The 57,671-nt window shown below is 41.6% G+C and carries 58 protein-coding genes (1 of these 58 running past the window's edge); 32 read left to right on the forward strand and 26 right to left on the reverse strand.

Features of this window, described 5'->3' with window-relative positions; genetic code table 11:
- Positions 1–377: 377 nt before the first annotated feature.
- Positions 378–911 (forward strand): gamma carbonic anhydrase family protein, encoded by a 534-nt coding sequence (locus NO991_RS19150; protein WP_054554755.1) that lies wholly within the window; start codon positions 378–380, stop codon positions 909–911.
- Here NO991_RS19150 and NO991_RS19155 read toward each other — a convergent pair.
- Positions 908–1,162, reverse strand: coding sequence for a DUF1488 domain-containing protein (locus NO991_RS19155; RefSeq protein ID WP_054554756.1), 255 nt, complete (start codon positions 1,160–1,162; stop codon positions 908–910). The two genes, NO991_RS19150 and NO991_RS19155, sit on opposite strands and share 4 nt — an antisense overlap.
- Positions 1,159–1,983, reverse strand: coding sequence for a shikimate dehydrogenase (aroE, locus tag NO991_RS19160; protein WP_300357306.1), 825 nt, complete (start codon positions 1,981–1,983; stop codon positions 1,159–1,161). The genes NO991_RS19155 and aroE overlap by 4 nt, the downstream gene beginning before the upstream one ends.
- Before the next feature lie 41 nt (positions 1,984–2,024).
- Here aroE and NO991_RS19165 point away from each other — a divergent pair, with 41 nt between their 5' ends.
- The 3 genes from NO991_RS19165 (at position 2,025) to NO991_RS19175 (ending at position 4,652) form a co-directional block, all read left to right on the forward strand.
- On the forward strand, positions 2,025–2,456 hold the full coding sequence (locus tag NO991_RS19165; protein ID WP_054554758.1) for a group II truncated hemoglobin: 432 nt from the start codon (positions 2,025–2,027) through the stop codon (positions 2,454–2,456).
- A gap of 81 nt (positions 2,457–2,537) precedes the next feature.
- Positions 2,538–4,133, forward strand: coding sequence for a methyl-accepting chemotaxis protein (locus NO991_RS19170; protein WP_054554762.1), 1,596 nt, complete (start codon positions 2,538–2,540; stop codon positions 4,131–4,133).
- Between the two features lie 66 nt (positions 4,134–4,199).
- A complete protein-coding gene (locus NO991_RS19175) occupies positions 4,200–4,652 on the forward strand; it encodes a hypothetical protein (RefSeq protein ID WP_235374141.1) in 453 nt (150 codons plus the stop codon).
- On the opposite strand, the gene hemF is transcribed toward NO991_RS19175, so the two are convergent.
- The 6 genes from hemF to NO991_RS19205 all read right to left on the reverse strand — a co-directional run bounded on the left by hemF (position 4,649) and on the right by NO991_RS19205 (position 9,556).
- Positions 4,649–5,599 (reverse strand): oxygen-dependent coproporphyrinogen oxidase, encoded by a 951-nt coding sequence (gene hemF, locus NO991_RS19180; RefSeq protein ID WP_209328564.1) that lies wholly within the window; start codon positions 5,597–5,599, stop codon positions 4,649–4,651. The two genes, NO991_RS19175 and hemF, sit on opposite strands and share 4 nt — an antisense overlap.
- Before the next feature lie 2 nt (positions 5,600–5,601).
- Entirely contained in the window at positions 5,602–6,168 is a 567-nt protein-coding gene (locus NO991_RS19185) for an L-threonylcarbamoyladenylate synthase (protein ID WP_062564610.1), read from the reverse strand.
- Between the two features lie 34 nt (positions 6,169–6,202).
- Complete coding sequence (locus tag NO991_RS19190; RefSeq protein ID WP_138617973.1) at positions 6,203–6,772, reverse strand: type I DNA topoisomerase; 570 nt, start codon at positions 6,770–6,772, stop codon at positions 6,203–6,205.
- 71 nt (positions 6,773–6,843) lie between these two features.
- Positions 6,844–7,317 carry a DUF494 family protein gene (locus tag NO991_RS19195; RefSeq protein ID WP_054554767.1) on the reverse strand — a complete coding sequence of 158 codons (474 nt, stop codon included), beginning with the start codon at positions 7,315–7,317 and terminating at the stop codon, positions 6,844–6,846.
- A complete protein-coding gene (gene dprA, locus NO991_RS19200; RefSeq protein ID WP_300357326.1) occupies positions 7,310–8,407 on the reverse strand; it encodes a DNA-processing protein DprA in 1,098 nt (365 codons plus the stop codon). The genes NO991_RS19195 and dprA overlap by 8 nt, the downstream gene beginning before the upstream one ends.
- Before the next feature lie 30 nt (positions 8,408–8,437).
- Positions 8,438–9,556: a LysM peptidoglycan-binding domain-containing protein gene (locus tag NO991_RS19205; RefSeq protein ID WP_054554769.1), complete on the reverse strand. Its 1,119-nt coding sequence runs from the start codon at positions 9,554–9,556 to the stop codon at positions 8,438–8,440.
- Positions 9,557–9,674: 118 nt separating this feature from the next.
- On the opposite strand from NO991_RS19205, the gene def reads away from it, so the two are divergent.
- From def to trkA, 4 genes are read left to right on the forward strand one after another with little or no spacing between them, the layout of a single operon-like run.
- Positions 9,675–10,184 carry a peptide deformylase gene (def, locus tag NO991_RS19210; RefSeq protein WP_054554770.1) on the forward strand — a complete coding sequence of 170 codons (510 nt, stop codon included), beginning with the start codon at positions 9,675–9,677 and terminating at the stop codon, positions 10,182–10,184.
- 20 nt (positions 10,185–10,204) lie between these two features.
- Complete coding sequence (gene fmt / locus NO991_RS19215) at positions 10,205–11,158, forward strand: methionyl-tRNA formyltransferase (RefSeq protein ID WP_054554771.1); 954 nt, start codon at positions 10,205–10,207, stop codon at positions 11,156–11,158.
- Complete coding sequence (gene rsmB / locus NO991_RS19220) at positions 11,151–12,437, forward strand: 16S rRNA (cytosine(967)-C(5))-methyltransferase RsmB (protein WP_138602071.1); 1,287 nt, start codon at positions 11,151–11,153, stop codon at positions 12,435–12,437. Before fmt ends, rsmB begins: the two co-directional genes overlap by 8 nt.
- Before the next feature lie 12 nt (positions 12,438–12,449).
- Positions 12,450–13,826 carry a Trk system potassium transporter TrkA gene (gene trkA / locus NO991_RS19225; protein WP_371352312.1) on the forward strand — a complete coding sequence of 459 codons (1,377 nt, stop codon included), beginning with the start codon at positions 12,450–12,452 and terminating at the stop codon, positions 13,824–13,826.
- A gap of 84 nt (positions 13,827–13,910) precedes the next feature.
- Here the strand turns inward: trkA and NO991_RS19230 are convergent, their stop codons facing one another.
- From NO991_RS19230 to NO991_RS19270, 9 genes are all read right to left on the reverse strand, one after another.
- The gene (locus NO991_RS19230; RefSeq protein ID WP_054554774.1) at positions 13,911–14,129 is read right to left on the reverse strand and encodes an EF-hand domain-containing protein; all 219 of its coding nucleotides are present in this window, start codon (positions 14,127–14,129) and stop codon (positions 13,911–13,913) included.
- Positions 14,130–14,214: 85 nt separating this feature from the next.
- Complete coding sequence (locus NO991_RS19235) at positions 14,215–14,430, reverse strand: calmodulin (RefSeq protein WP_054554775.1); 216 nt, start codon at positions 14,428–14,430, stop codon at positions 14,215–14,217.
- A gap of 139 nt (positions 14,431–14,569) precedes the next feature.
- Complete coding sequence (locus NO991_RS19240) at positions 14,570–14,782, reverse strand: calmodulin (protein ID WP_054554776.1); 213 nt, start codon at positions 14,780–14,782, stop codon at positions 14,570–14,572.
- A gap of 67 nt (positions 14,783–14,849) precedes the next feature.
- Entirely contained in the window at positions 14,850–15,059 is a 210-nt protein-coding gene (locus NO991_RS19245) for a calmodulin (RefSeq protein ID WP_054554777.1), read from the reverse strand.
- Positions 15,060–15,527: 468 nt separating this feature from the next.
- Positions 15,528–16,184 carry a flagellar brake protein gene (locus tag NO991_RS19250; protein ID WP_300357340.1) on the reverse strand — a complete coding sequence of 219 codons (657 nt, stop codon included), beginning with the start codon at positions 16,182–16,184 and terminating at the stop codon, positions 15,528–15,530.
- Positions 16,185–16,220: 36 nt separating this feature from the next.
- A complete protein-coding gene (locus NO991_RS19255) occupies positions 16,221–17,672 on the reverse strand; it encodes a TrkH family potassium uptake protein (protein WP_054554779.1) in 1,452 nt (483 codons plus the stop codon).
- A 95-nt stretch (positions 17,673–17,767) separates the two neighbouring features.
- Entirely contained in the window at positions 17,768–18,385 is a 618-nt protein-coding gene (locus NO991_RS19260) for a YigZ family protein (RefSeq protein WP_138602067.1), read from the reverse strand.
- Between the two features lie 57 nt (positions 18,386–18,442).
- A complete protein-coding gene (pepQ, locus tag NO991_RS19265; protein WP_054554781.1) occupies positions 18,443–19,765 on the reverse strand; it encodes a Xaa-Pro dipeptidase in 1,323 nt (440 codons plus the stop codon).
- Between the two features lie 93 nt (positions 19,766–19,858).
- Positions 19,859–21,745 (reverse strand): transglycosylase SLT domain-containing protein, encoded by a 1,887-nt coding sequence (locus NO991_RS19270; protein ID WP_054554782.1) that lies wholly within the window; start codon positions 21,743–21,745, stop codon positions 19,859–19,861.
- 195 nt (positions 21,746–21,940) lie between these two features.
- On the opposite strand from NO991_RS19270, the gene fadB reads away from it, so the two are divergent.
- The 3 genes from fadB (at position 21,941) to tusA (ending at position 25,665) form a co-directional block, all read left to right on the forward strand.
- Complete coding sequence (gene fadB / locus NO991_RS19275) at positions 21,941–24,100, forward strand: fatty acid oxidation complex subunit alpha FadB (RefSeq protein ID WP_054554783.1); 2,160 nt, start codon at positions 21,941–21,943, stop codon at positions 24,098–24,100.
- Between the two features lie 5 nt (positions 24,101–24,105).
- Entirely contained in the window at positions 24,106–25,272 is a 1,167-nt protein-coding gene (gene fadA / locus NO991_RS19280) for an acetyl-CoA C-acyltransferase FadA (RefSeq protein ID WP_054554784.1), read from the forward strand.
- A gap of 153 nt (positions 25,273–25,425) precedes the next feature.
- The gene (gene tusA / locus NO991_RS19285; RefSeq protein WP_054554785.1) at positions 25,426–25,665 is read left to right on the forward strand and encodes a sulfurtransferase TusA; all 240 of its coding nucleotides are present in this window, start codon (positions 25,426–25,428) and stop codon (positions 25,663–25,665) included.
- A 148-nt stretch (positions 25,666–25,813) separates the two neighbouring features.
- Here tusA and NO991_RS19290 read toward each other — a convergent pair whose 3' ends face one another.
- The 7 genes from NO991_RS19290 to dnaA form a co-directional block, all read right to left on the reverse strand.
- Positions 25,814–26,263: a hypothetical protein gene (locus tag NO991_RS19290; protein ID WP_054563764.1), complete on the reverse strand. Its 450-nt coding sequence runs from the start codon at positions 26,261–26,263 to the stop codon at positions 25,814–25,816.
- A gap of 61 nt (positions 26,264–26,324) precedes the next feature.
- On the reverse strand, positions 26,325–28,394 hold the full coding sequence (gene glyS, locus NO991_RS19295) for a glycine--tRNA ligase subunit beta (RefSeq protein WP_138618662.1): 2,070 nt from the start codon (positions 28,392–28,394) through the stop codon (positions 26,325–26,327).
- Positions 28,395–28,402: 8 nt separating this feature from the next.
- Positions 28,403–29,302, reverse strand: a complete 900-nt coding sequence (gene glyQ, locus NO991_RS19300; RefSeq protein ID WP_054554789.1) for a glycine--tRNA ligase subunit alpha — start codon at positions 29,300–29,302, stop codon at positions 28,403–28,405.
- A 141-nt stretch (positions 29,303–29,443) separates the two neighbouring features.
- Positions 29,444–31,870 (reverse strand): DNA topoisomerase (ATP-hydrolyzing) subunit B, encoded by a 2,427-nt coding sequence (gene gyrB / locus NO991_RS19305; protein WP_054554790.1) that lies wholly within the window; start codon positions 31,868–31,870, stop codon positions 29,444–29,446.
- A 12-nt stretch (positions 31,871–31,882) separates the two neighbouring features.
- Entirely contained in the window at positions 31,883–32,977 is a 1,095-nt protein-coding gene (gene recF, locus NO991_RS19310; protein ID WP_054563761.1) for a DNA replication/repair protein RecF, read from the reverse strand.
- A 6-nt stretch (positions 32,978–32,983) separates the two neighbouring features.
- The gene (dnaN, locus tag NO991_RS19315) at positions 32,984–34,087 is read right to left on the reverse strand and encodes a DNA polymerase III subunit beta (protein WP_054563760.1); all 1,104 of its coding nucleotides are present in this window, start codon (positions 34,085–34,087) and stop codon (positions 32,984–32,986) included.
- Between the two features lie 13 nt (positions 34,088–34,100).
- The gene (dnaA, locus tag NO991_RS19320) at positions 34,101–35,498 is read right to left on the reverse strand and encodes a chromosomal replication initiator protein DnaA (protein WP_138602144.1); all 1,398 of its coding nucleotides are present in this window, start codon (positions 35,496–35,498) and stop codon (positions 34,101–34,103) included.
- Between the two features lie 507 nt (positions 35,499–36,005).
- On the opposite strand from dnaA, the gene rpmH reads away from it, so the two are divergent.
- The 4 genes from rpmH (at position 36,006) to yidC (ending at position 38,611) form a co-directional block, all read left to right on the forward strand.
- Positions 36,006–36,140: a 50S ribosomal protein L34 gene (gene rpmH, locus NO991_RS19325; protein ID WP_008488847.1), complete on the forward strand. Its 135-nt coding sequence runs from the start codon at positions 36,006–36,008 to the stop codon at positions 36,138–36,140.
- A 7-nt stretch (positions 36,141–36,147) separates the two neighbouring features.
- A complete protein-coding gene (gene rnpA / locus NO991_RS19330) occupies positions 36,148–36,570 on the forward strand; it encodes a ribonuclease P protein component (RefSeq protein WP_058583673.1) in 423 nt (140 codons plus the stop codon).
- A gap of 128 nt (positions 36,571–36,698) precedes the next feature.
- Positions 36,699–36,971: a membrane protein insertion efficiency factor YidD gene (gene yidD, locus NO991_RS19335; RefSeq protein WP_054563758.1), complete on the forward strand. Its 273-nt coding sequence runs from the start codon at positions 36,699–36,701 to the stop codon at positions 36,969–36,971.
- A gap of 8 nt (positions 36,972–36,979) precedes the next feature.
- Positions 36,980–38,611 carry a membrane protein insertase YidC gene (gene yidC / locus NO991_RS19340; RefSeq protein WP_063530446.1) on the forward strand — a complete coding sequence of 544 codons (1,632 nt, stop codon included), beginning with the start codon at positions 36,980–36,982 and terminating at the stop codon, positions 38,609–38,611.
- A 55-nt stretch (positions 38,612–38,666) separates the two neighbouring features.
- Here the strand turns inward: yidC and NO991_RS19345 are convergent, their stop codons facing one another.
- Together NO991_RS19345 and NO991_RS19350 are read right to left on the reverse strand one after the other, a co-directional pair.
- Positions 38,667–39,872, reverse strand: coding sequence for a PepSY domain-containing protein (locus NO991_RS19345; protein WP_235374027.1), 1,206 nt, complete (start codon positions 39,870–39,872; stop codon positions 38,667–38,669).
- Between the two features lie 9 nt (positions 39,873–39,881).
- Positions 39,882–42,029 (reverse strand): TonB-dependent siderophore receptor, encoded by a 2,148-nt coding sequence (locus tag NO991_RS19350; protein ID WP_235374028.1) that lies wholly within the window; start codon positions 42,027–42,029, stop codon positions 39,882–39,884.
- A gap of 209 nt (positions 42,030–42,238) precedes the next feature.
- Between NO991_RS19350 and mnmE the strand changes: the two genes are divergently transcribed.
- The 17 genes from mnmE to glmU all read left to right on the forward strand — a co-directional run.
- The gene (gene mnmE / locus NO991_RS19355; RefSeq protein WP_130166143.1) at positions 42,239–43,603 is read left to right on the forward strand and encodes a tRNA uridine-5-carboxymethylaminomethyl(34) synthesis GTPase MnmE; all 1,365 of its coding nucleotides are present in this window, start codon (positions 42,239–42,241) and stop codon (positions 43,601–43,603) included.
- A gap of 146 nt (positions 43,604–43,749) precedes the next feature.
- Complete coding sequence (locus tag NO991_RS19360; RefSeq protein ID WP_166339761.1) at positions 43,750–44,490, forward strand: isocitrate lyase/phosphoenolpyruvate mutase family protein; 741 nt, start codon at positions 43,750–43,752, stop codon at positions 44,488–44,490.
- A gap of 586 nt (positions 44,491–45,076) precedes the next feature.
- On the forward strand, positions 45,077–45,526 hold the full coding sequence (gene mioC / locus NO991_RS19365; protein ID WP_371352314.1) for an FMN-binding protein MioC: 450 nt from the start codon (positions 45,077–45,079) through the stop codon (positions 45,524–45,526).
- 429 nt (positions 45,527–45,955) lie between these two features.
- Positions 45,956–47,845, forward strand: coding sequence for a tRNA uridine-5-carboxymethylaminomethyl(34) synthesis enzyme MnmG (gene mnmG / locus NO991_RS19370; protein WP_054554801.1), 1,890 nt, complete (start codon positions 45,956–45,958; stop codon positions 47,843–47,845).
- A gap of 15 nt (positions 47,846–47,860) precedes the next feature.
- Positions 47,861–48,481 carry a 16S rRNA (guanine(527)-N(7))-methyltransferase RsmG gene (gene rsmG / locus NO991_RS19375; RefSeq protein WP_054554802.1) on the forward strand — a complete coding sequence of 207 codons (621 nt, stop codon included), beginning with the start codon at positions 47,861–47,863 and terminating at the stop codon, positions 48,479–48,481.
- Positions 48,482–48,494: 13 nt separating this feature from the next.
- A complete protein-coding gene (locus NO991_RS19380) occupies positions 48,495–49,280 on the forward strand; it encodes a ParA family protein (protein ID WP_054554803.1) in 786 nt (261 codons plus the stop codon).
- Positions 49,281–49,300: 20 nt separating this feature from the next.
- The gene (locus tag NO991_RS19385; RefSeq protein WP_054554804.1) at positions 49,301–50,212 is read left to right on the forward strand and encodes a ParB/RepB/Spo0J family partition protein; all 912 of its coding nucleotides are present in this window, start codon (positions 49,301–49,303) and stop codon (positions 50,210–50,212) included.
- A 159-nt stretch (positions 50,213–50,371) separates the two neighbouring features.
- Positions 50,372–50,752, forward strand: coding sequence for an ATP synthase subunit I (locus NO991_RS19390; RefSeq protein WP_054554805.1), 381 nt, complete (start codon positions 50,372–50,374; stop codon positions 50,750–50,752).
- A gap of 15 nt (positions 50,753–50,767) precedes the next feature.
- On the forward strand, positions 50,768–51,625 hold the full coding sequence (atpB, locus tag NO991_RS19395; protein ID WP_054554806.1) for a F0F1 ATP synthase subunit A: 858 nt from the start codon (positions 50,768–50,770) through the stop codon (positions 51,623–51,625).
- A 56-nt stretch (positions 51,626–51,681) separates the two neighbouring features.
- Positions 51,682–51,915: a F0F1 ATP synthase subunit C gene (atpE, locus tag NO991_RS19400; RefSeq protein WP_010561330.1), complete on the forward strand. Its 234-nt coding sequence runs from the start codon at positions 51,682–51,684 to the stop codon at positions 51,913–51,915.
- Positions 51,916–51,957: 42 nt separating this feature from the next.
- Positions 51,958–52,428 (forward strand): F0F1 ATP synthase subunit B, encoded by a 471-nt coding sequence (gene atpF, locus NO991_RS19405; protein ID WP_054554807.1) that lies wholly within the window; start codon positions 51,958–51,960, stop codon positions 52,426–52,428.
- Positions 52,429–52,444: 16 nt separating this feature from the next.
- The gene (gene atpH / locus NO991_RS19410; RefSeq protein WP_054554808.1) at positions 52,445–52,978 is read left to right on the forward strand and encodes a F0F1 ATP synthase subunit delta; all 534 of its coding nucleotides are present in this window, start codon (positions 52,445–52,447) and stop codon (positions 52,976–52,978) included.
- 14 nt (positions 52,979–52,992) lie between these two features.
- A complete protein-coding gene (gene atpA / locus NO991_RS19415; protein ID WP_054554809.1) occupies positions 52,993–54,534 on the forward strand; it encodes a F0F1 ATP synthase subunit alpha in 1,542 nt (513 codons plus the stop codon).
- A 59-nt stretch (positions 54,535–54,593) separates the two neighbouring features.
- Positions 54,594–55,454, forward strand: coding sequence for a F0F1 ATP synthase subunit gamma (gene atpG, locus NO991_RS19420; RefSeq protein WP_054554810.1), 861 nt, complete (start codon positions 54,594–54,596; stop codon positions 55,452–55,454).
- A 32-nt stretch (positions 55,455–55,486) separates the two neighbouring features.
- A complete protein-coding gene (atpD, locus tag NO991_RS19425) occupies positions 55,487–56,872 on the forward strand; it encodes a F0F1 ATP synthase subunit beta (protein ID WP_054554811.1) in 1,386 nt (461 codons plus the stop codon).
- A 13-nt stretch (positions 56,873–56,885) separates the two neighbouring features.
- Positions 56,886–57,308 (forward strand): F0F1 ATP synthase subunit epsilon, encoded by a 423-nt coding sequence (locus NO991_RS19430; RefSeq protein ID WP_054554812.1) that lies wholly within the window; start codon positions 56,886–56,888, stop codon positions 57,306–57,308.
- Between the two features lie 272 nt (positions 57,309–57,580).
- Positions 57,581–57,671: the 5' end (the start) of a bifunctional UDP-N-acetylglucosamine diphosphorylase/glucosamine-1-phosphate N-acetyltransferase GlmU gene (gene glmU, locus NO991_RS19435; protein ID WP_371352315.1), read on the forward strand. Its footprint extends 1,268 nt past the window's final position; the window shows 91 of its 1,359 coding nt (coding positions 1–91); its start codon is at positions 57,581–57,583; its stop codon lies off the right edge, out of view.

The raw sequence follows: 57,671 nt of genomic DNA on the forward strand, positions 1-57,671 counted from the left end.
TTGCTTTATATTGTTAAAGAACGTTGCGACGTTGTCGCTAGGGATGCGTATAATACATCCTTAATTTTTCGAGTCAATACTTAATTTCAAACTTTCTTTCGATTATTTGAAACCGAAGTTTCACTTAACTCTCTGCTACGTTGTTCAGCGTCTTTCGTTGCTGCCCGCCGTGTCAGTGGGGTCGCATTATAGGGAGATGGATTTTTTACGCAAGCACTTTTTTCAATAAAATTTAAAAAAACGCACTGTTCGCTCAGCTTTTGAACTAAACACCCTAAAACTGGCTGTTTAGCAGTCAATTTAGCTCTGTTTTGGTGTATTTATTTGCTTCGCTGTTACACTAGACTGAGCGCATTTTAAAATTAAAAGGTGAATTTATGACTATCCGTTCTTATAAAGGGATCACTCCGACATACGATAATAGTGTTTATATTGATGAGTCATCGGTTTTAGTGGGTGATATTACGCTTGGTAAAGATTCAAGTGTATGGCCTCTTGTTGCTGCGCGAGGTGATGTTAACTATATACGTATTGGTGAACGTACGAACATTCAAGATGGCAGTGTTTTACATTTAACACGTGCCTCTCAGTCAAACCCCGATGGCTACCCTCTTATTATTGGTGATGATGTCACTGTTGGTCATAAAGTTATGCTACACGGCTGCCAACTTGGTAATCGTATACTTGTTGGGATGGGCGCAATTGTGATGGACAACGCAATTGTTGAAGATGATGTGATCATTGGTGGTGGTTCATTAGTACCACCTAACAAGCGTTTAGAGTCTGGTTACCTTTATGTCGGTAGCCCTGTAAAACAGGCTCGCCCTTTAACAGAGCAAGAGCGCGCCTTTTTAAATATCTCTGCTGATAATTATGTTCAGCTTAAAGATGAATACTTAGCTGAGGGCTAAAACACCTCGGTTAATTCGATTTGTCCTGCCGAGTTATACTGCTCATCTTCGATCAGCTGCTCGGCGAGCTCTTCGTAATCGAAACGATAAGATTCAAAGTAATTAACTGCACTGCTTTGATCTGCAAAATCATACTTGCTGGTATCAATAACACACTCCACCATAAAGCCACTAACTTGAGCAAAAAACACCAACTGCTTTTCTTCAGGCTTAAATTCGAGTCTGTCTATAAATTGGATAGCTTGATTCACGCAATTTCTCCTGCTTTAAGCGCGCTAACAACGGGGATGATTTCTGGCATTTTATTGCGCCATACAAAATAAGCCTGTGCCGCTTGACCAACAAGCATGCCACAACCATCGAGAGTTAAACATGTTGGGTTAATCGACTTAACCCAACATGTAAATGTCGTATCATCATTCGCGTAAAACATATCGTAAGCGCACTGACACTTAGCAACGCACTCTTTTGCTATACCAGGCAGGTCTCCCGTTACGCTACTTGAGGTTGAATTAATCACCACATCATAGTTGTTTGCTGGGATATCATTCAAAGCAAAGCCCTGCACATCAATTTCACCATTAAAATGACTCGCTAGCGCCTTTGCTTTTTCGGCGGTACGGTTGGCTATTGTTAAGCTTTCGATTTGCTCATTCAATAATGGCTGAATGACGCCTCGCGCCGCACCACCAGCGCCAATAAGAAGTACTCGCTGCCTTTTTAAGTTGACTTTATTGGCTAAAAGATCTTTAACAAGCCCTACACCATCGGTGTTATCCCCCAGCAGGCTACCATCTTCGAGTTGTTTAATCGTGTTTACTGCTCCGGCTATTTTCGCTTGCTCTGTAAGTTCATCGACCATGGCAAACGCTTGCTCTTTAAATGGCAAGGTGACATTAGCCCCTTTACCACCCGCAGCGAAAAACTCAGCGACAGTTTTTTCAAATGCATCTGTTGGTGCTAAAATGGCGCTGTATTGTATTTGCTCGTTTAATGATGCAGCAAATTGTGCGTGTATTGCGGGTGATTTCGAATGTTTTATTGGATTTCCAAAAACCGCGTATTTGTCCATAGTGAAGCAACCTCTTCGCCCTGTAGAGCTTTATTAATATTATGATTAAACGACTTTTTTCTAAATCGAAACCAACGCCTGAAACACCTACCCCAGAAAAAACACCTTACGAAATTATTGGCGGTGAAGCAGGAGCTCGAGCAATTGCAAATCGATTTTACGACATAATGGCCACAGATGAATACGCCAAACCATTATATGATATGCATCCTCAGCCTTTAGATAGAATTCGCCAAGTCTTCTTTGAGTTTTTATCTGGCTGGCTGGGCGGCCCTGACCTATTCGTTGAAAAATATGGTCACCCAATGCTAAGAAAGCGTCACATGCCTTTCCCTATTGATCAAGACCTACGTGACCAATGGATGCATTGTATGAATAAAACGCTTGATATCGAGATTGATAACCCACTCCTGCGCGAAGGGTTAAGACAATCGTTATCGCAACTCGCCAGCCATATGATCAATCAAAACTAACGAAGTTTTGCGCTATATCAATGTACGCTTTTTCTAAATAAAGATAATAAATTTTCCTGAATTTAGAAAAAGCGTCGTCGAATGAAGTCTATACAATTTAAAATTTATGCCTTGTTGGCACTGACAGGCGTATTGGTATTATTTGCCAGTATATTCAGCAGCGCTCAGCAACAGCATGAATTAGCGCAAGATACCGTTGAAAGTAACATAAAACTGCTTGCCGATAATTATTTTGACTCAATTAATACCATGATGCTAACTGGCACCATGGCTAATCGCGAAATTCTGAGTACTAAATTAAGAAGCCATCCTAATATTGCAGATGCTCATATCATTCGTAGTCCAATCGTTAATAAAATTTATGGGCCAGGAAATGCCAACCAAGTTGCGACTAACGATGCTGAGCGAAAAGCGCTAACAGGCACTGAAGCACTATTTATTGATAATCAAAATAGTACGATGACTTATCTAAAGCCTATGTTTGCTCGCAGTGATTATAAAGGAACAAACTGCTTAGGCTGCCATCAAGCACAAGAAGGCGATGTGTTAGGTGTAGTGAAAATTAGTTATTCGTTGGCTGATATTGAGCAAGAAGTATCGCAAAACACCTTAATGAACACGCTACTACTAGCGGCTATTTTCATTACTGCATTTTCACTACTAGCTGTGATGTTTAGAAAAATATTCATCAAACGCTTAAAAGTCATTAGCCACACCATGCACCTGGCAACCACCAATAAAGATTTAAGCCTCACGGTAAATGACAGTAATAATGACGAGCTTAGCTCTCTCGCCACCAGCTTTAATCACATGATAGGCGCGTTTAAAGATAATATTGCCCAAGTCTCCCATTCTTCTAAGGTATTGATCCACTCAGCCGAAAGCATTTATGCCTCAGCGGATACCACCGAGCAAGCGATCTTAAAGCAAAAGCAAGGGACAGATTCGGTCGCTGCCGCCATCAACGAATTAGAAAGCTCATCAAGCGAAGTAAAAAACACCACCCATTTTGCCTCTGAGAAGTCTGAGCACAGTAATCAACTTGCGCAGCAAAGCTTACATGTTGCTGAGCACACTGAGCAAAGTATTAATCAACTTGCGGCAGATGTTAGAGCAGCAGCTGAGCAAGTAAGTCAACTACAAACGCAAACGTTAGACGTTGGTAAAGTACTCGAGGTGATCAGTAGCATTGCCGAGCAAACTAACTTACTTGCACTTAATGCTGCGATTGAGGCAGCTCGTGCTGGTGAAGCTGGCCGAGGCTTTGCTGTGGTAGCCGATGAAGTACGTACTTTAGCAACCCGTACCCATGACTCAACCGACGAAATTCGCCGCACTATCGATAAACTACAAGCTGAAGCAGCACAAACCGTTAATACCATGAATAACTCTTGCGAAGAAGCAGACGAAAGAGCAGTTCAAGTTAAGCAAGTTGCAAAAGCTCTACGTGATATTTCTTCGCAGATGAGCGAAATAAATCAACTTAACGTGCAAATCGCTGATGCCACTGAACAGCAAAATCTAGCAGCTGAAGAAATTAACCAAAGCGTTATAGCAATTAGTGACAATGCCGAGCACTCATTGGTTGATGCCCATGAAAACCAAAAAGTCAGTGAAGAGCTGTTGTCGTTAGCACGGTCACTGGATGAACAAGTAAGACGCTTCAAATTAAGCTAAATTGCGCACTTTTCGTGCAACTGCTAGAGTTGTTATATACATTTCATAGTAAATAAGGATGTTTAAATGAAATTTATAACAACTCTTTTAGTCTGCATTGGGATTATTGCAGCGCTATTATTTACCTATCAGCACAGCGTGAATGATACTGCTGATCAACTAAGCACGATTGATCAATATATTTATCAGGATGATATTCAACAGATTGCTCAATCTCTTATCAGTCAAGATAAAACCTCTCAGAGCGATAAACATGAACAAAGCATTGTTGATGGTTTTGATAAGCTTATTCAGCACCCTGAATATTTTGAGGTGAAACTTGATTTCTACGCCTGTGATATTAGTCAATGCTTAACACAGGTTAATGCCCCCATTGATACACCATCTGATAAGTTAGAGATATTAAAAGCAGAAGTGCTATTTAGTGTCTTGGCAGAGCTGCCTAACAGTGACAGTGTCGCCACCCTCGTTGAGGGTGACAACACAATGTTGATTAGAGTGGTTTCAATACTTGATTAAAGCTGCCACTGACGTGCAACTAAATCTGATTCTTTGCTGTTTAACCAATCTTGCGGACGTAAATAGTACTGATACAGCTTAGCTTCTGGGCTATCTGCAGCAGGTACATAGTTATACTCCCAACGTGCTAATGGTGGCATCGACATCAAAATTGACTCAGTACGTCCGCCTGTTTGTAAGCCAAATAATGTACCGCGGTCCCAAACAAGATTAAATTCAACATAACGACCACGACGATACAGTTGGAAATCGCGTTGCTGTTCGGTTGTCGGCGTGTTTTTACGGCGTTCAATAATAGGAAGGTAAGCATCTAAATAGCCATTTCCTACCGCCTGCATAAAGGCAAAGCTTTGTTCAAAGCCAAGCTCATTTAAATCATCAAAGAATAAGCCACCAACACCACGTGTTTCGCTACGGTGTTTTAGATAAAAGTAATCATCACACCAGTTTTTATATTTGTCGTAAACTGCTGCACCGAATGGCTGACATAAATCGCTTGCCACCTGATGCCAATGTTGTACATCTTCAAATACAGGGTAATAAGGTGTTAAATCAAAACCACCGCCAAACCACCAAATTGGATCTTCACCTTCTTTTTCGGCAATGAAGAAACGCACATTGGCGTGACTCGTTGGAATATGTGGATTATTAGGATGGATCACTAATGACACACCACATGCATGAAAACTACGACCTGCGAGCTCTGGACGATGCGCTGTTGCAGATGCTGGCATTGACGCGCCAAAAACATGCGAGTAGTTTACCCCACCCTGTTCGATGACATTACCACCTTGGATAACACGAGTACGACCACCGCCGCCTTCTGCACGTTGCCAATTATCTTCAACAAATTTTGCTTTGCCATCGGCACTCTCAAGACCCTGACAAATTGTATCTTGTAAGGCCATTAAATAGGTTTTAACTTGTTCGAGTAGCTCGCTTTGCATGTTTATCCTCTAAATACTTTGCCGGTCGCAGCGTCTTTGATCACACTTGGTTGGCTGTTGCCACCTAACGGCTCATCAACATAAAAATCTACCGTGTCTGCAAATTCGCTTTTCGCTTGTGCGATAGTCATTACCGTTTCTTGACCGGTTAAGTTTGCACTTGTTGAAACTAACGGCTTACCAAATTGCTGACACAGGGCTTTTACTGTTGGGTGATCAGTTACACGCACAGCAATAGTATCAAATTGACCCGTTAACCACTTTGGCGTTTCTTTTGCTGCCGGCATCACCCAAGTGATAGCACCTGGCCATTGTGAAAAGATATCAGCACGTTTATCCATGGGGATTTTGGCATCATCTACATACTTTAATAACTGGCCATAATTGTCAGCAATTAAAATTAAGCCTTTTTCTACAGGGCGTTGTTTGATGGCTAAAAGCTTTTCAACCGCAGCTTGGTTATCAGGATCGCAACCAAGACCAAAAACAGCTTCGGTTGGGTAAACAATCACACCGCCTTGCTGCAAAGCGTCAATTGCATTGGCTGGTTGTGCAACAGGATCAGACAAAGAAACTCTCCTAAATAAACAAATTACAAGTGCATTAAGATTCGACTAACTTATGCATACACGACTTCTGCGGGCATTGTAACACAACACCTGAGGCAGTTTTCTTTTCGGTCATAATTGGCCACTGACAGGCAGGACACTCGGTCGCCACAGGTTTATGATTAAGCGTATATTTACAGCGCGGATAGCCATCACAAGAATAAAAGGTTTTGCCAAACTTATTACTACGCGCAACCAGCTGGCCTTTTTTGCATTTTGGGCAAGCAGGTAATTGAGGGGCACCGTCAGGCTCTTCATCATGTGCAATATAGTGGCACTCGGGATAGCCCGTACACCCAATAAACATGCCGTAGCGGCCATTTTTAATTACCAATGGCTTGCCACATTCTGGACAGGCACTGTCTTCGAGTACTTTTATTTGTTGGCTATCGTGATGAGCTAATGGGCGGATGTAGTCACATTTAGGGTAACTGGCACAGCCTAAAAATGGCCCTGACTTTGAGTTGCGCATAACCAATTCAGAACCGCATTTAGGGCAAACCTCATACTCTTTTTCGAGTGCATGTTTATCTGCAGAAAAAAGAGAATGGTCGATTTTACTCATAAGATTCCTGTGGGGTTGGCTAATTTTCGCCTAATATACCCAAACTCAACAAAGATACAAGCAAAGTCGAATTAATGTAATACATCGGTTGGTTCGTCAAATATTAAGTCTTCCATTTGTGCGTAAGCTTGCTCTGATCCAGGTACATTAAATAACACCATCAGCACTACCCACTTTAGATCTTCCAAAGAAATAAATGGTTTATCTAAAGCGCAAAGCCTATCTATCACCATTTCGCGGGTTACGGTGTTAATCACACCAATTTGCTCAATAAACATTAAAAAGCCGCGACACTCAACACTTAACATTTGGCATTCACTATCTGTGTAAATACGCATAGCATGTTGTGGTTGGGCATTAAGGTACGGGTAGATATCGCTTTGTTGTAAGTCTGCAAGTTGCTCTAGCCAATCAAGGGCTTTGTAGATTTCAGGTTTGTTGAAGCCAGCACGAACTAACTCATCGGTAAGTTCGTTCTCTTCAGTAAAGATTTCAGCTTCACTATGGATATAGTTTTCAAAAAGATACATGAGGATGTCAAACATGTTTATGTCCTCCCAGTCTTATATAACCATCTAGTACTCGTTCGATTTTATCTGCGAGCTCTAGGTCGAGTAACCGAGCTTGTACTTCGTCTACAGGTAATTGGCTGCGCTGTGTTATTTGGTCAACACTTGTTACCTCATACCCTATACTTTTGAACACTGGGCAGTCGGGTTCATCTGCTATGGGCTGTTCTATACTATATAGACTGTTTTCACAGAAAAAGCTCACTTCATCAAGAATATCACTAATATTTTCTGTCAATTTAGCGCCTTGCTTAATTAAAAAATGACTCGCCTCTGAAAGTGGGCTTTTTATCGAACCCGGCACTGCAAACACTTCTTTATTCTGCTCAAGTGCATAGCGTACGGTAACCAAAGAGCCACTTTTAATCTGCGCTTCTAAAATCAACACACCTAATGATAATCCAGAGATAATACGGTTTCGGCGCGGAAAATTAGCGGCATTAGCAGCAGTGCCTGGTAAGAACTCAGAAACCAATAAGCCCCGCTCTGCAACTTGTTTAATGAGCAAACTATGGCGTTTGGGATAGGCAATATCGATACCCGTACCAAGTACAGCAATGGTGTTTCCTGTTCCTGCTAATGCACCTTTATGGGCTGCGCCATCAATGCCCAAAGCCATACCAGATGTCACCGTCATGCCAACAGAAGATAATTGATAAGCAAATTCAGCGGCTATTTCAAGCCCTGTTGGTGTGGCATTACGGCTACCGACAATTGCTATTTGTGGTGACCGTAATAGCTCAGTGTTACCTAAACAAAATAATAAGATAGGTGCACTGGCTATTTGTTTGAGTAAGGGCGGATAGTTGCTATCAAAATAACTGATCACTTTGATTTTAAGCGTTGATATCTGCTCTTGATAGTGGGCGACTAATTGCCAGTCGGTATTAACTAAGTTATCGGCTTGGCTTTGTGATAAGCCCAGCTGCTGAAGTTCTAAACTAGATAACTTAAATAGCTCATCCAGTGGCTGCTTTTGACTTAATGCAATAAGGCTTTTTATCCCAAGCCCTTTACATAAATAAAAGGCAAGCCAATGGGATAGCTTGCCTGAAACCTGTGCCATGCTCCCTCCTTAGAGCGCCCAAATTGTGAGTTAGTTTATAACTGCATAATCTCCAACTCGGATAGGGTGCTGATTTTTCACAATCAATGCGTAGCTAACGTTGTCATATACCTTAAACACCATTAGTTCACCGACTTTTTCCTTTGGCATATGCCATACACTACTGTCTTCGTCACTTTCGATACCGAACAGCTCATTTGCGTCAGTCATGAATTTCTCAAGGCTGTTAGAGTCTTCGCGGTAGCGAGGACCATTGCGGCCGTCATACACTTCTGGTGATTGACGTTGAATATCGAGGACGAAACCCGGTTTCACTTGGTCCGAGCCTAAGTTTAGTACAACAATATCCATGGTACTAAATTCACGCATTTCATTAGCTGACGCGATTATCGTGCCATCTAATGCCGTGTCTGGACGTTTCATTGTGAAATAGGCAGGCAACATCTGCCCTTCCATTGCTGGCATTAAAAAGTCATGCGGCTTAATTTCTTGTTTTACTAGCTCAACCTTAACTGAGGCAGGAACGCCATTTGCTACATCACCGCTTCTAAATGAGCGAACAATCGCCACAAGCTCAGCTTTATTCGCCAATACTTCATTGGTCTTTGGATCAACAAGGTCATTTCCTTTTCGATAAACCCCATACGCTTCATTTAAATGCAGGTCACCTTTAACATAGAGTGTATGCCCCAAGGTGTTCATTTTAGTATTAACACTAGCGCCTAAAATATAGGGTTTATCAGCAATAATTTCGGCACTAATCGCTTGCTCATAGCTTAAATATGGGCGTAATAATTCCAATGGTAAGGTAGGCACTGCATTTTTGCCTTTTGGAGTGATTCGCCCTTCTGGAGAGAGTTTTTTATAACGCGCATTTTTAACTAAACGAGGATTTCCGTCTTTATCGTAAATTAAAGTGAGCGCATCACCCGGGTATATTAAATGTGGATTCGCAATTTGTGGATTCATTTGCCATAAGTCAGGCCATTGCCAAGGCTCATCTAAATACACACCAGAAATATCCCAAAGTGTGTCGCCCTTTTTTACAACGTATTGTTTTGGCGCATCTTTTTTTATTGTTAACACATCAGCAATTGCAGGAAAAGCACTGCTAAAGGCTAGCAAAGCCGCAACTAGTGGGTATCTCATTTGGCTTCCTTGTGTTGTTTTTCGATTATTATCAACCAAAACCTGTTAAAGGTGAACACGAATGGCTAAAATAAGAGCATACAATACCCTAAATGAATCACAAGTGTAAAAGGTAACTATGGCTAGGTTAGAAGTTTTAAGATTTCCGGATGAGCGTTTACGTACAATCGCGAAAGAAGTGCCAGAAGTAAACGATGAAGTTCGTCAAATCGTCAAAGACATGCTTGAAACTATGTATGACGAAAACGGTATCGGCTTAGCAGCAACGCAAGTAGATATCCACCAGCGCATTGTGGTGATCGATGTATCTGAAGAGCGCGACCAACCGTTAGTGTTAATCAACCCAGAAATCACCAAAAAAGATGGTTCAACTGTGAGTGAAGAAGGCTGTTTATCTGTTCCTTACTCATACGCAAAAGTTGACCGCGCAGAAACAGTTACTGTTAAAGCGCTTAATGAAAACGGTGAAGAATTCAGCCTTGACGCTGACGAGCTATTAGCAATTTGTATTCAGCATGAGCTTGACCACCTTAAAGGCACCCTATTTATTGATTATCTATCGCCTTTAAAGCGCCAACGTATCCGTAAAAAGCTTGAGAAAGAAGCTAAGCTGGCTGCTAAATCATAAGTTAATCAATAGGAATATCTGTGACACAACCATTACGCATTATTTTTGCTGGTACGCCGGATTTCGCTGCGCGCCACTTACAAGCACTGATTGACTCAGAGCACGACATTGTTGGTGTATATAGCCAACCTGATCGCCCAGCGGGCCGAGGTAAAAAGCTAAAAGCCAGTGAAGTTAAAGAGCTGGCACTTGCTCATGATTTACCTGTATTTCAACCGCAATCACTCAAATCAGATGAAGCACTTGCAGAGCTTACCAGCCTGAACGCCGATATTATGATTGTAGTGGCGTACGGCTTACTGTTACCAAAAGCGATTTTAGATGCACCGCGCTTAGGCTGCTTAAACGTGCATGGCTCTATTTTACCGCGCTGGCGTGGTGCTGCACCGATCCAACGTGCTATTTGGGCTGGTGACAATGAAACTGGTGTAACAATAATGCAAATGGATGAAGGCTTAGATACAGGCGATATGCTGCATATCAGCCGTTGCCCAATTGATAGCACAGAAACCAGTAGCTCTTTATACGATAAATTAGCTGCATTGGGTCCTGATGCACTGATCAGTACAATCAACCGTCTTGCTGCAGGTGAAATCACTCCAGAAAAGCAAGATGACGCACAAGCTAATTACGCTAAAAAGTTATCAAAAGACGAAGCCAATATTGATTGGTCAATGGATGCTGCGCAAATTGAGCGTAATATCCGCGCTTTTAATCCATGGCCTGTTTGTTTTACCGAAATGGCAGGACAAACAGTAAAAATTTGGCAAGCCGAAGTTGTATCGCAAACTGCACAAGCCGGTAAAATCATTGCTGCTGATAAGCAAGGTATTACTGTTGGCTGTGGGCAAGATGCACTTAAAATCACCCTTCTTCAACCGCAAGGTAAAAAACCAATGGCTGTTACTGACTTTTTAAATGGTCGCAGTGATTGGGTCGAGCCTGGCTCAGTATTAGGTCAAAGCAATGAGTAATGTAAGAGCACTTGCTGCTGAAACCCTTTACAACGTAGTCGATAAAGGCGCGTCGCTTAATCAAGAGCTACCTTTTGCAAGCCAGGGTTTATCGCCGAAAGATAAAGCTTTACTACAACAAATTTGCTACGGTGTGCTGCGCTATTTACCTAGCCTAGAAAATTATTGCCAGCAACTTTTAGATCAACCACTAAAAGGTAAGCGCCGTATTTTCCAGTTCTTGTTGTATGTGGGTATTTACCAACTTCAACATATGCGTGTACCACCTCATGCAGCAATCAGCGAAACGGTTAATGCGCTTCAGCAAATGCGCGCACTGGGTTTAAAAGGTCTGATTAACGCGATTTTACGCAGTTTCCAACGTGAGCAAGCTGAGCTTGAAGAAAAAGCAAAGCAAATTCCTGTTTGCAAATTTAACCACCCAGGTTGGTTTATCAAACAAGTTACTGCAGCTTATCCTGATAACTGGCAAGAAATTCTTGAAGCGAATCAGTTGCAAGCACCTATGTGGTTACGTGTAAACCAAGCGCAGTACAGCACCCAAGAATACAGCGAGATGCTTAAAGCAAATGATATTGAGCATATCCTTAATGCTGATTTTCCTGATGGTATTAAACTAGCTAAACCGTGTGATGTATACGCATTACCAGAGTTTGATACCGGTGCCTGCTCAGTTCAAGATGCAGCGGCACAATTAGCAGCACGCTTTTTAGATCCACAAAATGATGATGTCATTTTAGATGCGTGTGCAGCGCCAGGTGGTAAAACGTGCCATATCTTAGAACTTGCCGACGCTGACGTATTAGCACTAGATAGCGACAGCGAGCGTCTAGAACGTGTTAAACAAAACTTAGTGCGTATTGGCTTGGCAGCCGATCTACAATGTGCCGATGCTTCACAACCCCATATCTGGTGGGATGAACAGCAATTCGACCGTATTTTGCTTGATGTGCCTTGTTCAGCAACTGGCGTGATCCGTCGTCACCCTGATATTAAGTGGTTACGTCGTGCATCTGATATTGAAGATCTAGCTAACTTACAAGGCGATATCCTAAATAGCATTTGGCCTCTACTTAAGCCTGGTGGTACGTTAGTTTATGCGACCTGCTCTGTATTACCGCAAGAGAACCAACAACAAGTTGCTAAGTTCCTTGCCAATAATCAAAGTGCTGAACACATACCTTTGCATGAAAACGACACCCCTACGTTACCTGGTCTGCAATTACTGCCTGGTGAAAGTGACGGTTTCTATTACGCAAAGCTAGTTAAAAAACACTAATAAGAACAAGCTATGAAAATAATCATACTCGGTGCCGGACAAGTTGGTGGCACATTGGCAGAAAACCTCGTAGGTGAGCAAAATGAGATCACCGTTGTCGATATCGACGGTAACCGTTTGCGAGAGCTACAAGATAAGTACGACTTACAAGGTGTTACCGGTCACAGTGCGCATCCCGATGTATTGCGTCGCGCAGGCGCAGAAGACGCCGATATGATTATTGCCGTAACCAGTTCAGATGAAGTGAACATGGTTGCTTGCCAAGTTGCTTATAGTATTTTTAACACACCAACCAAAATTGCCCGTATTCGCTCAGAGCAATACTTAAAGTACCGTGAAAAGCTATTTCATAATGACGACTTACCTGTTGATCACTATATTGCTCCTGAAGCGCTGGTAACTAAGTATATTCGTCGCTTAATCGACTATCCGGGTGCTTTACAGGTATTACAATTTGCCGATGGCATGTTATCGCTGGTTGCGGTGAAAGCCTATTACGGTGGTTTGCTGGTGGGTTATGCACTTTCAGCCTTGAAAGAACACATTCCGAATGTCGAAACCCGGGTAGCGGCTATTTATCGTCAAGGTAAAGCGATTAAACCGCTTGGCACAACCGTTATCGAAGCGGACGATGAAGTGTTCTTTATCGCTGCAACAAAGCATATTCGCGCAGTCATGAATGAACTTCAAAAGCTCGAACGTTCATACAAAAAGATCATGATCGCCGGTGGTGGTAATATCGGTGCGGGCCTTGCGCGTTCACTTGAGAAAAACCACAGCGTTAAGCTGCTTGAGCGCAATAAAGAGCGTGCAGCACAGCTTTCTGAAATGCTTGATAACACCGTCGTATTTTGTGGCGATGCCTCTGATCAAGAACTGTTATCTGAAGAACATATTGAACAAGTAGATGTTTTCATTGCTGTTACCAATGATGATGAAGCAAACATTATGTCTGCGATGCTGGCAAAGCGTATGGGCGCACAAAAAACCATGGTGCTTATTCAGCGTGGCGCATATGTTGACCTAGTACAAGGTGGTGAAATTGATATTGCTATTTCACCTCAGCAAGCCACTATCTCGGCGCTGTTAACACACGTACGTCGTGGTGACATTGTTAACGTTTATTCGTTACGTAAGGGTGCTGCGGAAGCCATTGAAGCTGTTGCTCATGGTGATGAGCATACTTCTAAAGTTGTTGGCCGAGCAATTGCTGATATTAAGCTACCAGCTGGAACAACCATTGGTGCAATTGTACGTAACGATGATGTGCTGATTGCCCATGACGATACCGTTATTCTGTCTGGCGACCACGTTATCATGTTCTTGATTGATAAAAAGCACATTACGGTTGTTGAAAAGCTATTCCAAGTAAGTGCTATCTTCTTGTAAACGAATGCTTATAAACGAAAAAAGCAGCCATGACAGCTGCTTTACGACTCTTGAAGTGAAAGTACCTAACTTTTCTAAAAGATTCTACTGAATTTGAGCAAACTCTTCTTTTGAAAGTTCGCCATTACCATCGCTATCTAGCTCTGGAAATAACTTTTCAAGCTGCATATTTGCAGATGCTTCTTCTTTGCTGATCACACCATCACCGTCGGTATCGAACGTTGCAAAGCTTACGCCTTGTGCAAAGGCTGCTGATGATGTTGCTAGTGCTAAAATTGCGATTGTTGTGCTCAACTGTTTCATAATAACTACCTTAAATTTTAAAGAGTGAAATCCGTTTCTGAGATCCTTGTTAAGTGGAAACTGGTATAACTACGTACTAATTCAGTTATTCGGCTTCAGAGAACTCAGCTTCAGTAAGAACGCCGTCGCCATTCACATCTAGTGTTTTAAACTGCGACATAATTTTTGCGTCAACGGCTGCTTCACTTTTGCTAACCACGCCATTACCGTCAACGTCTAGAGTGTCAAAGTCAGATGCTGCAAAAGCTGCTGATGATGATGCAAGTGCGATTAAAGCTAATGTTTTGTTTACTGTTTTCATAATCATATTCCTTCAATATTAAGAGTGTAGCTGATCACACTTCCAGTGTTGTCCTTTGTCATGGATTCCCTTATCCATTTAGGCTGTCTTTGGCAGCTCAGAACTAATCAGCTAAAAAAACTGGTTTTGCTTAATCACATTAAGCTTTTGAAAATTCTTGTTTCGATAACTCACCGTTACCGTCAGTGTCTAGTTCACTGAATTTGCTCATAAGCTCTGCATCTACCGATGCTTCGCTTTGGCTGATAACACCATTGCCATCAACATCTAAGGTATCGAAGTCACTCATCGCAAATGCTGCAGATGAAGATACAAGTGCCATAAGTGCTAGTGTTTTATTTACTGTGTTCATAATGTCATTCCTTCAAAATGTGTTGTCTTGAGTTAGAAATCCTTTTCAGTGCGTCCTTACAATGAAATTAAGCTTTTGAGTACTCTTGTTTTGACAGCTCACCGTTGCCGTCTGTATCAAGCTCTTTAAATTGGCTCATTAATGCTTCGCTTACAGATGCTTCGCTTTTGCTGATTGCGCCATCACCATTAACATCTAATGTGTCAAAGTCAGCGGCAAATGCTGCAGATGAAGTTGCAAGAGCTACAAGTGCTAAAGTTTTGTGTAACGTTTTCATAATCACTATTCCTTCAATGTTGTCTCAACTGTGATAAAGGATATGTTCCTGAATCAGTTTTTCTCTGTGTTCGCTAAGACTATTTCAACTTCGATGCCAAAGTTAAAAAGAACAATAAAATCAGTGCATTAAATTAAAACACCGAGAATTAGGGGGAAATAACGCGATTTATTTGTTGCTGTTTTGCAACAAGCTCGGTGGTTGGTTTTTTATCACCTTTAAAATCAATAAGTTACAAAGATTAAAATAGAGACAATAGCGATTAATTCGGATTAGAAAACAGAAAAGTTAGGGATTGGAAAATAAACTCTATCTGAACAACAAAACTTAAAGAAAAAAATCGAAATTAATTTAATTAGTAATACATTGATTTAATTGGTTATTTAAATTTATTTATAAAATAATTTTAATATCTGTAGGGTTAAATTGAGGAAAATAGCCATTTTGTTGCAAAATGGCGAATTGGCATTAACTATCCAACACTGAAAGGTCAATTAAGTGCTCTTTCATAAACGCTTTCATTTCATCTTCACTGGTATCAAGCTGTACACCGAACATAAAGCCACCCGCTCGCTTGCGTACGCTGCATACCTTGCCACTAAACTCACGTTTACTTAGGGTGATTTGGCAGCTTTGTCCTTTAAAAGCGCTTAAGTCCTCCTTGCTATTAATATCAAACTGCACACCTGTCACAGAAATATCTTTAATAAGCCCTGCCAGTTTTTGCTCTGCAATGACTAAGTTTGCAGGGAATAACGTAGGAATACGCGCTTCACTACGCAAACTATAAAGCTGCACTTGCTGAGGGAAGTCAAGAAAGATTAAGCGATAAGGGTGCGATGATAAGGCGCTTATTTGCTGGCGAAAAGCAATTACTTGACCACCGCCCGCTTCGAGCACAGCCCGTATAATCACCATCACACCGTCTTTGATGAAATCACTGCCGTTCGCCAATCGCTTTGAGGAAGGGTAATTTAAGATGATGTATTGCTCATTCATCAAGCCAATAAACTCTGTTTTCACACGCTTACTATTTGTTGGTGTGATAATTTCCACATCAACTAAGCTACCAGCAGGAATACAGGTTAACTTTTCTAAATTTAATTGCTTTTGGGTTTTTGGCACTTTTTTGATCTCCATTCCTAGAGAGTTATCCGCCGTTTACCCTCGCCAAAACGTTGGGGTAAATAACACTAATAAAGTAAATATTTCTAAACGACCAAATACCATCGCAATAGTAAGTAGCCATTTTGCCGTATCAGAAATCGCGCCGTAATGAGCAGCGACTTCACCTAAACCAGGGCCTAAGTTATTTAAGCAAGCAGCGGTTGCTGAGAATGCACTGATGTTATCCATACCGGTGCCCATCAGCGCCAACATAATAATGACGAACACTAACGCATAGGCTGAGAAAAAGCCCCAAACGGCTTCTACAACTTTATCTGGGAGTGCTTTTCGGCCTAATTTAATTGAATAAATAGCCCTCGGGTGCACTAGACGATTAAGTTCACGAATACCTTGTAGGTAAAGTAAGAACACCCGCACGACCTTCATACCACCACCGGTAGATCCGGCACAGCCGCCAATAAAACTTGAAAAGATAAGTAAAATAGGTAGGAACAGCGGCCATGCTGAGAAGTTATCAGTCGCAAAGCCCGCGGTTGTACTCATTGAAACCGCTTGGAACATGGCTTGGTCGAGAGTCTCATCACCATCGGCATAAATATTATTTGATGACAGCACAGTAAAGCAGACAATAACTAAGGCTAATTGAATCAATAAAAACACTTTGAATTCAGGGTCGCGTAAATAAACACGAATATTGCGTGACGATACAGCTGCATAGTGCAGCGAGAAGTTAATGGCTGCGATCAGCAAAAACACGACACAGATAAAGTTAATTAATGGGCTATCAAACTGCCCCATTGATGCGTCGTAGGTAGAGAAGCCGCCAATCGCAATCGTAGAGAATGCATGACATATTGCATCAAACCAATCCATCCCTGCAGCCCAGTATGCAAGCGTACAGGCAATCGTCAGCGATACATAGATATACCAAAGGTGCTTTGCAGTATCGGCAATACGCGGTGTCATTTTTGAGTCTTTAACCGGACCAGGTGTTTCTGCACGGTATAGCTGCATACCACCGACACCTAGCATAGGCAGTACCGCGACCGCTAGTACGATGATCCCCATACCACCTAGCCATTGCAGTTGCTGGCGATAAAAGAGCACTGATTTAGGTAGGTATTCTATGCCCGTAAGTACGGTAGCCCCTGTCGTTGTCAGCCCAGAAAAGGCCTCAAATACGGAGTCAGCTAGGGAGAGGTTAGGTTCTTGTAAGAACACTAAAGGCACCGCAGCGAAGGTACCTAGTACTAACCAGAACAAGACCACAATCAAGAAGCCTTCACGGGCTTTAAGATCACCATGTTCATGACGGTTTGGATAATAAGCCGCTAAACCAATTACAACACTAAAGATAAAAGCGAGAACGAATGGCACACCACCACCGTCTTTGTAGATCAAAGACACCAGTGCCGGTGGCACCATAGTGATACTAAATAACGCCACCAGCTGGCCGAGAATTTTTATTATGGTACGAAATTGCATCTAGGCGTATCGCTTTCTTATTAAATGTTTAGCTAATACAGTTTATTGTCTTACAGGCTTAATTGTAAGTAAACGGAATGTATTATTTTTACATTTCAAACTTTTCTGACTTTTAGGCTAACTTCGCCATGAGTCAATTCATGGATATCAGCAATCGCTTGCTCTGCCTGACGGCTATCGATTTCAATTTGCCAAGTGATGTTCTCTGCAAATTGTTTTTCGATATTAAGCACCTGATACTGATTTTTTAATAACTGCTCGATTGCACCTTGTACGCTGTAATCACTTTGGCCAACCAGCTCAACACTCGGTACCTTGGTAATGGTTTTAAGCTCGCGCATGGCATTATTTAAACTACCGCCGTAAGCGCGAACTAGCCCACCTGTACCAAGCTTGATGCCCCCGAAATAACGGGTTACCACCGCTGTAATTTCACCAATACCAGAACCTGTTAATACATTAAGCATTGGTTTACCTGCTGTGCCATTGGGTTCACCATCATCAGAAAAACCATACACATGACTGCCACCGGGGTTACCCGCAACATGTGCCCAGCAATTATGACGAGCATCGCTGTATTTATCTTGAATTTCTTTAATAAAGGCTTTTGCTGCCGCAAGATCAGGAGTGTGGGCAATATGCACAATAAAGGTGCTTTTTTTGATTTCTTCTTGGTAAAAAACCGGCTCAGCCGGATATTGGTATTCAGACATAATTGCTTATCTAAAAAAATGGGGCCTATTGGCCCCGATATTCACGAACCTTTATCGTTAATCTAAGTGTAGATCACGCGTCATGTTTTCTAGGCTATCTTCATGAACGATAATATTATCTTCAATACGGATACCGCCAAATGGCTTAAGCGCTTCAACTTTTTCCCAGTTAATAAACTGTTTGTTGTCAGTTTGCGCAAGGTCACCTAATAACGAGTCGATAAAGTATAAACCAGGTTCAATAGTAAATACTTGGTTCTTTTCGATTAAGCGAGTGCAACGTAGGAAAGGATGACCTTCCGGTGGTGCTTGGTGCGCACCTGTATCATCAGCCATAAAGCCACCCATATCGTGAACTTGTAAACCAAGGTGGTGACCAAGACCATGCGGGAAGAACGTCGACGTAATACCACGTTCCACAATTTCAGCGGCTGGTAATTTCACAATATTAAAGTCGCTTAGTACTTGCGCTACACGCTGGTGACAATCTAAATGCAATTCACCGTATAACAGACCTGGCTTTAATGCTTTACCTAAAGCGATTTGATGCTCAGTCATTACTTTAATTAAGTCGCTAAATTCACCTGACTTTTTAAAGTCATAAGTACGTGTGATATCAGCAGCATAACCATTAAAGTTTGCACCAGCGTCAATAAGGAAAGAATGATGCGTTTGCGGCGCTTTAGGTTCAAAATGCGTGTAATGTAAAATTGCACAGTTCTCATTTAGTGCAACGATATTACCGTAAGGCATTTCGTTTTCACTCTGGCGGGTAGCCATGAGGTAAGCTTGCTGAATATCAAACTCTGAACCACCAGCAAAAAACGTATCACGTGCTGCTTTATGGCCATCTACCGCGATACGGTTAGCTTGTCGTAAACACTCAAGCTCGTATTGTGTTTTATAAGCACGATGAAAATGCAAGTAGTTCATCACTGGCTCTGGATTCATAATGCTAAAGCCCAGTGCTTGCGCTACTTCTAAATATTCACCGATATAAGCATATTTAGCTTTATCATAAGGAAGCAGTTTTTCTACCTGATCTGGCTGTACTAATAATTCAATATCAAAATACTCAGCCCAAAAATCACGTGGTTCGTCAGGCACTTTATGCCAAAAGTCGACAGGACGATAAAAAATCAGTTTCGGCTTAGATGCACCATCAACCACAATCCAGCAATGTGGGTTGTCGATCACTGGTAACCAAGCTTTAAATTGCGGATTCACCTTAAACGGATAATACATGTCATCTAAAAACTGACGTTTAGCCTGACCTGAGTGAATTACTAACCCTTCTAAACCTTCACGCTCTGTAATTGTACGAGTGCGTTGTTGCAAGGTTGCAATATGTTCGGCGTATAGCACCGCTAATTTATCCATAGTAAACCCATCTTTAGTAAATTTAACTTGTTAGAAGTCTATCATAGCCAGCACTATCCCCCAACTGAGGGAGGATAGTGTGGCAAATCGAGTTTAACCACCCATCGACATATCAAGGATTGGCGCTAGAACATTGCCATCGCGTCCTAATCGAGTGTGATAAACCTGTCTGTAAGCAAACACGTTTTTAACGTAGTTTCGTGTTTCTGTGTAAGGAATTAACTCAATCCACAGCTCTGCTGGCATAGCTTGCTCTGGGATCCAACGTTTAATACGATGGTAGCCCGCATTATAAGAAGCCGTTGCTAGGATTTCGTTGCCATGATTTTTCTTTTTCAAATACTGCAAATACTCACTACCAAGACGAATATTAGTACGAGGCTGATATAACTGTTTTCGTGATACCGAGCTCTTATTCATATATTTAGCAGTGCTTGGCAACAACTGCATTAAACCATGGGCATTTGCATGAGAACGCGCATCCGGTGCAAAAGAGCTTTCACGGCGTGAAATTGCAATGCTCCAAGCGACATCAATATGGCTACGACTACTATAAGTGGCAAACACATTCTTAAATGCAAATGGGAAACGTAAGTCGACATAGTCCCACTCTTTTATTTGCGCTAAGGTGTAGATGGTACTGTCATACCAATCAAGTTCAGCAGCAAGCAAAGACGCGGCGAGCTTTTCTTCTTTGGTTGATGTATCCGTTAAATAATTCCATTCACGACGCGCAGAAGTAAAACGCTCAAGCTCATACAAAGCGCGAGCGCGCTTAAAGCCAGGGGCATTGGCCACCTCAAGCTTTAACTTGTTACTTATATTAATTTCTTTATTATTTAAGCTAACCGGAACACCTAAGCGTGCGGACGCTAAAAAGCCGTAATAGTCACGCTCTTTAGCCACTGTTTGCCAAATCTCACGAGCACGTTCGACTTCACCACGTTGATTTAAGCTATACGCCAGCCAATATTGCTGACCAAGGCTCAAGTTTTCTTTACCGGTGAAAAACGCCACTATGCCAGACCAATCTTGCCTCTCTAGCATATTACCAAGTTGCCATTGCATTAACTTTTGAGTTTGGCGTTCTTTAGGCACCTTATTTAACCAAAAGCGTGCTTGTTGATGACCGCTTGAGGCAAGCGATAACGCAAAGCTGTAGTAAACGTCTGCTTTTTGCTCGTCAGTGTAATTAAACATGGTTTCGAGTTTTTCCCATGCACGTAATGCAAGGTCTTTATCTCGCCATACTAAGCGCTTCACACCATAAATCGCGATTTGCCCTTCTTTAGCAGACTTTTTCTTATAACGATAAAGACCCGCCGAAGCACTTGGGTCTTTGCGTACCTTTAAATATAAATCAGCTAAATATTGATCAGCACGAGGCAATAATGTTTTTAAATATGGAATTAAACTCGATGAGCCTCCTTCGGCAGCTAAGCTAATACGCTGCCAAACTCGCTCTTCGGTCTGGTAGCCTTTTTTCTTCCAAAGTGAGAACAACTCATCACATTCTTTTGGCTGAGATTTTCCTACCACCCATAAATCTGTTACTTGGTTCATGATGGCTTTTTCAGGGGCACCTAAGTCCAATTGAAAACTTAAATAAGGACAAGTTAATTCGTTATTGCTTGTTTCGCGGTAGTTACGAATATAAGCCGCTTTTTTATTATACTTTTTTAAATAATTAAGCCATGCCTTACGCACAGGCCACTCTAATGGCGTGTTTTGGTAAACATTGAGGTAGTCCTCGATTTCGGTCTGGTGTTTAAGGCTTGGATTCCGTTGCCAATAAGCCTTTTCGACATAAGGTTTCAATGGGTGATCAAGCCCATTTGCCGCCTCTTTCATGTCTTGATAATCACCGTAACGCGCCTTTTTTTCTGCTTTTAAAAAAGCGTCATGTTTATCGTTGGCTTCAGCTGCAAAAAAAGGAAAAAGTAATGCGGCAGCTGTCCAACCAAGGAGTTGTTTTTTCATGATGACCTTTAACAAAAATTAAAGAATTAATAACAAAAAACTTCTGCTACACCTTAGCACCAAACCAGCTATATTTTAACCAATCGCGATAAAGCGTAGTAAATTTTTCGTTGCATTTTCATTTTAAAGCAAGCACACTGATTGAAATGCAAACTCATCGTACCAGTCTTAGTTAATAAACTAGGGAGAATAATAATGTTATATAAAAGCGATTCATTTGAAGTTGCTTTCATCAAGGACAACATCGCCGAGTTTAAGTTCTGTGCAGACGGCTCAGTAAATAAACTTTCGCAGCAAACCTTGCAAGATTGCGCTTTAGCATTAAAAGAATTGGCAACAAACTCAGATATCAAAGGCATGGTGTTCACCAGCGATAAAGATCATTTCATTATCGGTGCCGACATTTTCGAATTTTTACCTACCTTCACTAAGCCTCAAGAAGAACTTGTTGCATGGATCAAAAATGCAACTGACGTTTTTGATGCAATTGAAGATTTACCTTTCCCAACGCTAAGTGCTGTAAACGGCATGGCGCTTGGTGGTGGATGTGAGTGGGCACTTGCTACCGATTACCGCGTTGCTAGCTCTAACGCTAAAATTGGCCTACCTGAAGTTAAACTAGGTATTATGCCTGGTTTTGGTGGTACAGTTCGCCTTCCACGCCTTATTGGCGCTGATAATGCGATGACATGGATCACTACAGGTAAAGAAAACCGCGCCGCTGATGCCCTAAAGGTAGGTGCATTTGACGCAGTAGTTAGTGCTGACAAACTTTTAGAGTCAAGTATTGCAACACTTGAGCAAGCAATTGCTGGCAAGCTAGATTGGCAAGCAAAACGACAAGTAAAATTACAGCCACTGAAAATGAACCGTGTTGAGCAAGGTATGAGCTTTGCGATGGCGGAAGGCATGGTAATGGGTCAGACAAAAGGTCACTACCCAGCACCTGTTATGGCTGTAAAAACAATCAAAGCTGCGGCAAACTGTGAACGCGCTGAAGCAATGGCGATTGAAAACGCTAACTTTGCTAAATTAGCAGCAACAAGCGAAGCTGCTGCGCAAACAGGTATTTTCTTAGCTGACCAATACATTAAAGGTAAAGCGAAGAAGCAAGCTAAACACAGTGAGCTTGAGATCAAACAAGCTGCTGTATTAGGTGCTGGTATTATGGGCGGTGGTATTGCATACCAGTCTGCTTATAAAGGCACACCTATTATCATGAAAGACATCAACCAAGATGCACTTGATTTAGGTATGGGTGAAGCATCTAAGCTACTTGGCAAAAAAGTACAACGTGGCCATATGGCGATGGATAAGATGGTTGCTACCTTAGGCAAGATCAAGCCAACGCTAAACGATGCAGACTTACAAAGCGCAGACATCGTTGTTGAAGCTGTGGTTGAAAACCCTAAAGTGAAGCAAGCTGTTCTTGCGGGCCTTGAAAAAGACTTACCAGCGGGCACTATCCTAACTTCAAATACCTCAACAATTCGTATTGACGAGTTAGCATCGGCACTTGAAAAACCAGAAAACTTCTGTGGTATGCACTTCTTTAACCCAGTGCCAAAAATGCCATTAGTAGAAATCATTCGTGGTGAAAAAACATCAGAAGCAACAATTAATGCCGTTGTTGATTACGCATTAAAACTTGGTAAATCACCAATCGTTGTAAACGACTGCCCTGGTTTCTTTGTAAACCGCGTACTATTCCCTTACTTTGCAGGTTTCAGCAAGCTTGTTGTTGAAGGTGCTGACTTCACTAAAGTTGATAAAGTGATGGAAAATGTATTTGGTTGGCCAATGGGTCCTGCCTATCTTCTTGATGTTGTAGGTATCGATACAGCTTACCACTGTACTGGTGTAATGGCTGACGGTTTCCCTGAGCGTATGGCTCGCCAAGATAAAGACCCTGTTACTGTATTTGCAAACGAAAAACGCTTTGGTCAGAAAAATGGTGCTGGTTTCTACCAATACGCGCCAGACCGTCGTGGTCGCTTGAAAAAAGCAAAAGATGCTACAGCAACAGAGTTACTCAGTGCTATTACTGATGCACCTAAAGACTTCGATAAACAAGAAATCATTGACCGTTGTATGATCCCGATGATCAACGAAGTACTACTTTGTTTACAAGAAGGTATCGTAGCGTCACCACAAGAAGCTGACATGGCGCTAATTTACGGCATTGGTTTCCCTCCATTTAGAGGCGGTGCATTCCGTTACTTAGATCAAACTGGTTTAGCGAACTTTGTTGCAACAGCAGACAAATACGCTCACTTAGGTGCGATTTACCAAGTATCAGATGAAACTCGCAAGTGGGCCGAAGAAGGCCGTGTATTCTATAAGGTGGAAGGATAAGAAACATGAATAATCCAGTAATCGTAGATTGTATCCGCACACCAATGGGTCGTTCAAAGAACGGCGTATTCAAAAACAAGCGTGCGGAAGATTTAAGTGCTCACTTAATGAAAGGTTTGTTAGACCGTAACCCAGCCGTTGATCCAGCATCAATTGATGATATTTACTGGGGCTGTGTACAACAAACTTTAGAGCAAGGTTTTAACATTGCTCGTAACGCAGCACTACTAGCCGGTATCCCTCACTCAGTACCAGCTGTCACAGTTAACCGTTTATGTGGTTCATCAATGCAAGCATTACACGATGCAGCACGCGCTATTATGACTGGCGCTGGTGATACCTACATCATTGGCGGTGTTGAGCACATGGGTCACGTACCTATGACTCACGGTAATGATTTTCACCCAGGTTTATCCACGTCTGTAGCACAAGCTGCTGGCGTAATGGGTTTAACTGCAGAATACCTTGCTACGCTACACGGCATTAGCCGCGAGCAACAAGACGAATTTGCTTACCGTTCACACCAACGTGCACACGCGGCAACTGTTGAAGGTCGTTTCCGTCGTGAAATCCTGCCAATGGAAGGTCACGATGCAGATGGTTCTTTAATCTTAGTTGAAGACGATGAAGTAATCCGTCCTGAGACAACTGTTGAAGGTTTATCGCAACTTCGCCCTGTATTCAATCCAGCATCAGGTAGCGTAACCGCAGGTACTTCTTCTGCACTTTCTGACGGCGCATCAGCAATGCTTGTAATGAGCGAAGAGAAAGCAAAAGAACTTGGTTTACCAATTCGTGCACGTATTAAATCAATGGCTGTTGCAGGTTGCGATCCATCAATCATGGGTTACGGCCCTGTTCCTGCATCGCAAAAAGCACTTCAACAAGCAGGTATCACTATTGACGATATCGATGTTGCAGAGCTTAACGAAGCCTTCGCAGCACAATCTCTACCAGTATTAAAAGACCTAGGTCTGATGGATGTGGTAGATGAAAAAGTTAACCTAAATGGTGGTGCAATTGCACTTGGTCACCCGCTTGGTTGTTCTGGTTCACGTATTAGCACAACGCTTGTTCACCTAATGGAAGACAAGAACGCTAAATACGGCCTAGCAACTATGTGTATTGGTTTAGGCCAAGGTATTGCAACTGTATTTGAGCGCGTAGAATAACGAGCTCACACCAAACATCTTGGTGATAAAAAGGCGCACTGAATTGCTCAGTGCGCCTTTTTTATTTGCTTTGCTTTCACTTATTGAAACTGGCGGCAATAGAAAGTTAAAATAGCCGCTTATTAATCGTCTCTTTCACCTAAAAGGTCAGCCATGAGTTTTGATAATCCCGATCACCAATTAGATGCACTTGGCCTTCGTTGTCCAGAACCCGTGATGATGGTGCGTGGTGCAGTACGAAAAATGAAAGATGGCGAAACCTTACTTATCATCGCCGACGACCCATCAACCACCCGCGATATCCCAAGCTTTTGTACTTTTATGGATCACACACTTGTGGCTAAAGATGTAGAACAAGCACCGTATCGATACTTGGTGAAGAAAGGGTTGTAACAACGAGTTTCGAGTTTCGAGTTTCGAGTTTCGAGTTTCGAGTTTCGAGTTTCGAGTTTCGAGTTAATCAATTAAAATTAAAAGTGAGCATTTATCAATATTAAACGCTCACTCGATCGGCTTAAAACTGACAGCTGAAAGCTTAAAGCTATTTCTTCGTTACTGTCACTTTTGGTTGATTACTATTGCGGTAATCAAAGCTCACTACATATACGCCTTTTGCAGCGGGTTTAAAGCTGAAATAATTGTAGATGGTATTACAGTCGGCATTGGCGGCTTGGCCTAGAACCAATGATTGCCCTGCTGGGTCCATATCACTGTAACCACAATTATAGCCTTCACTAAAATCAGCATCCGCTACTTTGAATTCATAAACCTTACCAGGTGTTGAAAACTTAACATCGGTTTGGAATATGCCCGGTGCAACTTGCTCTAATTGATACTGCGGCTCGGCATCCCACAAAGTAAAATCACCACGTAAATACATAGTACGGTCAAGCTCTTTACTTGGCAGAATATCGTCAATGCTTGGCATTTGCATTTGGCTAGAACAGGCTGTTAATAAGCCTGCTAATGCTAAAGTAATTACACGTTTCATTACTGTTCCTTATGCTACAAAAAAGCCAGCACTGAGCTGGCTTTTATTAATTGGCTACTGCTTACTTCTGAAGTACAGAAATATCAGCAATATCTAAAAACAGACGGCTTAGTTGGCTTAACAATGCTAAACGGTTTTGTTTAACCGCTTCGTCATCTGCCATTACCATAACGTTATCGAAGAAGTTATCAACACTCTCACGGATACCCGCAAGTTGTGACAATGCTTCTTGGTAATCGCCATTTGCATATAAAGGTGCAAGCTCAGTTGCAAACTTAGCAACGTGTGACGCTAATACTTTTTCTGCGTCATCGCTTAATAGGCTCTCATTCACATCACCTTGTGTTGTGATGTCATTTTTAGCCAAGATATTGCTTACACGTTTATTTGCTGCTGCAAGCGCTTCTGCTGCGTCTAATGTACGGAAGTGACTTACCGCTTTAACACGGCGGTCGAAATCAACTGGTTTAGTTGGACGACGTGCTAACACAGCTTGAATCACATCTACTTCGATACCTTCATCTTGATACCATGCGCGGAAACGACCTAGCATAAACTCAAACACATCTGTTGATACGTTTAGGTTTGTTAGCTTTTCACCGAATAGCGTTTGTGATTTAGCAACAAGGTCTAAGATATCTAGCGGTAATGATTTTTCAACCATGATGCGTAATGCACCAATTGCTGCACGGCGAAGTGCAAATGGGTCTTTGTCGCCTTTTGGCGCTTGACCAATACCAAAAATACCCACCAGCGTATCAAACTTATCAGCAATTGCGACCGCACAGCTGATCACATTTGTTGGTAAGTTATCGCCCGCGAAGCGAGGCATATATTGTTCATTTTGCGCGAGTGCAACTTCTTCTGCCTCACCGTCGTGACGAGCGTAATGCATACCCATTACACCTTGTACGTCGGTAAACTCCATAACCATTTCGGTCATTAAGTCTGTTTTACTTAATAAACCTGCTCGCTTAGCCAGCTCGGCATCGGCACCTAATTGCTCAGCAATGTAACCGGCAAGCTCACTAATACGCTCAGATTTATCTTTCAGCGTACCAAGTTGCTTTTGGAATAAAACGGTATCTAGCGATTCTAAACGGCTCTCTAGTGTTTTCTTCTTATCGGTTTCGTAGAAGAACTGTGCATCAGCTAAACGAGGACGAACAACTTTTTCGTTACCGGCAATTACCACGCTTGGATCTTTACTTTCAATATTAGAAACAAATAGGAACTTGTTAAGTAAGTTGCCATCTTGGTCTAATAACGGGAAGTACTTTTGGTCGTCCTTCATGGTATAGATAAGCGCTTCTGAAGGAACATCTAAGAATGCTTCCTCGAATGTTGCTGTCAACGTTACTGGCCATTCAACCAAGGATGTTACTTCTTCAAGTAAGTCTTCATCCATGGCTACTTTTGCATTTACAGCGCTAGCTGCTGCTTCAATCTGTTCACGAATTTGTGCTTTACGCGCTTCGAAGTCTGCGACAACGTAAGCAGATTTCAGCACATCAAACACATCATCAGCGTGGTTGATTGTTACTTTTTCTGGATGATGGAAACGGTGACCTTGTAATTGGTTGCCAACTTGCTTACCAAGTATTTCGCCTTCGATCAGCGTGCTACCAAATAAAATAGTCGCTGTGTGCACTGGGCGAATAAATTGTGTTTTATTTGCACCCCAACGCATTGGTTTAGGGATAGGTAATTTAGCAAGTGCTTTGTTTACTGCATCACTCATAAGCGATGTAGTTGCTTGACCTTCAACCTGTGCTTTATGTAATAACCAAGCGCCTTTATCTGTTTCTAGTGTTTGTGCATCGCTTACATCGATACCACAACCACGAGCCCAGCCCATTGCTGCTTTAGTTGGATTACCATCGGCATCAAAAGCTGCTGCAACTGCAGGACCACGCTTTTCTACAACCTTGTCACTTTGTTTTGCTTCAAGTGCAGTAACACGTAAGCCTAAACGACGTGGTGATGCGTACCAGTTAACGCCTTGATGATTTAATTCTAAGCTTGCAAGCTCAGCTGCTAAGTTCTCAGCAAACGACTCAGCAAGTTTACGAAGTGCTTTCGGTGGCAACTCTTCAGTGCCAATTTCTACTAATAAATTTTCTGCTGACATGCTAATTCTTAATCCTTACAAAGCGGGAAACCAAGAGCTTCACGGGCATCATAGTAACTTTGCGCACATGCTTTAGATAAAGCACGAACACGTAAGATATAACGTTGACGTTCTGTTACTGAGATAGCGTGACGAGCGTCTAATAAGTTAAACGCATGTGATGCTTTCATTACTTGCTCATAAGCTGGTAATGGTAAGCCTGCTTCAATTAGCTTTTCGCTTTCTTTTTCACAGTGATCGAACTGTGCAAATAAGAACTCAACATCCGCTTGTTCGAAGTTATAAGCTGACTGCTCTACTTCATTTTGATGGAATACATCACCATATGTCACACGACCCATAGGACCGTCTGCCCATACTAGGTCATAGATACTATCTACGCCCTGAATATACATTGCTAAACGCTCAAGACCATAAGTGATCTCACCGGTTACTGGTGAGCACTCTAAGCCACCTACTTGCTGGAAGTAGGTAAATTGAGTTACTTCCATGCCGTTTAACCAGATTTCCCAACCTAGACCCCAAGCACCTAATGTAGGCGACTCCCAGTTGTCTTCTACGAAGCGAACTTCATCAGTTAGCGTATCGATACCAACGGCAGCTAAAGAGCCTAAATAAAGCTCCTGGATGTTTTCTGGTGATGGTTTTAATACTACTTGGAATTGGTAGTAATGCTGTAAACGGTTCGGGTTTTCACCATAACGACCATCAGTTGGACGGCGGCATGGTTGAACATACGCGCTCGACATTGGCTCTGGGCCAATCGACTTTAAGAAAGTTAACGGATGAAATGTCCCTGCTCCCACTTCCATATCAAGTGGTTGAGCAATCACACAGCCTTGCTGTGCCCAATAGTCCTGTAAAGCCAGGATCAAACCTTGAAAGGTTTTAACGTCATATTTTTGCATATTTGGCTTATAGTATCTGGTGCGTTTAGTCTGAAAATTGCTCTCAGTATACCTTGTGTGCAGTAAGGTTTTAAGCAGTTTGTGCTTTTTCAGCAATAAAAAAAGGAGCCTGTAGGCTCCTTTTTAATTCTTAATTTAGCGTTATACGTCTAGGTTAACTACACGTAGCGCATTCGTTTCGATGAAGTCACGACGCGGCTCAACTTGGTCACCCATTAGAGTCGCGAACAATTGGTCTGCAGCTACGGCATCTTCAATTGTTACTTTCAACATACGACGAGCATCTGGGTCCATAGTGGTTTCCCAAAGCTGATCAGGGTTCATCTCACCGAGTCCTTTATAGCGTTGGATATAAAGGCCGCGTTTCGATTCATTGATTAACCACTCTAATGCATCCACAAAGTTATCAACAGCAAGAGTTTTCTCACCGCGTTGAACATATGCTCCTTCTTCAAGTAAGTTAGCAATGTTTACGCCTGTCGCTGCAATGCGTTTGTAGTCACGCGATGTGATGAAGTCATGGTTTAGTACATGAGCTTTATCCACACCATGTTGACGAATATTCACAACAGGATAATACATGTTGCGCTCAGTATCGTGCTCAGTGCCCGCATGGAAGATAGTTGCATCTTCATCACGTGCAATTAAGTCGTCAACAAGAGTGTTAGTCCACTCTTTAACTTTTGCTTCATCTGCTAAATCAGCTTCGGTAATTTCGCTTTGATAGATTAAACGTTCCATAACCGAGTTTGGATATTTACGTTTTAAGCGTTCAATCACTTTAACTGTATTTTGATAGTCGTGAACGATTCTTTCTAGTTCTTCACCTTCAAGTGCAGATGCACCTTCGCTTGTATAAAGTGCAGCATTGTTTAATGCTAATGATGTTAAGTAATCAACAAGCGCTGGATCATCTTTAATGTAGCGTTCTTGTTTACCTTTTTTCACTTTATAAAGTGGTGGTTGCGCAATATAGATAAAGCCTTTTTCTACAATCTCTGGCATTTGACGGTAGAAGAAAGTCAGTAGTAAGGTACGAATGTGAGAACCATCCACGTCCGCATCGGTCATGATAATGATACGATGATAACGTAGCTTTTCTGGGTCATATTCATCACGACCAATACCACAGCCTAATGCAGTGATTAGAGTTGCGACTTCTTGAGAAGAAAGCATCTTATCAAAGCGCGCTTTTTCAACGTTAAGAATCTTACCTTTAAGTGGCAAGATAGCTTGGTTTTTACGGTTACGACCCTGCTTAGCTGAACCACCTGCAGAGTCACCCTCCACTATGTATAGTTCAGAAAGTGCTGGATCTTTTTCTTGGCAGTCTGCCAATTTACCTGGTAAACCAGCTAAATCCATTGCACCTTTACGGCGTGTCATTTCACGTGCTTTACGTGCTGCTTCACGAGCTCGTGCTGCATCAATAATTTTGCCAACAACTGTTTTAGCATCAACAGGGTTTTCTAATAAGAACTCTGTTAGTTTTTCTGCCATTGCTTGTTCTACAGCAGACTTAACTTCACTTGATACTAGTTTGTCTTTCGTTTGTGATGAGAACTTAGGATCAGGTACTTTAACACTTACAACCGCAGTTAAGCCTTCACGAGCATCATCACCCGTCGCATTGCTTGTTGTTTTCGCTTTTTTATTAAAGCCTTCTTTTTCCATGTAGTTATTTAGCGTACGTGTTAATGCAGCTCTAAAGCCAGCTAAGTGCGTACCACCATCACGTTGTGGAATGTTGTTTGTGAAGCAGTAAATGCTTTCTTGGAAACCATCGTTCCACTGCATTGAAACTTCTACACTAATACCGTCTTCTTCACGCTCATGGGTAAAGTGGAAAACACTTTTATGTACAGGTGTTTTGTTACGGTTTAGATATTCTACGAATGCTTGGATACCACCGTCATATTTGAAGTGGTCATTCTTAGATTCTTCGCGCTCATCAGTAAGAATAATACTTACACCAGAGTTTAAGAACGAAAGCTCACGCAAACGTTTTGCTAAGATATCGTAGTGGAAGTTAAGGTCACTGAATGTTTCACCACTTGGCCAGAAACGTAATTCAGTACCTGTGTCTGTTGCGTCACCAATTATAGCTAATGGCGCATCTGGTACACCCATAGTATATGTTTGTTGGTGAATTTTGCCTTCACGACGAATAGTCAGTTGTAGCTTTTCAGATAGTGCATTTACTACCGAAACACCTACACCGTGTAAGCCACCTGATACTTTATATGAGTTATCATCGAACTTACCACCAGCATGAAGTACCGTCATGATAACTTCAGCCGCAGAAACACCTTCTTCTTCGTGAATAGATGTAGGAATACCACGACCGTTATCTCTTACAGAGACTGAACCGTCTAAGTGAATCGTTACAAAAATATCATCACAATGACCAGCTAAGGCTTCATCGATAGAGTTATCAACAACCTCAAACACCATGTGGTGTAGGCCTGTACCGTCATCGGTGTCCCCTATATACATTCCTGGACGCTTTCTTACTGCGTCTAATCCTTTAAGTACTTTAATACTCGACGAATCGTAATTCTCAGACATGGTTAATCCCACTTATCTTGTTATTAGGTTGCCATGTTTCACGTGGAACATTTTTAGTTCTCGTTGCATGGGTTCCACCACAGCAGAAATACTTTCAGATAAAATTGATGAGATAAAAAGTTGCGAATCGCAATGAGTCAAAAGCTGACCCACTTTTTCTTTTGTATCTTCACCCAGTTCTGAAGGTAAGTCATCTATTAGCAATATAGATTGCTTATCAGTTTCTGACTCAATTAAGCTATTTTGCGTTACTTTTAACGCATAAAGCAAGAGCTTCAATTGACCGCGAGAAAAGGTATTTTCTACACTGTTACCAGAAACACTAAAACTAAAATCAGCTTTATGCGGACCTTTACTTGTGAAACCTTGTTTAGCATCACGTTCAAAGCTTTGCTCAAGCGCCTCTGAGAGCGTTTCACTCTCTTTCCAGCCCGCATGAAAGTTAATTTCTAAATCGCTTACAAGCGTTAATTCTGCACACATTTTATCAAAAAACTGCTGCTTAAACCTACTTATATACGCGATTCTTAGATTATTTATTTGTTCAGCTAGTCTAACAAATTCTTTATCCCAAAACTTGATCTGTTCGAAATAATCTCTAGGTTTACTTTTTAATAAAGCATTACGTTGTTTCAGTACTTTATTAAAAGACTGCCACAGATAAAAAAAGTCATGTTCCACGTGGAACAATCCTAAATCGAGAAATTTTCTACGCTCTTTTGGGCCACCAAAAAACAACGAATAGCTTTCTGGAGTAATAACTTGCACCGGCACTAGCTGAGCTAATTCAGAGATTTTACGGCTCGTTTTTCCCTGAATCTTTAAAGATGTTTCACCCGCTTGGTTTTTACTTATACCAATCGGAATAGACAAATCATGCAGCGCTTTGCGCCCATGAATCACAAACTTGTCTTGTTGATGCTGAATGATATTTTTATGTTTGGCGGTACGAAATGATTTACCGTGAGAAAGGAAATATATCGCCTCAAGGAGGCTGGTTTTTCCGCTGCCATTTTCACCATAGATAATGTTTATACCATTAACCGGCTCAAGTGTCAGCGCCTCAATATTCCGAAAATTATTGAGGCTTAAATGACTTAAACTCATATAAGCTTATAGGCGCATCGGCATTACAACGTACATAGCTTCTTCGTCACCTGCACCTTCAATTAGCGCACTGCTATTAGAATCTGCAAGCGTAAAGGTTACATCTTCTGTTTTTAATGTATTAAGTACATCAAGCACATAAGAAACGTTAAAGCCAATTTCAAGTTCGCCGCCCTGGTACATTACCTCAACAACCTCTTCAGCTTGCTCTTGCTCAGGGTTGTTAGCAGTAATTTTTAATAAACCTTCAGATAGGTTTAATCGTACACCACGGAATTTTTCATTCGATAAAATAGACACACGTTGGAAAGCACTGCGCAACCATTCACGGTTAGCAGTAATCACTTTATCACCACCACGTGGCAATACTCGACGATAATCAGGGAAACGACCATCCACCAGCTTACTGGTAAACGTAAACTCAGTATCAATAATACGAATATGGTTAGCACCAAATTGAATGGTAACTAGCTCATCATCAGCCACCATTAGGCGCATAATTTCTTGTACACCTTTACGTGGAATAATTAACTGACGTTGTGTATTTAAAGACTGTGGTAATTGCTTTTGTGCAATCGCCAAACGGTGACCATCTGTAGCCACTGTTTTAATATCTGCGTTATCAACTTCAAATGACATACCGTTTAAATAATAACGTACGTCTTGATTCGCCATAGAAAAGTGCGTGCTTTCTAAAAGCTTACGCAGTTCTAAACGCGTTAGTTGAAATTCAACTTCACCATCCCACTGCTCAAGATTCGGAAAATCTTCAGCGGCCAGCGTAGTTAAAGAAAAACGGCTTTTACCACTTGTTAATAGTAACTGATGATCTTGGCTACTTAACGTAAGGTCTGAGCCATCAGGTAAACTTTTACAAATATCGAGTAACTTTTTAGCTGGTAAAGTGAGTTGCGTATCAGTGGTATCTTCACCGACAAACACACTCGCCACTAACTCAATTTCAAGATCAGTACCCGTCATCGAAAGTTGTCCGTTTTCAACAACTAACAGTACGTTCGATAAAATCGGTAAAGTGTGCTTACGCTCAATCGCACCAGACACTTGAACTAAAGGTTTTAAAAATTGCTCTCTTGATATTGTTATTTGCATAATAAAGTCGGCCTTAAGATGACAAGGTTCTTATTAAGTTTTGATAATCTTCTTTCACTTCATGGCTTTCGTCACGGAGTGATTTAACTTTACGACAAGCGTGTAATACAGTTGTGTGATCACGGCCGCCAAAGGCGTCACCAATCTCAGGTAAACTGTGATTTGTAAGTTCTTTTGATAATGCCATGGCCACTTGACGTGGTCTTGCTACTGAACGGCTACGACGTTTAGAGAGTAAATCTGACACACGAATACGGTAATACTCAGCAACAGTACGTTGAATATTATCTATTGTTACCAGTTTATCTTGCAGCGCAAGTAAGTCACGTAGCGCTTCTTTTACAAAGTCGATCGAAATCGGACGACCAGTAAAGTTTGCATTAGCAATAACGCGGTTTAACGCCCCTTCTAATTCACGCACATTTGAGCGTAATTTTTTCGCGATAAAAAAGGCAACTTCATGAGGTAAATTGATTTTACTTTGCTGCGCTTTTTTCATCAAAATAGCAACGCGCGTTTCAAGTTCTGGTGGCTCAATAGCAATGGTTAAGCCCCAACCAAAACGTGATTTAAGGCGATCTTCAACCCCTTCTATCTCTTTAGGATAGCGGTCTGAAGTTAAGATAATTTGTTGATTTCCTTCAAGTAAAGCATTGAAGGTATGAAAGAACTCTTCTTGTGAGCGTTCTTTATTAGCGAAAAATTGAATGTCATCGATCATCAATGCATCAACACTTCGGTAATAACGTTTAAATTCTTCGATGGCATTATTTTGAAGCGCTTTAACCATGTCTTGCACAAATCGCTCTGAGTGCATATAAACAATTTTCGCGTCTGGCTTATTAGCCATAATACCGTTACCAACAGCGTGTAATAAGTGAGTTTTACCTAAGCCAGTACCACCGTATATAAATACAGGGTTAAATGCTGAACCTGGGTTATCTGCAACTTGAGTCGCTGCAGCTTTTGCTAATTGGTTTGATTTACCTTCAACAAAGCTATCAAAGGTGTAATTTTCTTTAATGTTTGATTTATAGCCTGATTTTGGTGCAGGTTCGACCGCTGCTTTTTCAGGTTTTGGCTGTTGTTTTTCGGCAGTCTGTTGGGTAACAGGCGCGCTAGCTTCTGCTGCAGCCGGTGCTGATGCCACTTGGGCATTTAAAATAGGTTTACTACCAACATCAAAACGTAATTCAGGCGCTTCATCACCACAAATTTCAACGAGTAGTTCATTAATACGGTTTAAATACTTTTCTCTCACCCAATCCAAAACAAAACGGTTAGGTGCATATATAGTCAACGTATCTTCGGTACTTTCTGCTTGAAGTGGTCTTACCCACATACTGAATTGCTGTGAAGGCAATTCATCTTGCAATACATATAAACAACTTTGCCAAACCGACAGATACACAGTTAAACTCCCAGAGATTTAATTTTTTATTCCCGTTCATCTTTAATGATGGAAAATCAAACATTTATTGCTAATCTTTGACCAACTTTCTTGGCCCAGACCGACTATTATGAAGGTACTTTATCCACAAGTACAAGATTGATTTTTATGAAAAATATGATCTCAGCAACATAAAAGAATAAAACACTGATTTTTAAGAAAATTATTTTTTAAGCTCGAACAGTGATCATAACAAATTTGCAGCCAGATCGCGATCAAATTCTACGATCGAATTGGCTTTTCCCAAGCTTTTATTCACTTTTTATACAGAGGCTGTGGAAAACTTCTTATTTATGATGATCCTATATGATCAGTTAAAAGGATCCTTTATAATTACGGCCTCTGCAGCGTTTTAATGATTGACTTTTGTTGTCTTCATCTATAATATCTCGCGCTCGCAATGGCACCTGTGCCAGGATCGCGACCTGCATAGGATGTTTTAACCTTAACCGATCGGATGGAATTGTTATGAAAAGAACTTTTCAACCTAGCGTTTTAAAACGCAAACGTACACACGGTTTCCGTGCTCGTATGGCAACAGCAAATGGCCGTAAAGTATTAGCTCGTCGTCGTGCTAAAGGCCGTAAAGTTCTTTCTGCTTAATATATAAGTGGAAGACTTTAGCTTCAGCAGGGAGTTACGTCTGTTAACTCCCTCGCATTACTCTCGAATCTTTAATGAACCAGCACGCGCTGCGACTCCTTTCTTTACCCTATTAGCTAAACGCAATGACCAAACTAATCCTCGATTAGGTCTCACGGTCGCAAAAAAACGCGTTAAAAAAGCCTGTCAACGTAATCGAATTAAACGACTTGCTCGCGAAAGTTTCCGTTTAAATCAACATAAACTAGATAACATTGATATTGTGCTTATGGTTAAAAGTGGTATTGATGAACAGTCAAACGAAGAGCTGACAAAGCAACTAAATAAATTGTGGCGAAAAATTAACGAACGCTGCAAGCCTGGTGCACCTAAACCACCACCATTTAAAAAACGCCCGAATAAATCAGCTAAATCTAATAAACAAGCCTGATAGCAATAGAATTACAGGCTTAATTAAGGTATCTTTAGCTCACCTTTTAATCATGCATTTAAAATTCTACGATGGGAATTTAAATTCATGGTATCCATTGACTAAATTAACGCAGGGGCAGACACATCATGAGGTTACTTAAACCACTTGTTGCTATTCCAAAGCGCTGTTTAGTCATGCTAATACGCGGCTATCAAAAATGGATAAGCCCACTATTAGGCCCGCATTGTCGTTTTAATCCAACCTGCTCTAGTTACGCTATTCAAGCAATTAATTTGCATGGAAGTGTAAAAGGCAGTTGGTTAGCTGTTAAACGCATATTAAAATGCCACCCTTTACATGCTGGTGGGGATGATCCCGTACCGGCAAAAAATCATATTAACCACCAACACGAGAAATAAGAGCTGTTATGGAATCGCAACGCACGTTTTTATTAATCGGCTTGATGCTTGTGTCGTTTTTATTATTTCAAGAATGGAATAACGACTACAACGCACCAAAGGCTGATCCAAGTGCCACAACACAAACACTAGGCGCAACAACACCAGAATCTGATGACTTTATTCCAGCATCATCTGACGGTGAAGTTCCAGCTGTAACGACAGCAAAGCGCTCAGTTATCGATGTAACAACTGATGTATTCACTGTTAAAATTGACACCCGTGGTGGTGACATTATTGAAACAGACTTACTTCAGTACGAAGAAGAAAAAGGCAGTAACACACCTTACATGCTATTAGGTGAGTTCGATGGTAAGCAATACTTCTCGCAAAGTGGCTTAATTGGTTTAAATGGTCCTGACGCAACTGTTGCTGGTCGCCCTGTTTATAAAACCACACAAAAAGCATTCACTTTAACGGGTGATGAGCTACGTGTACCACTTGAGTTTACTGACAGTAAAGGTGTGACCTTTACTAAAACTTATATCTTCAAAAAAGGCGACTACGCTGTAGATTTAGAGTACACAGTAAACAACGTAACAGCTGATCCAATTCAAGTTCAGTTATACACGCAAGTAAAACGCACAGTACAAGAAAAAGGTAGCTTAGTAGATCAAAACTACTTAGGTGCAGCATTTGGTACTGAAGAAGAGCCATACGAAAAGTACAGCTTCTCAGACATGGCTGATAAAAACCTTAACATCACTACAGCTGGCGGCTACATTGCATTTATTCAACACTACTTTGTAAGTGCGTGGGTACCAAAGCAAGACCAACAAAATACCCTTTACAGCAAATTAGTTGCTGGTAATGCGGCAATTATTGGTACTAAAGGTGAAGCAGTTAACGTACAAGCTGGTACGCAAGCAACACTTAGCTCAACTTATTACATGGGCCCGAAAGAGTCTGACGTACTAGAAGCAATCCACCCAGACTTAGACCTAACTGTAGACTACGGTTGGTTATGGTTTATTTCACAACCATTATTCGTACTACTTAAGTGGTTACACAGCATCCTAGGTAACTGGGGTCTAGCTATCATTGCAATCACGGTTATCGTTAAAACGGCAATGTACCCGCTTACTAAAGCACAATACACGTCAATGGCGAAGATGCGTGCCTTACAACCTAAAATGGCTGCACTAAAAGAGAAGTATGGTGATGACCGTCAAAAATTCGGTCAAGCTATGATGGAAATGTACCGCAAAGAAAAAGTGAACCCTATGGGTGGCTGTTTCCCGCTGTTACTACAAATGCCAATATTCTTAGCATTATTCTACGTATTCTTAGAATCAACTGAGCTACGTCATGCTGAATTCGTTTTATGGTTAAATGACTTATCAGCAATGGACCCATACTACGTATTACCTGTTTTATTTGGTTTAAGTATGTTCATCACTCAAAAGCTGCAACCTATGACGGTTACTGACCCTATGCAGCAAAAAATGATGACCTTTATGCCAGTAGTATTCTCTATTTTCTTCTTATGGTTCCCATCTGGCCTAGTACTTTACTGGTTAGTATCGAACCTTATCTCAATCGCTCAGATGCTAATCATCTACCGCGGTATGGAGAAAAAAGGTATTAAGGTAAGAGGCTAAACTCTTAACCCAATAAAAAGGCGCTAACTGCGCCTTTTTTAATGCCTGAAAAAAGCTAACCGAGAATAGGAGAATAAACTTGATTAGGCACACTGCGTTCAGTAAAGCTCAAACTTGTTGTTAGAAGTGAAGCAACTACCAAGCCGATTGCAACCACCCCAGATAAACCAAGCCACTTTACAGCCGTTGATTTACGCTTAACCCTAAGCCAACTCATATAGATGCCAGCAGCGCTTACAAAGCTCATCAATGCACCAAATAGCCCCCAAATAAGCTTGGTACCAATGCCTGCAAAGTTACCAAAGTGCAGCGGATCAGCGGTGTCTTTAATTCGTGGAAGCAGGTTTAGTTCTTCCCCTTTTTGTATGCCAAGAACTTCACCGGAGCTTGGTTTTAAATAAACCCGGTTAGCACGCAGGCGCAGTAAAATATCATCGTTATAACCACGCACTTCAATAGGCTGATCCGCTTTATTAGGATAACGAATATAGCGAATATCAAGGCTAGGAAATGCCTGTTTAGCGGCTTCATAAGCTGTAGCTAAACTAATTGGCGATAGACCTTTACGAGGGCTTTGTTTCTTAAACTCACTCACAGCTGGTGGACTAGAGACATAGTGAGGTATCTTCGCGGTTTGCAGCCCATGTTCTACCAGATACCAAACCCCTGTGATGGCCATCACAGCAATAAACCATAAACTCCAAAGCCCTAACAGCTTATGCCAATCAGACCAACTACTACGTTTATCTAGGCTTAGCGCAGCAGGCTTTTTCATAAAGCCTTGCCACCAGCGCCGATACACATAAAAACTCGAAACCAATAAAATAACGAGTAAAATACTCAAACTGGTGACGATTAATTTACCCGCCCAGCCCATCGACAAGTTCATATGCCAGTTACGTAAAAACCGCGATATCCGCGCCCACTCTCCTTCACCGAGTAAGCGACCCGTTGCAGCATCTAAATATACAAAGCGAAATGAATCACCGACTTTAAGGGCCGCTTCAATGGCAAGGTAATCTTGCTTATGACGTTGGATATAAAGTAATTGAGCTTGCGGATAATGCTGATTAAGGGTGTTTTCGATAGCTAGGTAGTTAGTAGAGGCAGAAGAAGTTAATGCACGGTACTTAGCGTCTGTTAAGTACTCGAGTTCATGACTTAACGTAGCGAGTGTTCCCGATACGCAGGTAACAAAAAGCAGGACTCCAACAAAGAGTCCTGCCCAAGAATGTAAGTTAAACCAACTTTTAGCGTTCACACGCCACCATTAAAAGCTGTATTTAGCACTTAAATAAACACGACGTGGTTCACCAGGAAAGTGCCCTGTTCGTTCGATAAAGCCACTGCTTGCGTATTCTTTATCAAATAGGTTCTTAACTGATAGCTGCCATTGCCAGTTATCAACGGTTGTTTGCCACGCCATGTTGTAAACAGTGTAAGGTTTAACACGTTGACCGCCTAAACTAAGCTGTTCATCAACATAATCTAAGCCTGCAGAAATAGATGACGATAAGCTAGGTAGCTCATAGCGTGTCCATATACCTAGAGTATTTTGCGGCGCGTTAGCAAATTTATCGCTATCAGGAATTTGATTGGTAATACTGTCGTTTGCTTCAGTAATACGGGTATCATTATAAGCGTAGCTTGCAGTCACTACCCAGCTATCAGTAATATCGCCAACCACCTCGAGTTCAAAACCTTTACTTTGTACTTCACCAACGGCAACTAAATCATCAACGCCGTCACCTGCAACATCACCTAATAAGCTAGGTTGTAGGATGTTTTCGCGGACAATATCGTACACAGCCATATTAACAGCAAGCGTATCTGCTAATAGTTTGGTTCTTAAGCCTAACTCGTTAATACGGCTAGTCTCTGGCGAGAACGGACCGCCCTTTGCTGATTCCTGATTACTGGCACTTTGCGGCACAAAGCCAGTGCCATGTAGCGCATAAGGGAAGAACATATCGTTAATGTTATAGCTGGTACCAATACGGTAGGTTAAGTCGCTATCAGAAAACTCGGTTTGATTTAACAGATCTTTGTCTTCAAAACGATCATACCTTAAGCCAGCAGTCACACTCCAATTAGCGGTGATATCTAGCTGGTCTTGTAAGTACGCACCAAAGCGGGTGCTATTCGTTTTGCCAAGCCGTGGGGTAATACTATCAAGATCATAATCATCAGCAGAGGTTAAACCATACTCAGGGTTGTTAAGATCAAGTCCTGGTACTGGGCCACCTTTACTTTGTTGCGTAGCTGTACGGTAGACGCTTTCAAAATCATGTTCATACCAATCACTACCAAACAGCACTTGATGCTGCATATTAGCAAATGCAAACTCCGCAATCGCATTAGCTGTTAAGCTAAAGCCTTCGTTCTCACGAACTTGATCACGAAACTCACGATGGCTCCAATCAACAATACCGTCGTCATCTGTATCTACGAGGCCTCTTGGTTCATGATAGTTTTGCACTTCTTTGTTATCAAAATAACGTGCTGTGACATCTGTGCGCCAAACATCATTAAACTCATGTTTTAAAGTTGCCTGATAGACATGGGCTTCAACATTTTGAAAGTCTGTCGCCTCGTTATGATTCCAGCTAATATCAGTTAGAAAATTACCGTTATCATCAGCAGGTACACCACGTAAACGTGCCCCACCCAACTCTTGCTCTATATAGGTATACTGAGTGGTTAATTCGGTTGCACTGTTTATAAGCCACGTATAACCAAGATCAACAATGGTATTATCGCTGCTAGTATTAGCACGGAATGGCTTTTCAGTATCACGGTAAAGACCAACACGGTAAGCATGATTATCAAGTGATTCACTCAATGTTCCAGTGCTTTCTAATGCACCACTGAAGAAGTCATCATTACCTACTTCAACTTCAATACTGTGTTCACTGGTGAATTTAGGCTTCTTAGTTACATAGTTAATAATACCACCCGGATTACCACTACCGTATATAGCGCCAGCAGGCCCTTTTAACACCGCAACTTGTTCAATATTAAATAATTGCGGTACAGCAAAGCCATTGAAAGGGTCGCCCTTTACACCATCATATAAAATCTCATCTTGGCGGAAACCACGGAATGTCACGCCTGAATAACTAAAGGCATTAACACCAGCTATATTGCTATAAAGGTCGGTAATTTGGCGAGCAGCCTGATCACTAATCAGCTCCTGCGGCAAAATTTGAATTGACTGAGGAATTTTCTCTAAAGGTGTATTAGTACGAGTAGCAAAGCTTGACTCTGTTGGGCGATATAAAGAGAACGCACGGCCAACAACTTCTATTTTTTCGAGTTCTTTTGAATCACTTTGATCCGAAGTAGTCACTTCAGTTTGAGCATGGGCAACGCCCGAAAAACCAGCAGCAAGTGCAATAAAAACAGCAGAAAGACGCATAATAAAAAACGATAAGATTTAGAATGCGCAACATGTTAATGAATATAGTTATCATTTTCAATGAGTGTTTATTATTAATTAAAGCTAAATAAAGTATTACTTACATCAGACTTTTGCTACCTCATTACTCAAACAGCTATTCGCATGAAATTAAGCCATAGGTTACAATAGAGCCAGCATTCATTCTTTTATTGGCATTATTTCATCGCATGATTAATCAAGACACAATTGCAGCACAAGCGACCGCACCAGGACGTGGTGGGGTTGGTATTATTCGCGTCTCTGGTAGCTTAGCTAAAACAGTGGCAGAACAGATTATTGGCCGTTGTCCTAAAACGCGTTACGCAGACTATGTGCCATTTAAAAGCTTGAGCGGTGAACAGCTTGACCAAGGTATTGCTATTTACTTCCAAGGGCCAAATTCATTTACCGGCGAAGACGTACTAGAACTACAAGGTCACGGCGGCCCTGTCGTATTAGATATGCTATTAAAAGAAATTAGCCAAATTGACGGTGTACGTTTAGCAAAGCCAGGTGAGTTCTCTGAGCGCGCATTTATGAATGATAAGCTTGATTTAACTCAAGCAGAGGCAATTGCCGATTTAATTAATGCAACCAGTGAACAGGCAGCAAAAAGCGCCCTCCAATCACTGCAAGGTGAATTCTCTAAACATATTGAAACGCTGGTGGAGAAAGTCATTCACCTACGTATGTATGTTGAAGCTGCAATTGATTTTCCTGATGAAGAAATCGACTTTTTATCAGACGGTAAAGTATCAACAGATCTCAATGCCATCATTGATCAATTAGAGAATGTAACTCAGCAAGCTAAACAAGGTAGCATCATGCGTGAAGGTATGCGTGTTGTTATTGCGGGTCGCCCTAACGCTGGTAAATCAAGCCTACTCAATGCGTTAGCTGGCCGTGATGCAGCCATCGTTACCGAAATAGCGGGTACAACACGTGACGTATTACGCGAACATATCCACATTGATGGTATGCCACTACATATTATTGATACCGCAGGCCTGCGTGAAAGCCCAGATAAAGTAGAGCAAATTGGTATCGAGCGCGCATGGGATGAAATTAACCAAGCCGATCGCGTACTATTTATGTTAGACGGCACTGATACATCAGCCACTGACCCTCATGATATTTGGCCAGAGTTTATGGCCAAGTTACCAGAGGGTATGGGTGTTACTGTGATCCGAAATAAAGCCGATATTTCCGGTGAAAATGTCGGTATGGATGAACATGATCAATATCCGGTGATCCGTTTGAGTGCTAAAAATGCAGAGGGTATAGAGTTAGTTCGTACTCACTTAAAGGCATGTATAGGTTTCCAAGGCGCCACAGAAGGTGGATTTATGGCACGCCGTCGTCACTTAGATGCACTTGATCATGCTGCCTATCATTTAAACACAGGCAAAGAGCAATTAGAGATGCATATTGCTGGTGAGATCTTGGCTGAAGAATTACGCCTAACTCAACAGTTCTTAAATGAGATAACTGGTGAATTTACCTCTGATGACTTGCTAGGGAAAATCTTTAGTTCGTTCTGTATCGGTAAATAAATTCCGGTCATCAATATTATAAAAAAGAGTCGCAAGACTCTTTTTTTGTTTTTAGTCCAGTAATCAATTATCGGTTCAGGCCCGAAACCAGCCAGTAATAAACCTCATATCAATTAGTCTAGCGATGTCATTAAACGGAGGACATCATGGACAAATATCAACTCTTTCACCAATTACACCACCAGCATGGGGGCTTTGTACTCGCTAATGCATGGGATCTTAGTTCAGCACAATTCATCCAAGCTGCGGGAGCTAAAGCCGTAGCAACAACCAGCTGGGGAATTGCGGCAAGTTTAGGGTTAGCTGATGGTGAAAACATCTCTTTTCAAACTCAGTTAGCGCTGGTTAAAAGCTTAACCGAACACCTTCATATTCCACTCTCTGTGGATATAGAGTCAGGCTACAGTAACGATCCGCTGCAAATTAGCGAAAACATTTTAGCGTTAGCAAGGTTAGGAGTTGTAGGCATCAACATAGAGGACTCAGATAAAGACACTAACGCACTGAGATCTACCGAACAGCAATGCACTATTATTCGTGAGATAAAAAAAGCACTTAACGAAAATGGCTTCGGTGGTTTATTTATAAACGCCAGAACCGATACCTACTTTGTTAGTGACTCCCCTTTTCAAGCAACATTAAAGCGAGCGAAAGCGTATCAAGATGCAGGTGCAGACGGTCTGTTTGTGCCCGGCTTAACTAACATAGAGCACATAACCAGCTTAGCTAACACAATAGATATGCCATTAAATGTGATGGCAATGAGCAATTTTAACTCAGCAAAAGCCGCTTTCGCTGGTGGTGCAAAACGGTTTTCATTGGGTAATTCGCTCTATGATCTAGTCGGTAATACGATAAAAACCAGTTTAACTCAGATCGAAAACTAACTTAGCGAGCTAAAAAATCAGATCAAAACAGCTTTTAAGATCGAATTTAGCTAAAAATGTTATCCATATTTGGGGCTTTTTTAGATCTAAAGGCTGATTTGATCATAAAAAAACGCGAAAATTTGAATTTATTTTCATACAACAGCCCTTTTTGATAACTAATTTTCTTAAAAACAGCCTTTATTAGCGCTTATTTAAGTTTTTTTCGATCTATTTTATTGATCGCAAATTGCAAACCGATCGTTATCAACAAGCGATCTATCCACAAAACGATCATACTCACTATTTTTATCAGATCTGAAAATTTAAGCGCTTACACACAATTAAAGATCAACAACTTAGCAAAGTTATACAGTTTCCAATATTTAGCTTGATCAGAACTTTCCCCAAATTTATCAACAGCTTGATCAAAGGGTTTAATTTATGAATAAATATAAAAAACCATTAAAAACAGTAAATTATAAAAAACATTGAATTAAAGCTGTCATTTTAAGCAGAAAAACTTATTCAGATCGTAATTCAACGCTTTACTCACACCCTAACTTAGTTATCATGTGGCCACTTATTTCTATACATGATCAATCACATGCAATCAGTAAATATCATCGTTGGCAGCCAAATGGGATCTGCAGAATACGTGGCAGAGCAACTAGCAGAAGCCCTTGAACAACAAGGGATCCAAGTGCAGCTTCATGAACAGCCTGTATTTGATGATATTGATCAGCAAGATACTATTTGGTTGTTATGTACTTCTACATACGGCGCTGGAGACTACCCAGAGAACCTACTGCCATTTGTTGAATCTATTAACCAACAGGCTGATCTTGAAGGATTAAACTACAGTGTGATCGGATTAGGTGACACTAGTTACGACACCTATAACTATGCAGGCCGTAATCTAGATGAGTTATTAGCTAATAAAGGCGCAAACCGCGTGGCAGAACGCTTAGAGCTCAATATTCTTGATGAAGCATTGCCAGAAGACACGGCATTAGCCTGGTTACCAAGCTGGATCGAATCAGCAGGGCTCAATTAAGCCGATCGGTGTTGATCGTTGTTATAAAAGTTACCCACAATTTACTGATAATTTAGATCAGATTGTGGATAAACACTGATCTAACTGCGATTTTAACCTAGTTTATCCCTTGGATAAGATCCAATCGATATTGCCCTGTGTATAAATAGCCCTTTTGATCAAAGCTTTTACGCGGGAAGATCCGATCATATTAACACCTTTAGATCTGCGTTAAGATCATGTTTTAAATGGTAAAGCGAACATTATCAACAGATCTAGCTGTTACTAGTAGTAAGAGTAATAAAAGATCTCTTTAAAAGATCCTTTATATTATTAGAGATCACCCACTTAGATCTTGAGCACTGTTTAATCATTTATCTTCTCTAAATTTCTAGGTAGAATACGCTCCCTTTACAAAGTTTTGCTGGTCGATTAAGTAGGATCCCATAAATGATTTTTCACGAACGTTTTGATGTTATTGTTGTAGGTGGTGGACATGCAGGTACTGAAGCTGCATTAGCATCTGCTCGCATGGGCATGAATACCCTATTGCTAACTCATAATATGGATACCCTTGGTCAAATGTCTTGTAATCCGGCAATTGGCGGTATTGGTAAAGGCCATTTAGTTAAAGAGATCGATGCTCTTGGTGGTGCAATGGCTCAGGCTATTGATAAAGGCGGTATTCAATTTCGTACTTTAAACTCATCTAAAGGTCCTGCAGTACGTGCTACACGTGCACAAGCTGACCGTGCTTTGTATAAAGCAGCTATTCAACATACTTTACAACATCAAGAAAACTTAAAGATCTTCCAACAATCATGTGACGATCTAATCGTTGAAGGTGATCGAGTAATCGGTGTTGTAACGCAAATGGGTCTTCGTTTTAGCGCGCCTTCTGTGGTTCTTACCGTAGGTACTTTCTTAGGTGGTCAGATCCATATTGGTTTAGAGAACTTCAAAGGCGGTCGTGCCGGTGATCCACCTTCTATTGCACTTGCTGAGCGTTTACGTGAATTACCTTTCCGTGTTGATCGCTTAAAAACAGGCACGCCTCCTCGTATTGATGCGCGTACTGTTGATTTTAGCAAGATGCAAGAACAGCCAGGTGATACCCCAACGCCTGTATTCTCATTTATGGGTAAACAATCGGATCACCCACAGCAGATCCCGTGTTACATCACTTATACAAATGAAAAAACACATGATGTGATCCGCAATAACTTACATCGCTCACCTATGTATTCAGGTGTAATTGAAGGTATTGGTCCACGTTACTGCCCTTCAATCGAAGATAAGATCGTACGTTTTGCTGATAAAGACAAACATCAAATCTTTGTTGAGCCTGAAGGTTTAACATCATACGAATTATATCCAAATGGTATTTCAACGAGCTTACCGTTTGATGTACAGCTTGAAATTGTGCAATCAATCACTGGTTTTGAAAATGCACACATTTGTCGTCCTGGTTATGCGATTGAGTATGACTTCTTTGATCCGCGCGACTTAAAGCAATCATTAGAAACTAAGTTTATTAATGGTTTATTCTTCGCAGGCCAAATCAATGGTACAACCGGTTACGAAGAAGCAGGCGCACAAGGTTTAATTGCGGGTATGAACGCCGCATTACAAGTACAAGGCAAAGAGTCTTGGACACCTCGTCGTGATGAAGCATACACAGGTGTACTCATTGACGACCTAGCAACATTAGGTACTAAAGAACCGTACCGTATGTTTACTAGCCGTGCTGAATACCGTTTATTACTTCGTGAAGATAATGCCGACATTCGTTTAACTGAAAAAGGCCGTGAACTTGGCTTAGTTGATGATGCTCGTTGGGCTGCATTTAACGAAAAAATGGAAATCATCGAAAAAGAAACGCAACGTTTAAAAGAAACATGGATCCACAAAGATCATGTTGCTGTTGATCAAGTAAACGCGTTATTAAAAACACCACTGACTCGTGAAGCGAGCCTTGAAGATCTGATCCGTCGTCCTGAAATTCGTTATAACGACTTAATGGCAATCGATGGTTTAGGTTCTGAGTTTGATAACCAAGCTGCACTTGAGCAAGTTGAGATCCATACTAAGTACGCAGGCTATATTGCTCGTCAGCAAGATGAGATCAATAAGCAGCTACGTCATGAACAAACTGTATTACCAAAAGACTTTGATTATTCAACTGTTTCTGGTTTATCAAATGAGGTTATCGCAAAGCTTACTGATAGTCGTCCAGATACAATTGGCCAAGCGTCACGTATTTCAGGTATCACCCCTGCTGCTATTTCGCTATTATTAGTCTATCTGAAAAAGCAAGGCTTACTGCGCAAGACTGCGTAGTTGGTGAGGAATACAGTGTTACAACAACAATTAACTTCGCTGTTAGCGCAAACTGATATTGCGCTAACAGAAAAACAGCAACAACAACTTGTGCAATATGTTGAATTATTAGACAAGTGGAACAAAGCGTATAACTTAACCTCTGTTCGTTTACCTGAAGAAATGATGGTTAAACATATTATGGATAGCTTAGTTGTTGCACCACACCTTAAAGGCAAACATTACATTGATGTAGGTACGGGTCCTGGTTTACCGGGTATCGTATTAGCCATCGCTTTACCTGATACACAATTTGTATTGTTAGATAGTTTAGGTAAACGCGTACGCTTTTTGATGCAGGTAAAACATGCACTTGGTCTTGAAAATGTAACCCCAGTGCAGTCTAGAGTTGAAGAATATCAACCAAGTGTTAAATTAGATGGTGTATTAAGTCGTGCATTCGCCTCTTTACAAGATATGGTTGACTGGTGTGCGCACTTGATTGATCATTCAGGTAAATTTATCGCCTTAAAAGGCGTATTTCCGAGCGAAGAACTAGACTCATTACCTAAAGGTATTAAGTTTGATGAAAAAATCAGCTTGGAAGTACCTGAGTTAGATGCGCAAAGACATCTAATCATTCTATCTAAAGACTAGGGATCAGAGCACTGTGGCAAAAGTCATCGCATTAGCAAACCAAAAAGGTGGTGTTGGTAAAACAACCACCGCTGTGAATCTCGCGGCATCGATGGCCGCGACGAAGCGTAAAGTGTTATTAATCGATCTTGATCCGCAAGGAAACGCTACCATGGGTAGTGGTGTCGATAAATACGGTGATGTTGCGACTATTTACGATTTATTGATTGAAGAAACACCAATCGATGAAGTGATCAATAAAGAAACCTCAGGTGAGTATCACTTAATTGCTGCTAATGGCGATGTGACTGCCGCTGAAGTTAAACTAATGGAATTGTTTGCTCGTGAAGTGCGTTTACGTAATGCGCTTGAACAAATTCAAGATCAATACGATTTCATTTTTATCGACTGCCCGCCTTCACTTAACATGCTTACTGTTAATGCCATGGCTGCCGCAGATTCGATTTTAGTTCCGATGCAATGTGAGTATTATGCCCTTGAAGGTTTAACGGCATTAATGGATACCATTACGCAGTTATCTAAGCTAGTAAATCCAGCGTTAACAATTGAAGGGATTTTGCGCACCATGTATGATCCGCGCAATCGCCTTGCAAATGATGTATCAGAACAACTCAAACAACATTTTGGCGATAAAGTATATCGTACCGTTATCCCACGTAATGTCCGTTTAGCAGAAGCGCCGAGTTTTGGTGCCCCTGCCATGTATTATGACCGTGCATCAAGTGGTGCTAAAGCTTACTTAGCCCTAGCCGGCGAAATGTTACGTAGAAAAGAGAAAACATCTTCAGCAGTAGCCTAACTTCGAGGTAAAAAAATAACATGTCTGCTAAAAAACGCGGTTTAGGCCGAGGACTCGACGCTTTATTAAGTTCATCAAAACCTGCCCCAAGTGCAAATAATCAGCAACAAGCGACAGCAACACCAGAGCAAGTCTCTGAAGTAGTTGCAGAGCAAAGCAAAGGTGAGCTGCAAAAATTAGCGATTGAGTTTTTACAATCGGGTAAATATCAACCGCGTAAAGACATGTCTGAAGAAGCGCTAGAAGAGTTAGCCAGCTCAATTCGTGCTCAAGGCATCATTCAGCCAATTGTTGTGCGCCAAATTGGTGCAGACAAATATGAAATTATTGCTGGTGAACGTCGTTGGCGTGCTGCTCAACTTGCAAAATTAGATGCTGTTCCATGTATCATCAAAGATGTACCAGATGAAGCAGCCGTTGCGATCGCATTGATTGAAAATATCCAACGTGAAGACCTAAACGCGATGGAAGAAGCGATTGCATTGAATCGTTTACTTAACGAATTTGAACTCACTCATCAACAAGTCGCCGAAGCAGTTGGTAAATCGCGTACGACTGTGACTAATTTACTACGTCTAAATAACCTTAACGAAGATGTTAAAATCTTGTTAGAACATGGCGACATCGAAATGGGTCATGCACGTTGTTTATTGGCACTTGAAGGCGAAGCGCAGTCAGATGCTGCTAGATTAGCGGTTGCTAAAGCGTTGACTGTTCGTGAAACTGAGAAATTAGTTCGCTCTATTTTAGAACCAGCTCCGAAAAAAGAAGTGCAAGAAAAAGATCCGGATGTCAAACAGTTAGAACAAAAACTTGCTGAAAATTTAGGCGCCAAAGTAGAAATAAACTACAATAAAAAAGGCAAAGGCAAACTGGTTATCTCTTATACAACTCTTGATGAGTTGGATGGCATTTTAAGCCGTATAAATTAAGACTATTCCCGTCATTAATTAATAACATGTCCAAAAAGAGACATTTGTGGTGTTTTTGCACTACAAAGGGTCGACTCAAGTTGCAAAACTGGTAGGAATCAGTATAATTTCGCCAGTTTTCATACCCTGACAATTTAACGTTCTAAAGGTTAACAAAACGTGACTAATAGGTTAGCAAGGCCGTATAGGCTTGCCGCATTTAAATTAATTTGTCTTCAGGGTATCGTAGCATTAATCGCTGCAGTAATTGTTTTTATAGGTTGGGGAGTCAATGCCGGCCAGTCAGCGCTTGCTGGCGGAGCTGTTGCACTACTCCCTAATTTTGTATTTGCTGTCTATGCATTCCGTTATATGGGTGCAAGTCGAGTAAATCAAGTGTATGCCTCGCTAAAGCGCGGCAACGGATTAAAATTTATGCTAACAATCGTTTTGTTTGCACTGATACTGAAGTCTTACACGGTCGTTTTATTACCGTTTTTCTGTGTTTATGTATTGGTGTTATTTAGCGGATTGTTTGCGCCCGTTTTTTTTAATCATTAACTTTTGGGATATAACATGGCTGCAGAAGAAGTAACTCTATCAAGCCATATTCAGCACCACTTAACTAACGCTAAGATGTGCTCGACCGACGCTGGTCTTGCCTTCAACAAAGCGTGTGCAGACAGTGGTTTCTGGACATGGAATATAGATACCCTCGCATGGTCAATCGGTCTAGGTCTTGTATTTTTATGGATCTTCCGTAGTGCCGCTAAGAAAGCAAATACCGGTGTACCTGGTAAATTTCAGTGTTTCATTGAAATGATCGTTGAGTTCGTTGGCGACAACGTACGTGACACATACCACGGTAAAAGCGCATTAATCGCTCCATTAGCTCTAACGATTTTCGTTTGGGTGTTCTTAATGAACTTAATGGACTTGATTCCGGTTGATTTCCTACCTGCATTCGCTGGCTTCGTTGGCGAGCAAGCATTTGGTATGGATTCTCACGATGTTTACATGAAGATTGTACCTACAACAGACATCAACATGACTGCTGCACTTGCTATTGGTGTATTCATTCTGATGATCGGTTACGCAATCAAAATCAAAGGGATTGGCGGATTCTTAGCTGAATTAACCCTTCACCCGTTTAGCTCTAATAACAAGCTAGCGATGGTGTTCTTAATCCCATGTAACTTATTACTAGAAACAATCGCTTTAGTTGCTAAGCCGTTCTCGTTAGCACTGCGTTTATTCGGTAACTTATATGCTGGTGAGTTGATTTTCATCTTGATCGGCGCAGTTGGTTTAATGCAACTACCGTTGCACTTTATTTGGGCTGTATTCCACATCTTAGTAATCGTACTGCAAGCATTCGTATTCATGATGCTTACAATCGTTTACCTAAGCATGGCAAGCTCAGATAATCACTAATTTTTTACACTTTTAAATTTTAACTTTAATTTACAATTGAAACTTTGGAGAAAAAAATGGAACTAATGATTGGTCTTAAGTACATCGCTGTTGCTCTACTTATCGGCTTCGGTGCAATCGGTACTGCTATCGGCTTCGGTAACATGGGTGGTAAATTCCTAGAAGCTTGTGCTCGTCAACCTGAACTTGCACCTTCATTACAAGTTAAGATGTTCATCCTTGCTGGTCTAATCGATGCCGTAGCTATGATCGGTGTTGGTATCGCAATGGTATTGTTGTTCGTACTTTAATATTATTTTTTGAACAGCTTACTATTTTAAGGAGGAGCGGTCGTGAACTTAACAGCCACTCTTATCGGTGAATTAATTGCATTTACGGTTTTCGTACTTTTCTGTATGAAATACGTATGGCCACCACTAAATGGTGCAATTGAAGCTCGCCAGAAGAAAATCGAAGATGGTTTAGCTGCCTCTGATAGAGCCGAAAAAGACTTAGAACTTGCGCAAAAGAAAGCTGCTGAGCAGCTTAAAGAGGCAAAAGCTCAAGCGGCTGATATCATTGAACAAGCTAAAAAGCGTGCCACGCTAATCGTTGACGAAGAAACTGTTCGTGGTCAACAAGAGCGTGAAAAAATTATTGCTCAAGGGCACTCTGAAATCGAAGCAGAGCGTAACCGTGTAACAGAAGAACTACGTAAACAAGTAGCGACGCTGGCAGTGGTTGGTGCTGAGAAGATTTTAGAGCGCGAAATCAATCAAGCCGCACACAGTGACATCGTTGAAAAACTTGTCGCTGAGCTGTAATTAGGAGGGTATGAGCATGTCTGAATTGGCTACTATCGCTCGCCCATACGCTAAAGCGGCTTTTGAACTTGCCGTTGAAAAAGGCACTGTTGAAAGTTGGAACGACATGCTGTTCTTTGCTGGCCATGTTGCCAGCAACGAGCAAGCCGCTGCCGCGCTAGCTGGATTGCCTACTGCTACTGAACAAGCAGATCTGTTTATCAAGATCTGTGCAGAGCAGCTCAACGAACAAGGTCAGAACCTAATCAAGGTGATGGCTGAAAATGGACGTTTAGTTGCACTGCCTGCTGTTGCTGAGTTATTCGCTGAATTTAAAGCGGACTACGACAAAGAAATCGACGTTGACGTGATTTCTGCAACACCGCTTGCTGCTGAGCAGCAAGCAACATTGGTAGCGGCACTTGAAAAACGTTTCGCACGCAAAGTTAAGCTGAATTGTAGTGAAGATACTACAGTTGTTGGCGGTCTTATCATTAAGGCGGGTGACACTGTAATCGACGGCTCAGTACGTGGCAAATTAGCCCGCTTAGCTACATCACTACAATCGTAATTGGGAAAAAGAGCATGCAACTTAATTCCACTGAAATTTCAGATCTGATCAAACAACGTATTGAGCAGTTCGAAGTTGTAAGTGAAGCTCGTAACGAAGGTACTATCGTATCTGTTACTGACGGTATCATCCGCATCCACGGTCTTGCTGACTGTATGCAAGGTGAGATGATCGAGCTTCCTGGCAACCGTTATGCTATCGCACTAAACCTTGAGCGTGACTCAGTAGGTGCTGTAGTAATGGGTCCTTACGCTGACCTTAAAGAAGGCGTAAAAGTTAAATCAACTGGTCGTATCCTAGAGGTTCCTGTTGGTCGTGGTCTACTTGGTCGTGTTGTTAACACACTAGGTGCACCTATCGACGGTAAAGGCGCTTTAGATAACGACGGTTTTGAACCTGTTGAGAAAATCGCACCAGGCGTTATCGAACGTCAATCAGTAGATGAGCCAGTACAAACTGGTTATAAATCTATCGATGCGATGATCCCAGTAGGTCGTGGTCAACGTGAGCTTGTGATCGGTGACCGCCAAACTGGTAAAACTGCATTAGCAATCGATGCTATCATCAACCAAAAAGGTACAGGCGTTAAGTGTGTGTACGTTGCAGTTGGTCAAAAAGCATCTACTATCGCTAACGTAGTACGTAAATTAGAAGAGCACGGTGCATTAGAAAACACAATCGTTGTTGTTGCATCTGCTTCTGAATCTGCGGCACTTCAGTACCTAGCACCATTCTCTGGTTGTACTATGGGTGAATACTTCCGTGACCGTGGTGAAGACGCGCTAATCGTATATGATGATTTATCTAAGCAAGCTGTTGCTTACCGTCAAATCTCATTACTACTTAAGCGTCCACCAGGCCGTGAAGCATACCCAGGTGACGTATTCTACCTTCACTCACGTCTTCTAGAGCGTGCATCACGTGTAAACGCTGATTACGTTGAGAAGTTCACTAATGGTGAAGTGAAAGGTAAAACAGGTTCATTGACGGCATTGCCAATCATTGAAACTCAAGGCGGCGACGTTTCTGCGTTCGTACCGACAAACGTTATCTCTATCACCGATGGTCAGATCTTCTTAGAAACTGACTTATTCAACTCAGGTATCCGTCCAGCTGTTAACGCTGGTATCTCGGTATCTCGTGTTGGTGGTGCAGCGCAAACTAAAATCGTTAAGAAACTAGGTGGTGGTATCCGTCTAGCGTTAGCTCAGTACCGTGAATTAGCTGCGTTCTCGCAGTTCGCGTCTGACCTTGACGATGCAACACGTGCTCAATTAGAGCATGGTGAGCGCGTAACAGAGCTAATGAAGCAGAAACAGTACGCACCAATGTCTGTTGCTGAAATGTCTCTGTCGCTATTTGCTGCTGAAAAAGGCTACCTAAAAGACATCGAAATCGCGAAAATCATGGATTTCGAAGCTGGCCTAATTTCTTATGCAAACAGCACATACGCAGAGCTAATGGCTCAAATCAATGAAACTGGTAACTACAACGCTGAGATTGAAGCTCAACTTAAAGAACTTCTAGAGAAGTTCAAGTCGACGCAAACTTGGTAATTTAGTTATGAATGGTGAGCTTTAGGCAACTAAAGCCCACCTGATTCGGAGAGAGAGTCATGGCCAGCGGAAAAGAGATTAAAAGCAAGATCGGGAGTATCAAGAATACTCAAAAGATCACCAGCGCAATGGAAATGGTTGCTGCGTCTAAAATGAAAAAAGCGCAGGAACGTGTGGCGTCAAGCCGTCCATACGCTGAAAACTTACGCCAAGTGATTGGTCGTGTTGCTCAAGCAAATCTTGATTTTACTCACCCTTTCTTAGAAGAGCGTGAAGTAAAACGAGTTGGTTATATTGTTATCTCTACTGACCGTGGTCTATGTGGTGGCTTGAACTCAAACGAGTTCAAAAAAGTTGCCCTAGATGTTAAAGCGTGGAAAGAAAAAGGCGTTGAAGCTGAATTTACTACTTTAGGTAGCAAAGCAGCTGGCTTTTTCCAACGTTTTGGCGGTAAGTTAGTCGCTAAAAAAGCGAACTTAGGAGATACACCTTCACTACAAGACGTTATTGGTCCTGTAAAGACAATGCTAGATGCATACTCTGAAGGTAAAATTGACCGCTTATACGTAGTATTCAACAAGTTCGTTAATACTATGAAGCAAGAGCCAACAATCGATCAGTTACTCCCTTTGCCAAAAGCTGAAGAAGAAGTATCTCAACATTCTTGGGATTACTTATATGAGCCAAACCCAGAAGCGATTTTAGAAGCTCTGTTAGTACGCTTTATTGAGTCTCAAGTATACCAAGGTGTAGTTGAGAACGCTGCCTCTGAACAGGCTGCCCGTATGGTTGCAATGAAAGCTGCAACTGATAACGCAGGCGACCTTATGGATGAGTTACAGCTTGTTTATAACAAGGCTCGTCAAGCTGCAATCACACAAGAAATTAGTGAGATTGTTGGCGGTTCGGCAGCAGTTTAACGCTTCGGCAAAGTTTAATGAGAGGAATAGACATGAGTTTAGGTAAGGTCGTCCAAATTATCGGCGCCGTTGTGGATATCGAATTTCCACAAGACAACGTGCCAGCCGTATATGACGCACTAAAAGTAACAGATGGCGACTTAGCTGGTTTAACTTTAGAAGTTCAACAACAGCTAGGTGGCGGTGTGGTACGTGGTATCGCACTTGGTACTACTGACGGTTTACGTCGTGGTACTGCAGTAGAAGGTACAGGTCAGCCAATCCACGTTCCAGTAGGTACGAAGACACTAGGTCGTATCATGGACGTATTAGGTAACCCTATTGATGAAGCTGGTCCAATTGGTGAAGAAGAGCGTATGTCTATTCACCGTGCAGCACCTTCTTATGAAGAACAATCAAGTTCAGTAGAACTTTTAGAGACTGGTATCAAGGTAATCGACCTTGTATGTCCATTCGCTAAAGGTGGTAAAGTTGGTCTATTCGGTGGTGCCGGTGTTGGTAAAACCGTAAACATGATGGAACTTATCCGTAACATCGCAATCGAGCACAGCGGTTACTCAGTATTCGCAGGTGTTGGTGAGCGTACTCGTGAGGGTAATGACTTCTACCATGAGATGAACGACTCAAACGTACTAGATAAAGTATCTCTAGTATACGGTCAAATGAATGAGCCACCGGGTAACCGTTTACGCGTAGCGTTAACAGGTCTTACTATGGCAGAGAAGTTCCGTGACGAAGGTCGTGACGTACTTTTCTTCGTTGATAACATCTACCGTTATACTCTAGCGGGTACAGAGGTATCAGCACTTCTAGGTCGTATGCCTTCAGCAGTAGGTTACCAACCAACTCTTGCTGAAGAAATGGGTGTACTTCAAGAGCGTATCGCATCTACTAAGACGGGTTCAATCACTTCAATCCAAGCGGTATACGTACCTGCGGATGACTTAACTGACCCATCTCCAGCAACAACGTTTGCTCACTTAGATGCAACAGTAGTACTTTCTCGTGATATCGCTTCACTTGGTATCTACCCTGCGGTAGACCCACTTGATTCATCTTCACGTCAACTTGACCCACTAGTAATCGGTCAAGAGCACTACGATACAGCGCGTGGCGTTCAAACAGTTCTTCAACGTTATAAAGAACTTAAAGACATCATCGCAATCCTAGGTATGGACGAGCTTTCTGACGAAGATAAGCAAGTTGTATCTCGTGCACGTAAAATCCAGCGTTTCCTATCTCAGCCGTTCTTCGTTGCTGAGGTATTCACAGGCGCGCCTGGTAAATACGTGTCACTTAAAGACACAATTGCTGGCTTCAAAGGTATCTTAAACGGTGAGTTTGATGATATGCCAGAGCAAGCGTTCTACATGGTTGGCTCTATTGAAGAAGCTCAAGAAAAAGCCAAAAGCATGTAATTAGGAGGGTAGTATGGCGGCTATGACTGTACATCTTGACGTAGTAAGCGCAGAAGAGAGCTTGTTCTCTGGTCTGGTTGAATCGATTCAAGTGAGTGGTAGTGAAGGTGACCTTGGTGTTAACTATGGTCACGCTCCATTATTAACTGCCCTAAAACCTGGTATGGTACGTTTAGTTAAGCAATTTGGTCACGAAGACGTGATGTATATTGCTGGCGGCACGCTAGAAGTTCAACCGGATCGCATCACGATTCTTGCAGATACTGCAGTACGTGGTGAAGACCTAGACGAGCAAGCGGCTGAAAAAGCTAAACGTGATGCTGAAGAGCAAATGGCGAATACGTCAACTGCTGAGTTAGATTATCAACAAGCTGCAGTGCAACTTGCTGAAGCAATCGCTCAACTTCGCGTAATTCAACAATTACGTAAAAAGTAAGCCTACTCGGTTTTCGAAAAGCCCACTCAACGTGGGCTTTTTTGTGCCTAAAATTCACCGTTTAGCACCCTACTTTATATTTATACTTATATCCTTCATCAAAGCTCGCTACAATAGTGTAAATTAATAGTGAATAGCTGTTTCATTCAAGGTTCAGTCCAACACATTAGGATTGCGTATTTACACATGATGTGACTTACACAACTTTGTATGTTTCCCAGAACTCACAAAATATTGCACACCTAAAACAAAGAAAGAAGGATATTGTTTTAATGTCTCTGACTACCGTTATTCTTGCTGCGGGTAAAGGCACCCGCATGCGCTCTGCTCTACCTAAGGTATTACACAAAGTTGCTGGCAAAC

It is taken from the genome of Pseudoalteromonas sp. DY56-GL22 (assembly GCF_041414715.1).
In the GTDB taxonomy this organism is placed as follows: domain Bacteria; phylum Pseudomonadota; class Gammaproteobacteria; order Enterobacterales; family Alteromonadaceae; genus Pseudoalteromonas; species Pseudoalteromonas simplex.

What these genes read in the sequence shown, in the direction of transcription:
- NO991_RS19150 (WP_054554755.1), top strand. Translation starts at nt 378, where the DNA reads ATGACTATCCGTTCTTATAAAGGGATCACTCCGACATACGATAATAGT.
- aroE (WP_300357306.1), bottom strand. Translation starts at nt 1,983, where the DNA reads ATGGACAAATACGCGGTTTTTGGAAATCCAATAAAACATTCGAAATCA.
- NO991_RS19165 (WP_054554758.1), top strand. Translation starts at nt 2,025, where the DNA reads ATGATTAAACGACTTTTTTCTAAATCGAAACCAACGCCTGAAACACCT.
- NO991_RS19170 (WP_054554762.1), top strand. Translation starts at nt 2,538, where the DNA reads ATGAAGTCTATACAATTTAAAATTTATGCCTTGTTGGCACTGACAGGC.
- NO991_RS19175 (WP_235374141.1), top strand. Translation starts at nt 4,200, where the DNA reads ATGAAATTTATAACAACTCTTTTAGTCTGCATTGGGATTATTGCAGCG.
- hemF (WP_209328564.1), bottom strand. Translation starts at nt 5,599, where the DNA reads ATGCAAAGCGAGCTACTCGAACAAGTTAAAACCTATTTAATGGCCTTA.
- NO991_RS19190 (WP_138617973.1), bottom strand. Translation starts at nt 6,772, where the DNA reads ATGAGTAAAATCGACCATTCTCTTTTTTCTGCAGATAAACATGCACTC.
- NO991_RS19195 (WP_054554767.1), bottom strand. Translation starts at nt 7,317, where the DNA reads ATGTTTGACATCCTCATGTATCTTTTTGAAAACTATATCCATAGTGAA.
- dprA (WP_300357326.1), bottom strand. Translation starts at nt 8,407, where the DNA reads ATGGCACAGGTTTCAGGCAAGCTATCCCATTGGCTTGCCTTTTATTTA.
- NO991_RS19205 (WP_054554769.1), bottom strand. Translation starts at nt 9,556, where the DNA reads ATGAGATACCCACTAGTTGCGGCTTTGCTAGCCTTTAGCAGTGCTTTT.
- def (WP_054554770.1), top strand. Translation starts at nt 9,675, where the DNA reads ATGGCTAGGTTAGAAGTTTTAAGATTTCCGGATGAGCGTTTACGTACA.
- rsmB (WP_138602071.1), top strand. Translation starts at nt 11,151, where the DNA reads ATGAGTAATGTAAGAGCACTTGCTGCTGAAACCCTTTACAACGTAGTC.
- trkA (WP_371352312.1), top strand. Translation starts at nt 12,450, where the DNA reads ATGAAAATAATCATACTCGGTGCCGGACAAGTTGGTGGCACATTGGCA.
- NO991_RS19230 (WP_054554774.1), bottom strand. Translation starts at nt 14,129, where the DNA reads ATGAAACAGTTGAGCACAACAATCGCAATTTTAGCACTAGCAACATCA.
- NO991_RS19235 (WP_054554775.1), bottom strand. Translation starts at nt 14,430, where the DNA reads ATGAAAACAGTAAACAAAACATTAGCTTTAATCGCACTTGCATCATCA.
- NO991_RS19240 (WP_054554776.1), bottom strand. Translation starts at nt 14,782, where the DNA reads ATGAACACAGTAAATAAAACACTAGCACTTATGGCACTTGTATCTTCA.
- NO991_RS19245 (WP_054554777.1), bottom strand. Translation starts at nt 15,059, where the DNA reads ATGAAAACGTTACACAAAACTTTAGCACTTGTAGCTCTTGCAACTTCA.
- NO991_RS19255 (WP_054554779.1), bottom strand. Translation starts at nt 17,672, where the DNA reads ATGCAATTTCGTACCATAATAAAAATTCTCGGCCAGCTGGTGGCGTTA.
- NO991_RS19260 (WP_138602067.1), bottom strand. Translation starts at nt 18,385, where the DNA reads ATGTCTGAATACCAATATCCGGCTGAGCCGGTTTTTTACCAAGAAGAA.
- pepQ (WP_054554781.1), bottom strand. Translation starts at nt 19,765, where the DNA reads ATGGATAAATTAGCGGTGCTATACGCCGAACATATTGCAACCTTGCAA.
- NO991_RS19270 (WP_054554782.1), bottom strand. Translation starts at nt 21,745, where the DNA reads ATGAAAAAACAACTCCTTGGTTGGACAGCTGCCGCATTACTTTTTCCT.
- fadB (WP_054554783.1), top strand. Translation starts at nt 21,941, where the DNA reads ATGTTATATAAAAGCGATTCATTTGAAGTTGCTTTCATCAAGGACAAC.
- fadA (WP_054554784.1), top strand. Translation starts at nt 24,106, where the DNA reads ATGAATAATCCAGTAATCGTAGATTGTATCCGCACACCAATGGGTCGT.
- tusA (WP_054554785.1), top strand. Translation starts at nt 25,426, where the DNA reads ATGAGTTTTGATAATCCCGATCACCAATTAGATGCACTTGGCCTTCGT.
- NO991_RS19290 (WP_054563764.1), bottom strand. Translation starts at nt 26,263, where the DNA reads ATGAAACGTGTAATTACTTTAGCATTAGCAGGCTTATTAACAGCCTGT.
- glyS (WP_138618662.1), bottom strand. Translation starts at nt 28,394, where the DNA reads ATGTCAGCAGAAAATTTATTAGTAGAAATTGGCACTGAAGAGTTGCCA.
- glyQ (WP_054554789.1), bottom strand. Translation starts at nt 29,302, where the DNA reads ATGCAAAAATATGACGTTAAAACCTTTCAAGGTTTGATCCTGGCTTTA.
- gyrB (WP_054554790.1), bottom strand. Translation starts at nt 31,870, where the DNA reads ATGTCTGAGAATTACGATTCGTCGAGTATTAAAGTACTTAAAGGATTA.
- recF (WP_054563761.1), bottom strand. Translation starts at nt 32,977, where the DNA reads ATGAGTTTAAGTCATTTAAGCCTCAATAATTTTCGGAATATTGAGGCG.
- dnaN (WP_054563760.1), bottom strand. Translation starts at nt 34,087, where the DNA reads ATGCAAATAACAATATCAAGAGAGCAATTTTTAAAACCTTTAGTTCAA.
- rpmH (WP_008488847.1), top strand. Translation starts at nt 36,006, where the DNA reads ATGAAAAGAACTTTTCAACCTAGCGTTTTAAAACGCAAACGTACACAC.
- yidD (WP_054563758.1), top strand. Translation starts at nt 36,699, where the DNA reads ATGAGGTTACTTAAACCACTTGTTGCTATTCCAAAGCGCTGTTTAGTC.
- yidC (WP_063530446.1), top strand. Translation starts at nt 36,980, where the DNA reads ATGGAATCGCAACGCACGTTTTTATTAATCGGCTTGATGCTTGTGTCG.
- NO991_RS19350 (WP_235374028.1), bottom strand. Translation starts at nt 42,029, where the DNA reads ATGCGTCTTTCTGCTGTTTTTATTGCACTTGCTGCTGGTTTTTCGGGC.
- mnmE (WP_130166143.1), top strand. Translation starts at nt 42,239, where the DNA reads ATGATTAATCAAGACACAATTGCAGCACAAGCGACCGCACCAGGACGT.
- NO991_RS19360 (WP_166339761.1), top strand. Translation starts at nt 43,750, where the DNA reads ATGGACAAATATCAACTCTTTCACCAATTACACCACCAGCATGGGGGC.
- mioC (WP_371352314.1), top strand. Translation starts at nt 45,077, where the DNA reads ATGCAATCAGTAAATATCATCGTTGGCAGCCAAATGGGATCTGCAGAA.
- mnmG (WP_054554801.1), top strand. Translation starts at nt 45,956, where the DNA reads ATGATTTTTCACGAACGTTTTGATGTTATTGTTGTAGGTGGTGGACAT.
- NO991_RS19385 (WP_054554804.1), top strand. Translation starts at nt 49,301, where the DNA reads ATGTCTGCTAAAAAACGCGGTTTAGGCCGAGGACTCGACGCTTTATTA.
- atpB (WP_054554806.1), top strand. Translation starts at nt 50,768, where the DNA reads ATGGCTGCAGAAGAAGTAACTCTATCAAGCCATATTCAGCACCACTTA.
- atpE (WP_010561330.1), top strand. Translation starts at nt 51,682, where the DNA reads ATGGAACTAATGATTGGTCTTAAGTACATCGCTGTTGCTCTACTTATC.
- atpH (WP_054554808.1), top strand. Translation starts at nt 52,445, where the DNA reads ATGTCTGAATTGGCTACTATCGCTCGCCCATACGCTAAAGCGGCTTTT.
- atpA (WP_054554809.1), top strand. Translation starts at nt 52,993, where the DNA reads ATGCAACTTAATTCCACTGAAATTTCAGATCTGATCAAACAACGTATT.
- atpG (WP_054554810.1), top strand. Translation starts at nt 54,594, where the DNA reads ATGGCCAGCGGAAAAGAGATTAAAAGCAAGATCGGGAGTATCAAGAAT.
- atpD (WP_054554811.1), top strand. Translation starts at nt 55,487, where the DNA reads ATGAGTTTAGGTAAGGTCGTCCAAATTATCGGCGCCGTTGTGGATATC.
- NO991_RS19430 (WP_054554812.1), top strand. Translation starts at nt 56,886, where the DNA reads ATGGCGGCTATGACTGTACATCTTGACGTAGTAAGCGCAGAAGAGAGC.